Below are 56,494 nucleotides of genomic sequence, written 5' to 3'. Positions count from 1 at the left end.
GTTGTGCACCACTTCATGGCGCACATAGATCGGCGCGCCATAGGACTCCAGCGCGCGTTCGACGATGGCGATGGCGCGGTCAACGCCGGCGCAGAAGCCGCGGGGATTGGCGAGCAGGATGTCCATGGCGTTTCGCAGAAGTGGCAGGTTTGCTGCAGGAGCGCCCTTGGGCGCGACCGAAGCTGTCCCGGTCGCGTCCCGGCGCGCTCCTACACGCGGCATTATCGCACGTCGGCCTTGCCGCTCCGGAAACCGAACAGGATCAGCAGCACGGCGCCCACCGTGATGCCGCAGTCGGCCACGTTGAACACCGGATAGCTCCACTGCCGGTAGTAGACATGGATGAAATCGGTCACCTGCGCCGCGTGCAGGCGATCGACCAGGTTGCCCAGCGCGCCGCCGACGATCAGCGCCAGCGGCAGCGCCGTGCGCCAGTCGCGGCGCGCGGTGCGCGCCAGCCACACGACCAATGCGCCGCTGATCACCAGCGCCAGCGCCACGAAGAACCAGCGTTGCCAGCCGTCCCCGGAGGCCAGGAAGCTGAACGCGGCGCCCGTGTTGAAGGCCAGCGTCCAGTTGAGGAAGCCCGGAATCACCGGATGCGGCATGCCGGCCGGCTGCAGGGCGTGCAGGGCCCAGGCCTTGGTGAGCTGGTCGAGGCCGATGACCAGCAGGGAGAGCAGCAGCCAGGGCAAGGCGTTGGGTTTGGGGTGCATTAACCTGTCCAGAGCGGTTTATCCGACACCGTTCGCCCTGAGCGTAGCGCAGCGGAGTCGAAGGGCCAGCGTGCGGGCGGCCCTTCGACTTCGGCCCTGCGGGCTTACGCCCAGGGTGAACGGCGTTGTGTGGTCAGAACCAGCGGCGCGTCTCGCCCTGCCCGGCCACGTTCTCGATGCAGCGGCCGCACAGCTCCGGGTGCTCCGGATGGCTGCCCACATCGGGGCGTCGATGCCAGCAGCGCACGCACTTGGCCGCGTCGCTCGCAGTGGCCGAAACCCAGGCTTCGCCATCGGCCAGCTCCACCTTTGCCGCCTCGTCGGCGCGCGGCGCCAGCGGCCCCAGCGAGGCGTCGGACGTGATGAAGAAGAACCTCAGTTCGTCCTGCGCCGCCGTGTAGCGCGCCACCAGCGCCGGATCGGCGTAGATGTCCAGGTTAGCCTCCAGCGACGCGCCGATCCGGTCGGCCTTGCGCATACCCTCCAGCACGCGCGCGCCCGCTTCGCGGATCGCCAGCAGGTCGGCCCACCAGCGACGCTGCTCGGGCGAGCCTTGTGTCGCTGCCAGGCCGTCGTACCAGGTTTCGAACAGCACGCTTTCGCCACGCTCGCCAGGCAGCTGCTGCCAGATCTCCTCGGCGGTGAACGCCAGGATCGGCGCCAGCCAGCGCACCAGCGCCTGCGCGATGCGGAACATCGCGCTCTGTGCGCTGCGCCGGCCGTGGCTATCGGTCGGCATGGTGTAGAGGCGGTCCTTGGTGATGTCCAGGTACAGCGCGCCCATCTCGTTGGTGCAGAAGTTCTGCACGCGCGCGACCACGTCGGGGAAGTCGTAGCGCTCGTACGCGGCAATGACCGCCTGCTGCACGTCGAAGGCCTGCTGCACGGCCCACTGGTCCAGCGGCAGGGTCTGATCCACCGGCAACAGATGCTTCGCCGGATCGAAGCCGTCCAGGTTGCCGAGCAAAAAGCGCGCGGTGTTGCGGATGCGCCGGTAGCTGTCGGAGACGCGCTTCAGGATCTCGTCGGAGACGGTCATCTCGTTGCGGTAGTCCGCCGAGGCCACCCACAGGCGCAGCACGTCGGCGCCGAGCGTGTCCATCACCTTCTGCGGCGCGACCACGTTGCCGAGCGACTTGGACATCTTGCGGCCGGACGCATCGACGGTGAAGCCGTGCGTGAGCACCTCGTCGTACGGCGCGCGGCCGTGGATCGCCGAGGAGGTCAGCAGCGAGGACTGGAACCAGCCACGATGCTGGTCCGAACCTTCCAGGTACATCACCTTGTACTGCGCCGCGTCGCCCTGTTGCAGCTCGGGCCGCTGGCCGATCACGCAGAAGTGCGTCACCCCCGAATCAAACCAGACATCAAGGATGTCGGTGACCTTCTCGTAGTCGCCCGTCTGGTCGCCCAGCAGCTCAGCGGCATCCAGCTCGTACCACGCATCGACGCCGCCCTGCTCGACCTTCTTCGCCACCTGCTCCAGCAGTGCGACCGAATCGGGATGCGGCTCCTGCGTGGCCTTGTGGACGAACAGCGCGATCGGCACACCCCAGGTGCGCTGGCGGCTGATGCACCAGTCCGGGCGGCCCGCGACCATGCCGGCGATGCGCTCCTCGCCCCAGGTCGGCACCCAGCGCACGTCGTTGATCGCCTTCAGCGCGGTGGCGCGAAGCTGCGCCTGCTCCATGCCGATGAACCATTGCGGCGTGGCGCGAAAGATCACCGGCGTCTTGTGGCGCCAGCAGTTGGGGTAGCTGTGCTCGATCTTCGCGTGGGCCAGCAGCACGCCGCGATCGCGCAGCAGGTCGACGATGGCGTCGTTGGCCTTCCAGATGTGCATGCCGGCCAGCGAGAGGTCGCCGGCGGCCGGCGCATCCTCGCGGTAGGCGCCGCGGGGGCCGACATAGTTGAGCGTGCCCAGCCCGTTGTCGCGGCCGACGATGAAGTCCTCCATGCCGTGGTCGGGCGCGGTGTGCACGGCACCGGTACCGTCCTCGGCGGAGACATGCTCGCCGAGCAGGACCGGCACTTCGCGCGGGTAGAACGGGTGATGCAGCGCCGAGCGGTCGAGGTCGATGCCTTTGGCGTGCCCGAGCACCTTCGGCGCATCGATGCCGTAGCGCTTGAGGGCCGGTTCGACCAGCGCACTGGCGACCACCAGCAGCACGCGCCGGCCATCGCGCGCCGGCCCTTCGACCAGCGCGTATTCGAGATCCGCACCCAGCGCCACCGCCTGGCTGGAGGGCAGCGTCCACGGCGTGGTGGTCCAGATCGGTACCGCGACGATCGCATCGCCCGGATCGACGCCGAACTTGCCGGCCAACGCACCCGGATCGACCGCGTCGTAGGCCACGTCCACCGCCGGCGACTGCTTGTCGCCGTATTCGATCTCCGCCTCGGCCAGCGCCGAGCCGCAGTCGAAGCACCAGTACACCGGCTTGGCGCCGCGTACCACGTGTCCGTTGTCGACGATGCGCGCCAACGCGCGCAGCATGTCCGCCTCGTAGCGGAAGTCCATCGTCTTGTAGGGGTGCGACCAGTCGCCCAGCACGCCCAGCCGCTTGAAGCCCGCCCGCTGGCCGTCGACCTGCTCCTGCGCGTACTCGCGGCACTTCTGGCGGAATGCGCGCGCGTCGAGCTTCTCGCCCGGCTTGCCGTGCTTCTTCTCCACCGCGATCTCGATCGGCAGGCCGTGGCAGTCCCAGCCGGGCACGTACGGCGAGCGGTAGCCGGCCAGCAGCTTGGACTTGACCACCATGTCCTTGAGGATCTTGTTGACCGCGTGGCCGATATGGATCTCGCCGTTGGCGTACGGCGGGCCGTCATGCAGCACGAAAGCCTTGTCGCGACCGGCCACCTTCTGCTGGATCTGCGCGTAGCGGTCGGCCTTTTGCCACTCGGCGAGCCACTGCGGCTCGCGCTTGGGCAGGTCGCCGCGCATCGGGAAATCCGTCTGCGGCAGGTTGATCGTGCTCTTGTAGTCGTGCGTCATGAGGGGGTGTCCGTGGGCGACGCCGGGACGCGCGAAAGGCGCCGGCGAACCGTTGAAAATAGTAGAAATTGCTGCGTTGCGGTAGGGGACGATGCCCGGCAGGAGCGCCTTTGGGCGCGACCACCTTGGCGGTCGCGCCCAAGGGCGCTCCTACAGGCAGCCATCGATCAGGCCTCGGCCAGCCGCGGATTCATGCCCAGCAGCTCGCGCGCCTGGCGAGCGTCGTCGTGCATCTGCGCCGTCAGCGCCTCCAGGCCATCGAATTTCTGCTCGTCGCGCAGCTTGGCGACGAATTCCACGGCCATGCGCCGGCCATAGAGATCGCCTTCGAAATCGAACAGGTAGACCTCGAGGACCGGCTGCGCGACCTGGTTGACGGTGGGCCTCAGGCCCAGCGACGCCACCCCGGGCCAGCTACACGGTGCCTCGCCGAGCCCGACGCGTACCGCGAAGATCCCGCCGATGGGACTGACGCGCCCGCGCAGTTGGATGTTGGCGGTGGGGAAACCAAGCGTCCGGCCCAACTGGTTGCCGCGCTCGACCTTGCCCTCGATCACGAACGGCCGGCCCAGCAGCGGCGTAGCGCCGGCGAACTCGCCGGAGGCAAGCAACGCCCGCACGCGCGTGGCCGACACCCGTGCGCCGTCGAGCAGTACCGGCGGCATCACCCGCGTGATGAATCCCAGTTCTCCGCCCAGGCGCTCGAGCATGGCCACGTCGCCCGTACGCTTGTGGCCGAAGCGGAAATCCTCACCGACCCAGACCTCCCGCGCGGCCAGCCGCTCGACCAGCACGCGCCGTACGAAGTCCTCGGGGGACATCGCGGTCAACGCCTCGTTGAAACGCAGCAGCAGCGCGTGCGACATGCCCGCCGCGGCAAAGCCCTTGAGCTTCTCGCGCACACCGGAGAGCCGCGGCACCGGTTCGGGCGAGAAGTACGCCCGCGGCAGCGGCTCGAAGCTGATCACCGCGGGCGCCGCTTCCAGCGCCTGGGCGCGAATGCGCACCTCCGCCAGCAGGGCCTGGTGCCCGCGATGCAGGCCGTCGAAGGCGCCGATCGCCACCACGCTGCCTTCGGGGGCAAGGCAAGGGCCCGCAAGGTCCCGGGAGAGTCTCGTCATCCGTCCAGTATAAGCGGACGTCCGTCGCGAGCCGTTCACGCGCTGTAGCAACGCCGCTGGGCGCGACCACCCTCCCGGTCGCACCCAAGGGCGCTCCTACGGGGCGGCTAGACCCCGCGCAGCTCGCCCAGGCGGAAGCCCATGGCGAACAGCGCCACCACGTAAGTGACGCCACCGGTGCCCACCAGCACCGCCAGGTGCCAGACACGCGTGACGGTCGGCACCGCGGTCCAGTCCTGCCACAGCCAGCGCCCGAGCAGCAGCACCGCGACCATCGCCGTGCAGGCCACGGCCAGCCGCAGAAAATGCCGTGCCCAGCCGTGCTGGCGCTCGTACACCCCGGCCTGCTTGAGCCAGCGCCACAGCAGGCCCAGGTTGATGTAGCTGGCCAGCGCGCTGGCCATGCCCAGGGCCATGTGCAGGCCCGGCACTTCGGCCAGCGCCTGCAGCCAGGGCGCCTGCTTCTGCGCCGGGGTCGCCCACAGCGCGAACAGCAGCGCCACGAACAGCACGTTGAGCGCCATGTTGGCGATGAGCGAGGCCACGCCCGCCCGCACCGGCGTGCGCGTGTCCTGCCGCGCGTAGAACGCCGGCAACAGCACCTTGACCAGTGCGAACGCCGGCAGGCCAAAGCTCAGCGCGGTGATCGACAGCGTTGCCATGCGCGTATCGAAGGCGTTGAAGCGGCCGTGCTGGAACAGCGTCGCCACCAGCGGCTCGGCCAGCAGCATCAGGCCGAACATCGCCGGCACCGCGATCAGCAGCGTGGTGCGCAGGCCCCAGTCGAGCGCCCGGGAAAAGCCGGTGCGGTCGGTGGTGACGTGGTGGCGCGACAGCGACGGCAAGATGACCGTACCCAGCGCCACGCCGAACACGCCCAGCGGCAGTTCCAGGAAGCGATCGGCCTGCGACAGCCAGCTCTGCGAGCCGGCGATGAGGAGCGAGGCGATCACCGTGTCCAGCAGCAGGTTGATCTGCGCCACCGAGGAGCCGAACAGGGTCGGGACCATCAGCCGCATGATGCGGCGCACTTCCGGATGGCTCCAGCCCCACCGCGGCAGTGCGAGCAGGTCCAGTCCACGAAGGGCCGGCAACTGGAACAGCAACTGCAGGATGCCGGCAGCCAGGATCGCCCAGCCCAGCGCCAGGATCGGCGTAGCGAGCCACTTCGACAACCACAGCGCGCCGGCGATCATGCACAGGTTGAGGATCACCGGCGTCAGCGCCGGCAGGCCGAAGCGGTGGAAACTGTTGAGCGCGCCACCGCACAGCGCGGTCAGCGACACGAACAGCAGGAACGGGAACGTCAGCCGCAGCAACTCGACGGTGAGGGCGAACTTCTTCGGCTCGTCCAGCGCGCCCGGCGAGAACAACGTGGTGACCTCCGGCGCGAAAATCAGCCCGATCGCCGTGACCACCAGCAGCACGCCACCCAGCGTGCCCGACACCCGCGCCATCAGCTCCTTGAGGTCGGCGTGGCTGCCCTTCTCCTTCACCTCGGTGAACACCGGCACGAAGGCGGTGGAGAACGAGCCCTCCGCGAACAGCCGGCGCATGAAGTTGGGGATGCGGAATGCCACCCAGAACGCGTCGGTCGCCGCGTTGGCGCCAAAGGCCGAGTTGATCGCCATGTCGCGCACCAGGCCGAGCACGCGGGAGATCATGGTCATGCTGCTGAACGAGAGCAGCCCGCGGAACATGCTGGGGGATTTCATGCGTGGAGCGGAACCTGGTGCCGGCCAAAGGCGCTAGTGTGACAGCCCACCGGGGCGCGCAGGTAGCCGGGGCATGGCGCCAATCTGTCCCTGCAGGAGCAGGGACGATGCCGCCGGGTCTTCCCTAAACAGTTGACCGACCAGCGCATTGCCCGCATAATTGCCCGTCTTTTTCCAACCCAAGCCTTCTCTGGAGTTCTACCTTGGCCAACATCAAGTCCGCGAAGAAGCGCGCGCGCCAGTCCGAGCAGCGCCGTCTGCGCAACGTCAGCGCCCGTTCCATGGTGCGCACCGCCCTGAAGAAGGTCGTCAAGGCCATCGAGGCGAAGGACAAGGCCGCCGCCGTGGAAGCCTTCGCCGCCGCCCAGCCGGTCATGGACCGCTACGCCGCGCGTGGCCTGATCCACAAGAACAAGGCCGCTCGCCACAAGAGCCGCCTCAACGCGAAGATCCGCGAGCTGGCGTAAGCCGGCTTCGCACATCACGGGTTGGTGGAAAGGCCGGCGCAAGCCGGCCTTTTCGTTTGCGCGGGCAAAAGCAGGCAGGCACGCGGACGGGTGCCTGCCCTCCGCTCAGGAGAAGCTGGTCGCGTACACGCTGGGCGAGGCGAACAGGCCGTCCTGCTTCGTCGCATCGCAGACGGCGTAGGTAAACCCGCGCTGGATCGCATGCGCGCCCACCGCACCGTCGCGCCGCAGCGCGAGGAAGCCCACCTGCATTTCCTTCGCGCCGTCCGGGCGCTTCTTCACGATCCGCCGCACGGCTTCCTCGCAGGCTTCCTGCGGGCTGCGCCCCTGGCGCATCAGCTCGACCACCAGGAAGCTGCCGGCATTGCGGATCACCTCCTCGCCCACGCCGGTGGAGGTCGCGCCGCCCACCTCGCCGTCCACGTAGAGACCCGCGCCGATGATCGGGCTGTCGCCCACGCGGCCGTGCATCTTCCACGCCATGCCGCTGGTGGTGCAGGCGCCAGCCAGGTGGCCGTGGGCATCGACGGCGAGCATGCCGATGGTGTCGTGGTTGTCGTGCCCGCCGCGCAGGCTGCGGTGATAGTCCGCATTCTCGCTGTTGGCGACCGGCCGGTGTTTCGCGCTCCTGAGCCACTCGTGCCAGGCCTTTTCCGCTTCGGGCGTGAGCAGGTTTTCCTCGTGGAAGCCCTGCTCGCGGGCGAACTGCAGCGCACCGTCGCCCACGAGCAGCACGTGGGGCGTGGCCTCCATCACGCGCCGTGCCACGCGGATCGGGTGCGCAATGTTCTCCAGGCAGGCCACAGCGCCGCAGCGGCCATCGCCATCCATGATGCTGGCGTCCAGGGTCACGTGGCCGTCGCGGTCCGGATAGCCGCCCTTGCCGACACTGTGGTTGGCCAGATCCGATTCGGGCACCTGCGCACCCTGCTCCACCGCATCCAGCGCATTCCCGCCGCGCGCAAGGACGGTCCAGGCCGCGCGGTTGGCGGGTACGCCGAAGTCCCAGGTAGAGATCACGCGGGCGCCCTCGGCGCCCGGCAGCGCGCCTTTCGAGGGCACGGCGGTCGCGGCCGCGAAGCGGGGCGCTGCGAGCGCGCCGGCGGCCAGCATGGAGGTCTTCAGGAAGTCGCGGCGGGAGGGCATGGAGGGCGATTCCTCGGGCAGAAGCTCCACATGATGCGCGATCACAGCTGGGCAGGCGAGCATGGGCTTCCCGCGGGTCGCCCCCATCCGCCTGTCGGCACCTTCCCCCGCGTTCGCGGGGGAAGGACCGATGGCGCGGCAACGGCTCGACCTTTCCCCCATGACGAGTGAAGGATCGATGGCGTGGTGTCACGGTGCGAGCTCTCCTCCCTTCACGGAGAAGGATCTAGGGCGCGGCGCTACGGCTCGACCTTTTCCCAAGGACGAGCGAAGGATCGATGGTGCGGTGCCACGGCGCGAGCCTTCCCCTTTTACGGACAAGAATCGTGGCGCGGCGCTGCGGCTCGGCCCTCCCCAATTGACGAGCGAAGGATCGATCGCGTGATGTCCCGGCGCGAGCCTTCCTCCGTTCACGGGGGAAGGTGCCCGAAGGGCGGATGGGGGAAGCCTTGCGGGAAGCCCGCCTACGACTCCCCGCGCAGCCGCACGTCGCCCGGCTGCATGTCGACGCGCTCCTCACGCACCTGCCGCTGCGATTCGAAGAATCGCTGCACCTGCTGGCATACGGCCATGGTGTTGTCGCGCGCGATCGCCGACACGAGGAACCATGGCGCCTTCCATTCCAGCCGGGCCACGATGTCCTCGGCGATCGCCTGGCGCTCATCCTCCGGCAAGACGTCGGCCTTGTTGAGCACCAGCCAGCGCGGGCGCTCCAGCAGCTCGGGATCGAACTTCGAAAGCTCCTGCTCGATCGCGCGCACCTGCTCGACCGGATCGGTGCCGTCGATCGGCGCGATATCCACCAGATGCAGGAGCAGGCGCGTGCGCGAGACGTGGCGCAGGAACTGGATACCCAGGCCGGCGCCCTCGGCGGCGCCTTCGATCAGACCGGGGATATCGGCGATCACGAAGCTCTGGTCGGTACCGAGGCTGACCACGCCCAGGTTCGGATGCAATGTGGTGAACGGGTAATCTGCCACGCGCGGCGTCGCCGCCGAGACGGCACGGATGAAGGTCGACTTGCCGGCATTGGGAAAGCCAAGCAGCCCCACATCCGCCAGCAGCTTGAGCTCCAGCTTGAGCTCGCGCACCTCGCCCGGCGTGCCCGGCGTGGACTTGCGTGGCGCCCGGTTGACCGAGCTCTTGAAGTGGATGTTGCCCAGCCCGCCCTTGCCGCCCTCGGCGACCAGCAGGCGCTGGCCATGCTGGGTCAGGTCGCCGATCACCTCGTCGGTATCGACGTTGGTGACCACGGTGCCGACCGGCACGCGGATGGCGGTGTCCTCTCCGCCCTTGCCGTACATGTCCGAGCCCATGCCGTTCTCGCCGCGCTGGGCCTTGAAGCTGCGCTGGTGGCGGAAATCGATCAGCGTGTTGAGGCCCTCGTCGGCCACCAGCCAGACCGAACCGCCATGGCCGCCGTCGCCGCCGTTGGGGCCGCCGAACGGGATGAACTTCTCCCGCCGAAAGCTGACGCAGCCGTTGCCGCCGTCACCGGCCTGGACTTTGATGATCGCTTCGTCGACGAATTTCATGGGAGAGCCGGGAATGGGGAATCGGGAATGGGGAATCGGAAAAGCGCGCCCATGTTACGGCCACCGTTGTGGAGACCAGGCACACCGCGCAGGGCAAGCATCAGGGAAACCGCCTTTGCGATTCCCCATTTACCATTCCCGATTCCCGCACAAAACAAAAGGCCCCGCAGGGCGGGGCCTTCTGCTTCGTGCCAAGGCCGTTAGGCCTTGACGACGCTGACGAACTTGCGGTTGTTCTCGCCGCGGGTCTTGAACTCGACCACGCCATCGGTCAGCGCGAACAGGGTGTGGTCGCGGCCCAGGCCCACGCCGGTGCCGGCATGGAACTTGGTGCCACGCTGGCGGACGATGATGTTGCCGGCCTCGATGGCCTGGCCACCGTAAACCTTCACGCCCAGGTATTTCGGGTTCGAGTCGCGACCGTTGCGGGACGAACCTACGCCTTTTTTATGTGCCATGACTTAAATCCTCGGCTGGTGTATCAGGCGTTGATGCCCGTGATCTCGACTTCGGTGAAATGCTGCCGGTGCCCCATCTGCTTCTTATGGTGCTTGCGGCGGCGGAACTTGATGATGCGGATCTTGTCCGCACGGCCGTGGCGACGCACGGTGGCCGAAACGGTGGCGCCGGCAACGGTCGGCACGCCGACGTTGACCGAGTCGCCCGAGCCGACCAGCAGCACCTGGTCGAAGCTCACGTTAGCGCCTTCCTCGGCATCCAGCAGCTCCACGCGCAGCACGTCGCCCTGCTGGACGCGGTACTGCTTGCCGCCGGTCTTGATGACTGCATAACTCATGGGATGGTCCCTTCTGTCGTTATTCTCTTGGGTCTCACCGCGCGCGTGACAGCCGTGGTGAACGGCGAAGTATAGCGGCGCGGTCCGTCGCTGGTCAATCTTTGAGCAACCCGCTCAAGGCGTGGCGGACGAGCCCCCGGACGCCGGCGCCGCAAGCTTCGCCCCGGGTGTGGCGGCAGGCGACGCCGGGCAGCGCCCCTGGCCGTCGATCCGCCCGCTCTTCTGCAGTTCGGCCAGCATCGCCTGGGCGCGCTCGCGGCCCCATTCCTGGCCCAGCTTCATGCCCTCGGCCATGGTCGCGGGCATCTCGGTAACCACCTTCCTGCCCAGCGGCGAGCGGTAGAACTTGAGCAGCCCCTCGATATCCGACGCGCTGAAATGGCGCTGGTAGATCGGCACCATGCGCTCGGTCAGCTCCTGCGCCCCCTTGGCGTCGATGAAGCCCTGCCAGTAGCTGGCAGGCACGCAGGGCAACTGCTGCTGCATCATCGCGGCCATCTGGCTGTTCATCTGGCCGAGCATGCGGTCGACGCCGAACACGTCCATCAGCGCGCGCACCTGCGCCTCGCTGGCCGGTTTAGGCGAAGCCGCGAGCACCGTTCCCGTCGCCAGCCACAGGGCCAGGCCCAGTCCAGTCCACTTGCGCATATGGGTCTCCTCGTCGCGCGGCAGGGTCCGGCATTGGGCCACAGCCAGCGGCCGACGAAAAGCTCGGCGCCGGCCCTCTTCAGGGGCGGCGCAAGGCTGAAGCCCACCCTACCGAGTCTCAATTTCTGACCTCGGCAGGTTGGTATAGTGGCCGGTCTCCCCCATATCCCAGCGCGCATGGAAACCATACGCATCCGCGGCGCCCGCACGCACAACCTCAAGAACATCGACCTGGACCTGCCGCGCGATCGCCTGATCGTGATCACCGGCCTGTCCGGCTCGGGCAAATCCTCACTCGCCTTCGACACGATCTACGCCGAAGGCCAGCGCCGCTACGTCGAGTCGCTCTCGGCATACGCGCGGCAGTTCCTGTCGATGATGGAAAAGCCCGATGTCGACACGATCGAGGGGCTGTCGCCGGCCATCTCGATCGAGCAGAAGTCGACCTCGCACAACCCGCGCTCGACCGTCGGCACGATCACCGAGATCTACGACTACCTCCGCCTGCTCTTCGCCCGCGTCGGCACGCCGCGCTGTCCGGACCACGGCATTCCGCTGGAAGCGCAGACGGTCAGCCAGATGGTCGATGCGACGCTGGCGCTGAATCCGGACAAACGCTGGATGCTGCTCGCGCCGGTGATCCGCGAGCGCAAGGGCGAGCATGTGCAGGTGTTCGACCAGCTGCGCGCGCAAGGCTTCGTACGCGCCCGGGTGGACGGCGTGGTGTACGAGCTCGACGCCGTGCCGCCGCTGACCCTGCGCCAGAAGCACACCATCGAAGTCGTGATCGACCGCTTCCGCCCGCGCGAGGATCTCAAGCAGCGCCTGGCCGAATCGTTCGAGACCGCGCTGCGGCTAGGCGACGGGCTGGTGATCGTGGTCGACATGGACGACGACAGCGCGCCCGAGCAACTGCTGTCCTCGCGCTACTCCTGCCCGGTCTGCGACTACTCGCTGCCGGAACTGGAACCGCGCCTGTTCTCCTTCAACTCACCGATCGGCGCCTGCCCGAGCTGCGACGGCCTGGGTGTGACCCAGGTGTTCGACCCGGCGCGCGTGGTCGGCCACCCGGAACTCCCGCTCTCCAACGGCGCGATCCGCGGCTGGGACCGGCGCAACCCGCACTACTTCCAGATGCTGCTTTCGCTGGCTGCGCACTACGGCTTCGAGGCCGACACGCGCTGGCGCGACCTGCCTGCGCACATCCAGCAGGCGATCCTCTACGGCAGCGGCAAGGAAAAGATCGCCTTCCGTTATCTCACCGAGCGCGGTGGCCGGGTGACCCGCGAGCATGCGTTCGAGGGCATCCTTCCCAACCTCGAGCGGCGCTACAAGGAAACCGAATCGTCCGCGGTGCGCGAGGAGCTGGCCAAGTACATCAGCGACCATCCCTGCCCCACCTGCGAGGGCCAGCGCCTGAACCGCTCGGCGCGCAACGTGTTCGTGTCCGACCAGCCGCTGCCGTCGCTTACCAATCGCTCGATCGACGATGCTCTCGCGTTCTTCGAGGATCTCAAGCTCGCCGGCTGGCGCGGCGAGATCGCGGCCAAGATCGTCAAGGAGATCCGCGAGCGGCTGACCTTCCTCAGCGACGTCGGCCTCAACTACCTCACGCTGGACCGCCAGGCCGACACGCTCTCCGGTGGCGAAGCGCAGCGCATCCGCCTGGCCAGCCAGATCGGCGCCGGCCTGGTCGGCGTGATGTACGTGCTGGACGAACCCTCCATCGGCCTGCACCAGCGCGACAACGAGCGCCTGCTCGGCACGCTCACGCGCCTGCGCGACCTGGGCAACACGGTGATCGTGGTCGAGCACGACGAGGACGCCATCCGCATGGCCGACCACGTGCTCGACATCGGCCCCGGCGCCGGCGTGCACGGTGGCGAAATCGTGGCGCAGGGCACGCTCAAGGACATCCTCGCTTCCGAGCGCTCGCTCACCGGCCAGTACCTCTCCGGCACGCGCGCCATCGAGGTGCCCACCGAGCGGCGCAAGCCGGTCGACGAGGACGCCTGGCTGCGCCTGAAGGGCGCGCGCGGCAACAATTTGAAGAACGTCGATCTGGCGATCCCGGCCAAGCTGTTCACTTGCGTCACTGGCGTGTCCGGCTCGGGCAAGTCCACGCTGGTCAACGACACGCTGTTCCGCCTGGCGGCCTCGGAGTTGAACGGCGCCGGCGCGCAGCCGGCGCCGTTCGAATCGGTGACCGGCATGGACCTGTTCGACAAGGTGGTCGACATCGACCAGTCGCCGATCGGCCGCACGCCGCGCTCCAACCCGGCCACCTACACCGGCCTGTTCACCCCGCTGCGCGAACTGTTCGCCCAGGTGCCCGAGGCGCGCGCGCGCGGCTACACGCCGGGCCGCTTCAGCTTCAACGTGCGCGGCGGCCGCTGCGAGGCCTGCGAAGGCGACGGCATGATCAAGGTGGAGATGCACTTCCTCCCCGACGTCTACGTGCCCTGCGACGTCTGCCACGGCAAGCGCTACAACCGCGAGACGCTGGAGATCCACTACAAGGGCAACACCATCGCCGACGTACTCGACATGACGGTCGAGGACGCGCTCAAGCTGTTCGAGAACGTGCCCACCATCGCGCGCAAGCTCGACACGCTGCGGGCGGTGGGCCTGGACTACATCAAGCTCGGCCAGAGCGCGACCACCTTGTCCGGCGGTGAGGCGCAGCGCGTGAAGCTCTCCAAGGAGCTGTCCAAGCGCGACACCGGCCGCACGCTCTACATCCTGGACGAGCCGACCACCGGCCTGCACTTCCACGACATCGAGCAGTTGCTTGACGTGCTGCACCAGCTGGTCGACCAGGGCAACACCGTGGTAGTGATCGAGCACAACCTGGACGTCATCAAGACCGCCGACTGGATCGTCGACCTCGGTCCCGAGGGCGGCGCCGGCGGCGGCCGCATCCTGGTCGCCGGCACGCCGGAAGACGTGGCTGCCTCGCCCGAGTCGCATACCGGGCGCTTCCTGTTGCCGCATCTGAAGGCCCCGGCGCCCGCTCCGGCAGCGCAGAAGCCGGCCACCAAGCGCACCAAGAACACGCTCAAGCACATCGCCTCGGCGGACAAACACCGCCCCATGCCCCGCAAGAAGAAGGCCCCATGAGCCCGCGCAAGTCGACCAGGAAGGCTGAGGCCGACGTCCCTGCCGAAACCGGCGCACCCGTGGTGTCCGCGCCACTGTTCACGGCAAGCCTGCCGGTGCGCTGGCGCGACCTGGACGCCTTCAACCACGTCAACAACTCCAATTACCTGACCTACCTGGAAGAGGCGCGACTGCAGTGGCTCAGCCACGTGCCCGGCCCATGGTTCGACGACCATGCGATGCCGGTGATGGCGGCCGTCCAGCTCAACTACCGGCGCCCGATCGAGTGGCCGGCGCAGCTTCGTGTCGAACTCTATTGCGAGCGGCTGGGCAACAGCTCGATGACGATCGGCCACCGCATCCTCGACGCCGAGCATGCCGACCGCCTCTACGGCGACGGCCACGTGGTGATGGTCTGGATGGACCCCGCAAGCGGCAAGCCGGTGGCGTTGCCCGAGGCCATCCGCGAGGCGGCCGGCGGCCACCCGTAAACCTGCGCAGGCCCCGTGCGTGCGCCGGCCGCGGGCAATGGTTCGCCGGGGCGGGCGACGAAACCGGCGCATCGCCCGGAAGCGGCCTGCTGCAGTTCCGGCCGGCGTGCGTGCAAAGGTTCAGCCCGCCCGCGCCATGCCTCTATGATGGCCCCTCCCCACGAAGGAGCCCGTCATGACCCTGCCCCCTCGCCGTGCCCTCGCCTTCGCCTGCGTTGCCGCCTGCCTGGCCCCCGCCGTACAGGCCACCGACACCGAACTGACCCTTTACCGCAGTGACAATTCCGCGCTGTACACCGCCGCGGGCGACGGCAGCGTGGCCGAGGGCCACGCGGTGGCGCGTGAGCAACGCGCACTGCAGCTGAAAGCCGGGACCCAGGACGTCGCGATAGGCGACCTGCCGCTTTACCTCGATCCCGAAGCGATCGCCCTGTCCTTCGCCGACGACCGGGCCCGGGTGATTTCCCAGCGACTGCTGCTGGGACAGGGCAACGAGGCGGCGCTCGCCGGCCTGGTCGGGCAGGACATCACCGTGCTCGGCTCCAACGGCGATCCGCTGGCGCAAGGCACACTGCTGCGCGCGGGCAACGGCCTGCTGGTCAAGGGCTCGCTCGGCAACACGCTGGTGCGCGAGTACGCCGCAGTGCGCAGCACCGGCGGCGACTTCCCCACCGGCGCAAGCCTGCGCCTGCGCGTGGATGCCGCACGCGCCGGCAACGCCACGGCCACGCTGAGCTATCCCACCGCCGGCCTGGGCTGGCGTGCCGCCTACATGGGCACGCTCGAGCCTGGCAATGCCTGCCGCTTGCAGTTCGAATCGCGCGCCAGCATCGCCAACCGCAGCGGGCGGGACTGGCACGACGCCGCCCTCAAGCTGGTCGCGGGTGAACCGCGCTTCGCCAAGCCGGATGCGCCACAGCCGATGGCGATGTCGATGGCCCGCGCATACAAGGGCGAGGCGGCCGACCTGCCCCGTCAGTCCTCGCTGGGCGACTACCGTCTCTACACCCTGCCCCAGCCGGTCGACCTGCCGGACGGCAGCGTGAGCCAGGTACCGCTCTACACGCCCCGGACGCTGGCCTGCGAGCGGACTGCGCTGTACGAGAATGGCAACGCGTGGACGCCTCCGGAGCCGATGCTCGCTGCCGACTTCAACACCGGGGGCGGCAACACCATCGAAAGCACCCTGCGCTTCACCGCTTTCGACAGCCTGCCCGCCGGCTACCTGCGCGTGCTGGGCAATGACAACCGCGGCACGCCGCAATTCCTGGGCGAAGGCCGCATCGAGGACACACCCAAGGGCAGCGATGCCACGCTGACCCTCGGCACCGCGTTCGACCTGCGCGCCGAGCGCGAGCGCACCGCCTTCAAGGTGGACAAGGCCGCCCGCACGATGGACGAAGCCTTCCGCATCACGCTCACCAATGCCGGCGAAGCGGCGCGAGTGGTGACCGTGCGCGAACACCCCAGCCGCTGGCGCGAATGGACGCTGGCGTCCTCGTCGGTCAAGCCGAGCAGGCAATCGCCTGACGTGCTGGAGTTCAAGGTAAATGTCCCGGCCGGCGGCAAGGCGACGCTGGACTACGCGGTCCACTACCGCTGGGCCGAGTAGGCGGTCCAAGGCATGACCTCCCCCATCCGCCTGTCGGCACCTTCCCCCGCGTAGCGGGGGAAGGCTCGATCACGGGCTGCTCGCCTGGTCTATGCAGCGTGCGGGGGAAGGCTCGATCACGGGCTGCTCGCCTGTCCTACACAGCGTGCGGGGGAAGGCTCGATCACGGGCTGCCGTCCACTGGTCCTTCCCCCGCTCGGCGGGGGAAGGTGCCCGAAGGGCGGATAGGGGCAAACTTGCGACAATCCCACCCGCTTGCGCCGACGACCAAGGAATCCTCCATGCTCGACATCCTTCCGCACGACGGCGACATCGCCGAGATCCGCCTGGCCCGCCCGCCGGTCAACGCGTTGAACATGGACCTCATCGCCGCACTGCGCGATGCCCTCGCCCAGGCGCCACGCGACGGCGCGCGCGGGCTGGTGCTTTCCGGCGCCCAGGGTTTGTTCTCCGCCGGCGTGGACGTGCCCGAACTGCTCCAGCGCGACCGCGCCGGCGTTCGCGCCTACTGGCGCGCGCTGTTCGACCTGTGCGCGGACCTTGCACACCTGCCTGTCCCCGCCGTGGCGGCGATTACCGGCCACAGCCCGGCGGGCGGTGCCGTGCTGGCCTTGTTCTGCGACTACCGCGTGATGGCGCAGGGCCCCTTCCGCATCGGCCTGAACGAAGTGCAGGTGGGCCTGATGGTGCCCGACTGCATCCAGCTCGCCCTGCGCCGCGTGGTCGGCACCTACCGCGCCGAACGGCTGCTAGTCGCCGGCGCCATGATCGAGGCCGAGCAGGCGCTGGCCTGTGGCTTCGTGGACGAGCTGACCGGCGTGGACCAGGTGGTCACCCGCGCGGTGCACTGGCTCACCGAACTGCTGGCGCTGCCCCGCCACGCCATGCTGGCCACGCGCGAACTGGCCCGCGCCGACCTGCGTGAGGCGTGGAAGGATGTCGATGCGCTGCCCATGGACAGCTTTCTCGAGGCGTTCTTCAACAGCGAGACGCAGGCGACCCTGCACGGGCTGGTGGCACGCCTGAAAGCCAAAAGCAGCTGAAGCCGCTTCGTCCTGCAGGAGCCCACGGGGCTTCTGCAGGATCCGCGGAGGGCCAGGCCGCAGCCGGCAATCGCGTACGCCGAGCGGATCAGCCGGTGGCGATCGGCCGCGACGGGTCGCTCACCCAGCCGCTCCACGACGGCGCGTAGAGCCGCGAGCCGTGCAGGCCCGCGTGTTCCATCGCCAGCAGGTTGTGGCAGGCGGTGACGCCCGAGCCACACATGTGCACGACCTTCTGCGGCGGCGTGTCGCCCAGCACCGCCGCGAACTCCTCGCGCAAACGCGCCGGTGACTTGAACCGGCCGCCGGCGTCGAGGTTGTCGGCAAAGGGGCGATTGAGCGCGCCCGGGACGTGGCCGGCAGCGCGGTCCAGCGGTTCGGTCTCGCCGCGATAGCGAGCGGCGGCGCGGGCATCCACCAGCACCGGCCTGGGATCGGCATGCAGGGTTGCGTGGTCGGTGATCGCCTGCTCGGGATCGAAGTGCAGGCCGACCTGGCTGGGCGCGCGTTCCACGGTGCCGCTTTCCACCGGCAAGCCGGCTCCGCGCCAGGCCGCAAAACCGCCATCGAGTACCGCCACCTCACGCACGCCCGCCAGCCGCAGCAGCCACCAGAGCCGGGCGGCCGCCAGCGCGCTGCTGCCGGCATCGTAGGCCACGACCTGCAGGCCCGGACGCCAGCCCCAGCGCCCGAGCACGGCGGAAAACGCCTGTTCCAGCGGCAGCGGATGACGCCCCAGCCCCTGCCCCTTGCGGTCAAGGTCGGACAGGTCATGTTCCAGGCTGGCATGCACCGCGCCAGGGATGTGCGATTCGCGGTACTCGCGCTCGGGCTTGTCCGGATCGGCCGCGCCGGCGCCTGCGGGATCTGCCCGGCAGTCGACGATCAACACCTCATCCGGAGGCAGCGCAGCCAGCGTGGCCGCGTCGATGAGCGTGGTATGCAGGCTCATGCGTCTTCCATCCTTTCGAGCAGGTTGAGCAGCATCGCGGCGGTAGCGCCCCAGATGCGGTGGCCGCCGTGGACGAATTCGACCATCGGCCGCCGATGCCCGCGGTAGTCCATCACATAGCGTTTGAGGTTCGCCGGTTCAAGGAAGAACGCGAACGGCACTTCGAAAACCTCGGCTACCTCCGCCGGCGTCGGGTAGAGCACGGCGCGCTCGTTGATGCGCGCCACCACCGGGGTGACGCAGTAGCCGCTGATCGTCTCGAAGCAGTCGAGGAAGCCCAGCGGTTGCACCAGCGCGCGCTCCAGCCCGATTTCCTCTTCGCTTTCGCGCAGGGCGGTGTCGATCGCATTCACGTCCTCCGGGTCCTGCCGGCCACCCGGAAACGCCACCTGCCCCGCGTGCGACTGCAGGTGGGCGGTGCGCACGGTGAGGACCAGTCGCGGCTGTACGCCTTCGCGCACGCCGATGAGGACCGCCGCAGGACGCCTGGGCGCCTCACCGAGGAGGTCAGCCATCTGCGCGTGGTTCCATCCCGGTGCCGCCGGCGGATCGGAAAGCGAACGCAGGGCCTGTGGCAACCCATCCAGCAGCCGCTCGACCGATCGCTTCGGCGCGCCGTCCATCACGCCCTCGCGCGTGCGGGCAGGATCTCGCGCATGTAATGCAGGCGCTCGGCGTCGTCCATGGTTCGCCAGCGCGCGATTTCCTCGCCGCTGCGCAGGCAGCCCTCGCACCAGCCGCGCGCGTCCAGCCGGCAAAGGCCGATGCAGGGCGTGAGTGGCGTGGCGGGGGCGATGGGGTCGTGCGGCATTCGTGCGATTTTAGCCGATGCGCGCGGGCGTGGCTGTGCGAACGACCGCGGCATGCGCTTCGATTTCAACCACGCGCCTGCGCCTGGCAGGAACGGTCTGGCCCACCGTTCGCGGGGGCTTCGCCTACTGTGCGATGTCGAGCAGTTCGATCTCGAACACCAGCGCCTCGTTGGGCCCGATGCGCGGCAGCTGGCCGCGTTCGCCGTAAGCCAGCTGCGGCGGGATCACCACCTTCCAGCGATCGCCCACATGCATGCGCGGGATCACGTCCTGCCAGCCGGGGATGACCTTGTCGACCTGGAAGGTGACCGGCGCGCCGTGAGCCCACGAACTGTCGAACTCGGTACCGTCCACCAGCATGCCGCGGTAGTTCACCGTCACCGTGCTGGTGACCCGGGGGCGTTGCGTGCCCTTGCCCGACGCGATCACCGCGTACTGGATGCCCGAAGGCAATTGGACCACGCCCGGGCGCTTGCGGTTCTGCGCCATGTAGTCGGCGCTCTTGCGCGCATTGGCCTGAGCGATGTGTTTGAACTCGGCCACGGCGTTGGCGTGCATCTGTTGCTCCAGTCGCTGGAGCTGGGCATGCATGTCCTGCATCGAGACGGCTGGATGGCGCTTGGCGTACGCGTCGGTTATGGCCTTCTGCACGGTAGCCAGATCCACGTCTGGCTCGCCGCCGGCGAACTGGCTGCCAATCTGGTAGCCGATCGCGTAGGACAGCTTGTGCTTGTCCAGCTTGATCTGCGAGGTCGGCGCGCCGGCGCGGTCCTGCGCATGCGCGACGCTTCCCAGCAGCAGCATGCCAAGCGCCAACCCACCCAGTCGTGTCATGCCTGCCTCCAACGTCGACGGTACCGACATGCTATGCGCATTGGCGACGCCATGCAGCGCCGCGACCGGCGTGTGCTTCGAACCCGCACAGCCGCAAAGGTTCCCGCGTTACCATGCGCGTTTTCTCCTCGCCATCGGAGCGCTTGACATGGCCTATCGCAATCTGGAAATCGCCAACCGCGGCGCGGTGCGCGTGATCACCGTCAACCGCCCGGACAAGCTCAACGCGCTCAACCGCGATACGCTCAACGAGCTGACCCTCGCCTTCACCCAGGCCGCGCAGGACGACGCGGTGCGGGCGGTGGTGCTCACCGGCGCGGGCGAGAAGGCCTTCGTGGCCGGCGCCGACATCGCCGAGATGAACGGCTATACGCCGGTGCAGGCGCAGTCGTTCTCGCGCACGGGGCAACGCCTGATGAGCACGATTGAGCGCCTGGGCAAACCGGTGATCGCACGCATCCAGGGCTTCGCGCTCGGCGGTGGCATGGAGCTGGCGATGGCCTGCCATCTGCGCGTGGCCAGCGAGAAGGCCAAGTTCGGCCAGCCGGAAATCAACCTGGGCCTGATCCCCGGCTTCGGCGGCACCCAGCGCCTGCTGCGCCTGGCCGGCCGCAGCGCTGCGCTGGAACTGTGCCTGACCGGCGCGCCGATCGGTGCGCAACGGGCCTACGAGTTGGGGCTGGTCAATCGCGTGGTGGCGCCCGAGGCGCTGGACGAAGCGGTCCACACCTTGGCTGACCAGTTGGCCGCCGCCGCGCCACTGGCCGCCGCGGGCATCCTCGATGCGATCCTGCTGGGCGGCGAAACGGCGCTGGATCAGGGCCTCGAATTCGAAACGCAGGGCTTTGCCTTGGCCTTCGCCACCGAGGACATGCGCGAAGGCACCCAGGCGTTCCTGGAAAAGCGCAAGGCCGCGTTCAAGGGTCGCTGAAACCTTGCTGTAGGAGCGCACCCTGTGCGCGACCGTGCATCGGGTCGCGCACAGGGTGCGCTCCTACAGGGGGACGCTAGTGTCCGCCGCGGTACTTCTTTTCGCCGGCGGTCACGGCCAGGTCCAGCCGGTTCTCCGGCGGCGCCAACGGACACGTCGCGAATGGCGTGAACGCACACGGCGGGTTGTAGGCCTTGTTGAAGTCCAGCTCCACCTTGCCTGGCTGCGACAACCCGCCCTTGGGCAAGGCTGCGTAGAAGAAGCGCGCGGCACCGTAGGTTTCCTTGCCCGAGGTGCGGTCGGCGATCACGAAGAACAGCTCGCCGCCCGGCTCCTCCTGGTAGGGCATCAGCTCGAAGGTGTGGCCGTCGCGCTGGAATACCGCCTTGCCCGGCACGTCGACCGCCTCGATGGTGCCGATCACTGACCCGATCTCGAGCTTGTGGCCAGGCGCGAACGGCACCCAGTCGGCCTCGATGCGCCAGGATGGGTCGATCGGAAAATAGTCGATGCCCGCGAAGCGCGCGCGGGTCGGCGCGTCCGGGTCCTTCACGCGCAGCGCCCTGCGGCCGTCGCGATCGATCACGTAGAAGCTCGCGCTGCCGAAACGCACGAGCGTGGGACCGGTAGCGCCGGCGTGCATGTCATCGACCAGCGTTGCCTCCGCCACCGGCTTGCCGTCGACGGTGGCACCGGCGTCCTTGTCCAGCGCGATGCGCGCAGTGCCGTCCTGGCCGAGGGTCACCGTGCCCAGGTGAGCGGCGCCGGTAGCCAACACGATGTCGTTGTCGGCAGCGCTGCCGATGCGATTGGCACCCTCGTGCAGCCACTCCAGCCCGATCAGGCTCAGCCAGCCGTCCGGCGCGGTCAGCCGTGCGACGCGGTCGGCCCGCCACTGCTCGATCTGGCGGGTGTACGGATCGGTATCGGCGGCGTGCACGGCAACGGCTCCCAGGGTGATGGCGGCGAGGAACAGGCTGGCGCGAAGCATGGGGCTCTCCAGCGTGGGGGATCGCGATCGAGTATAGACGAGCCTGCCCAGGCTCCCGGGAGCGCACCTGTGCGCGACCAGGACATGGCGCTTGCGCGCAACCTGCGCTGCTGCGGAATCAGCGACCGCGCAGGAACAGCCGGTCGAGCTCGCCCAGCGACAGCTGCACCCAGGTCGGCCGGCCATGGTTGCATTGGCCCGAGCGCTCGGTCGCCTCCATCTCGCGCAACAACGCGTTCATCTCGGGCAGCGTCAGCCGACGCCCGGCTCGCACGGAACCGTGGCAGGCCATGGTCGAGAGCAGCTCATTCTCCAGTTCCTGCAGGCGGCGCGAACTGCCGTGCTGGGCCAGTTCCGCCAGCACGTCGGTGACGAGCTGGTTGACGTCCGCGCCCTCCAGCAACGCGGGGATCCGCCGCACCACCACGGTGGACGGGCCGCTGCGCGAAAGCTCCAGGCCCCACGCGGCCAGCGCCTCCGCGTGCTCCTCGGCGGCGGCCGCCTCCTTCGCGCTCATCGACAGATTGAGCGGCACCAGCAGCATCTGCGAGCGCAGGTTGCTGCAGGCGCGGGCGGCCTTGAGCTTCTCGTAGGTGATGCGCTCGTGCGCCGCGTGCATGTCCACCAGCACCAGGCCGTGCGCATTCTCGGCCAGGATGTAGATGCTCTTGAGCTGGGCGATGGCGAAGCCCAGCGGCGGCGCCTCGCGCTCGTCCGCCTCGGGCATGGCCATCGGCACGCCAGCACCCATCGGTACCCCGGGCTCGCCGAGCAGCGTCGCGTAGTCGGCCAGCGGCTCGTCACGCAGGCCAAGGCTGAGCCGGCTCTGGGCGAACTGCGCAGGGCGCGAACCGCCGGGACTGCCGTAGGCGTAGGCCGGTGTCGGCGGGAGCGGCGATTCGTGCACCGGCGGCACGGCCAGTCCCGCCCGCGTCTGCGCCAGCGCCTCGTGCAGGCTGCGGAACAGGAAGTCGTGCACCAGCCGCTGCTCGCGAAAACGCACCTCGTGCTTGGCCGGATGCACGTTGACGTCGACGCCGGCCGGATCGAGTTCCAGGTACAGCACGAAAGCCGGATGCCGACCGTGGAACAGCACGTCCGCATAGGCCTGGCGCACGGCGTGGGCCACCACGCGGTCGCGCACCAGCCGTCCGTTGACGTAGAAGTACTGCCCGTCGGCCTGCGCGCGCGACGCGGTCGGCAACCCGACCCAGCCGGAGAGCTGCATGCCCGCCGCGGCGTGGTCGATGTGCAGACTCTGCGCCGGGAATCCCTCGCCGAGCACCTCGGCCACGCGCGCCAGCGCCGAGGGCTGGTCCGGGCAGGCCCTGAACAGGCGCAGCGGCTTGCCGTTGTGGCTCAGGCGGAATTCCACCGAGCGACGCGCCAGCGAGAGCGACTTCAGCAGGTCATCGATGTGCGCAAGCTCGGTGCGCTCGGCACGCAGGAATTTCCGCCGCGCCGGCACGTTGAAGAACAGGTCGCGCACCTCGACGCTGGTCCCGGCCGGGTGTTGCGCCGGACGCACCGGCTGCATGCGCCCGCCATCCACTTCAAGGCGGAATGCGCTGTCGGCATCACGCAACCGGGAGGTCAGCGCGAAACGCGCCACCGAGGCGACGGAGGCCAGCGCTTCGCCGCGAAAACCCATGCTGGCGACGTGTTCGAGGTCGTCGAAACTGCCGATCTTGCTGGTCGCATGCGAGGCCACCGCCAGCGGCAGGTCGTCCGGGCCGATGCCACCGCCGTCATCGCGCACGCGGATCAGCCGCGCGCCCCCCTGCTCGATGTCCACCTCGATGCGGGTGGCGCCGGCGTCGAGGCTGTTCTCGACCAGTTCCTTGACCACCGAGGACGGGCGCTCGATCACCTCGCCGGCGGCGATCTGGTTGATGAGGTCGGGGGGAAGCTGGCGGATGACGGGCATCGGGCAAGCTTAAAGCGTGCGGCAGGCAATGCCCAACGATCCTGCCCGGCGGGCACGCAAACTCGTGGATGCAGGCCATCGAGCGTTCCTGCCTGCGGGGGAAGGTGCCCGAAGGGCGGATGGGGGTTGCCGGACGCGCAGTCGCTCGCCAGAGCTCAAATGCAAATGGGGACCGAGGCCAGGTCATACCCATCCGCCTGTCGGCACCTTCCCCTTGGCGCGGGGAAGGCTCGCGAAGGCGGGCGGTGGAAAATCAACCGGCGGGAATCGCCAGCACCGCGCCGGCCTGCACGGTGTCGCTGTTCATGCGGTTGGCGCTCTTGAGCGCGTTCACGCTGACGCCGTACTGGCGCGCGATGCTGCCCAGGCTCTCGCCGCGCGCGACCCGGTGCAGGTCGCGCACGTTGGCATCGGCGCGCGTGTCCGCCACGGTCGCGGCGGGCTTGCTGGCGGACGCCAGGATGCCGCTGCGACGCATCGCCTGCGCGGCAAACCAGGTGCCCGGGGGCGGGGTCGCCTCGAAATAGTTGCGCACGCCACCCATCACCGCCTCGGCCAGCTGGCGCTGGTGCGCCGGATCGCGCAGCTTGCGCTCCTCGGCCGGGTTGCTGATGAAAGCGGTCTCGACCAGGATCGAAGGCACGTCCGGCGAGCGCAGCACCACGAAGTTGGCATGTTCGACGTGGCCGCGGTGGGTCGGGCCCAGCCTGGCCAGCGCCTTGAGCACGTTGCCGGCGATCGCCTCGCTGGCCTGGATGGCGTAGCCCTGCTGCAGGTCCAGCAGGACCGCGGCGAGGCTGTCGTCCTTGTCGTCCAGCGAGACACCGCCGATCAGGTCGGCGCGGTTTTCGCGGTCGGCCAGCCAGCGCGCCGCCTCGGAGGTCTTGCCGCGCGGCGACAGCACCCACACCGAGGAGCCCTTGGCGTCGCTGCTGGTGAAGGCATCGGCGTGGACGGAGACGAACATGTCCGCGTTCTGCTCGCGGGCGATCTGGTAGCGACGCTTGAGCGGGATGAAATAGTCGCCGTCGCGGGTCAGCACCGCCTTCATGCCCGGCTGGCGGTTGATCTCGGCGGCCAGGGCGCGCGCCACGGCAAGCGTGACGTCCTTTTCCTGCGTGCCGCTGGGCCCGTGCGAACCGGGATCCTTGCCGCCGTGCCCGGCATCGACCGCAACGATCACCTTGCGCTCGCCACCGAGCAGCGCGGCAGCCTGCCTGGCGCCCTTGCCCACGCTGGACGTGGGCTTGACGCTGGCCAGCACGCCGGGCGTGGGGGCGTCGGGCGTGCGGGCGTCTGCCGCATCCGCGATAGCTCCGGCCTTGCCGGGGTAGAGATCCAGCACCAGGCGATAGCCGTGTTCGCCCGCGGGCTTGAGCAGGAAGCTCTTCGGCTGGGCACCCGCGGCGGCATGCGCCACCAGGTGCAATTCGCCAGTGGAAGCGCGGCTGTCCAGACCCTTGTAGAGGCCCTGCGCCGCCGGCGCGTCGAAGCCGCGCGCCAGATCGCCACCGGAAAGCTCCAGCTCGATGGTGTCGCCGTCACGGCGCAGCTTGTAGTCCACCGGGCCAGACAGGTCGAACACCACGCGGGTGTACTCGGGGCCCGCCCAGACGCGCGCACCCTGCACGTCGGCCGCTTGCGCCGGGCGCAACGGCAGCGCGGCGGCAAGGGCCACCAGAGCCATTCCTCCCAGGCGCGCGAACGTACGTGTCATGGCGCCGCATTGAAACGCAGCAAAAACGCGATTGCAAGCGTTTTTCCCTTGGATATCCATAACCTGCGTTGCTTTTGTCATGCAAACCCAAGGTACGGAACCGAGCCGCGCTTTCTCGACGCGAACGCGTCATAGCGTGTTTTTGCTTACGGAACCGTAACTTAGCTTTCGCCAAGACGTTCCAGCACAACGCTGCCGCGGTCGCTACGCGGGTCCGCGCGTGCGCGCCGCCCATCGCCGGCGTGTTCCAGTTCGAGCACCAGGTCCGGTGCCGGCAAGGCGCCGCTGCCCCGCTCGGGCCATTCGACCAGCACCAGCGCGGCCGGATCGCCCAGGGCGTCCAGCCCGAGCCATTCCAGTTCCCCTGGATCGGCGATGCGGTAGAGGTCCAGGTGCCAGGCCGTGAGCTCGCCGGCGCGGTAGGACTCCACCAGGCTGTAGGTGGGGCTCTTGACCCGTTCGCCCACGCCAAGCGCGGTGAGCAGCGCGCGGGCAAAGCTGGTCTTGCCGGCACCCAGGTCGCCATGCAGGTAGATCACCAGCCCCCCGTCGACCGCCGCGGCGAAGCGTTGGGCCAGCGCCGCGGTGGCGGTTTCATCCGGGAGAGTCCAGTAGCTCATGCATCCAGTCCGTTCAGAAGGCTGCGCAGCGGGGCGAGCAGGTCGCTGGCGAGCAGGCCGCGCTCACCGTCGCGGGCGGCCAGGTCGCCGGCACGGGCATGCAGGCCCACGCCCAGGCGGGCAGCATCCCGGGCGCTGCAGCCTTGCGCCAGCAAGGCCGCGACCAGGCCCGTCAGCAGGTCCCCCATGCCGCCCGAGGCCATGCCTGGGTTGCCCCAGGGACAGACGTCCAGACGGCCGTCCGCGTCAGCGATCAGCGACCCGGCGCCCTTGAGCACCGCCAACGTGCCGAAGCGTTGCGCAAGCCCGCGCACGGCGGCGAACCGGTCCCGCTCGACGTCGTCAACGGAACACCCCAGCAGTCGCGCAGCCTCGCCCGGGTGCGGCGTGATCACCACCTGCCGCGCGGGATCGAAACGCCGCGGCTCGGCCGCCAGCAGGTTGAGACCGTCGGCATCGAGCACCAGCGCCAGCGCGCTGTCCAGGGCGGTCAGCCAGAGCGCGTGCCCCCAGGCGCCTCGCCCCAGGCCCGGGCCGACCGCCAGCACGGTCGCACGCTCGAGCAAGGGTTCCAGCGCCTGGGGACCGTCGACCGCATGCGCCATCAGCTCGGGGCGGGCCGCGTTGAGCGCGACCAGCTGTTCGGCCTGCGTCGCCACGCTGACCAGGCCTGCGCCGCCGCGAAGGGCAGCCTCCCCACACAGGCGGATCGCGCCCGCGGTGCCGTGGTCGCCGCCGATCGCGAGCACGTGGCCGTTGCGGCCCTTGTGCGCATCGCGCGGGCGTGGCGGCAACACCGCCGCTTCGAGCAGGTACGCATCGGGCGCTTCCTGCCACAGGCTTTCGGGCAGGCCGAGGGTGGCCAGCTCGACGCGTCCGGTATGCGCGCTGGCCTGGCCGGTGTGCAGGCCACGCTTGGCCGCGATGAAGCTGACCGTGAGGCTGGCGCGGATCGCCACGCCCGGGCAGTGACCGGTATCGGCGTTCAGGCCGGAGGGCACGTCCAGCGCCAGGATGGGCTTGCCTCCGCTATTGAGTCGCTCGATCAGCGCGGCTGCCGCTGGCTGGGGCGGACGGTTCAGGCCGGTTCCATAGAGCGCGTCGACGTGCACGTCCGCTTCGAGCAACGGTGACGTGCCGTCCCAGCGACGGACCGGTACGCCAGCCTGCTCGCAGGCGGTCCGGGCGCGGGCGGCGTCCCCTTCGCCCGCGGCCTCGGCCAGGGCCAGCACGTCGGCGGCCAGGCCGGCCTCGTGCGCCAGCAGCGCGAGCAGATAGCCGTCGCCGCCATTGTTGCCGGGCCCGCAATAGACCGCGATGCGTTGCGCCTGCGGCCAATGCCGGCGGAGGCTGGCGAACGCCGCGGCCGCCGCGCGGCGCATGAGTTCGTAGCCGGGGATGCCCAGCACATCGATCGCACGCCGATCCAGCGCGCGCACCTGGGCGACGGTGTACAGGGCGTGGCGATGTGGCGCGGTCATCGGACGATTATAGGTGCGGGCCCGCACTTACAATGGGCGCATGTCCGTCGTTCCCTCCCCCGACCATGCCGCGCTTGCCCGCGAGATCAAACAGTGGGCCCGCGAGCTGGGGTTTGCGCAAACCGCGATCAGCGGCATCGAGCTGGGTGAGGACGAGTCCCACCTGGAACGCTGGCTCGGCGACGGCCTGCACGGCGAGATGGACTACATGGCCCGCCACGGCACCCGCCGCAGCCGGCCTGCCGAGCTGGAGCCGGGCACGCTGCGGGTGATTTCCGTACGCATGGACTACCGCGCGCCGGGTACCCGGCACGCCTGGGACGTCATCAACGACGGCGAGGCCGGCTACGTCGCCCGCTACGCGCTGGGCCGCGACTACCACAAGCTGATGCGCAACCGGTTGCAGAAGCTGGCCGAGCGCATCCGCGCGGCGATCGGTGACTTCGGCTACAGGGCGTACGTGGATTCAGCGCCGGTGCTGGAGAAGGCGCTGGCGCGCAACGCCGGCCTGGGCTGGATCGGCAAGCACACCGTGCTCATCAACAAGGATGCCGGCTCGTACTTTTTCCTCGGCGAGCTCTACACCGACCTGCCGCTACCGATCGACGCACCTGCCACGGCGCACTGCGGCACCTGCACGCGCTGCATCGACGTCTGCCCCACCCAGGCGATCCTGGGTCCCTACCGGCTCGACGCGCGCCGCTGCATTTCTTACCTCACGATCGAACTGAAAGGGTCGATCCCCGAGGATCTGCGTGCGCCCATGGGCAACCGCATCTTCGGTTGCGACGATTGCCAGCTGGTGTGCCCCTGGAACAAGTTCGCGCAGGACGCCACGGAGCCGGACTTCGCGCCGCGGCACAGCCTGGACGGCGCGAAGCTGGTGGAGCTGTTCGCGTGGAGCGAGGAGGAATTCCTGCGCCGCACCGAGGGCATGGCGATCCGCCGCACCGGCTACGAGGGCTGGCTGCGCAACGTCGCTGTGGCATTGGGCAATGCGCCCTCGACGGTTGAGGTGGTCGCCGCACTTCGTGCGCGTGAACGCGACGCCTCCCAGATCGTCCGCGAGCATGTCGCCTGGGCGTTGGCCCGGCACGGCGAGCAGCCCTTGTAGGGCGTGCTTCAGCCGATTGCTCCGACGAGCGACAAGCGCCGGGCGGAGGAAGCCCACCCTGCGCCGCTAGGTGCGACGCTCGTGGATGGCGCCGATCAGCGCGCACGTGGCCGCATCCAGCGGCGGCACGTCGGACTGCTCGCCACGCAACGCCGGCAGGATCTGCCGCGCGATGCTCTTGCCCAGCTCCACGCCCCATTGGTCGAACGCGTTGATGCCCCACAGGTGGCCGAGCAGGAACACCTTGTGCTCGTACAGCGCGATCAGCGCACCCAGGCTCTCGGGGGTGAGCGCATCGAGCAGGACCACGGAACTCGGGCGGTCGCCCGGGAACGTGCGCTGGGCCGCCAGCGTCGGGCCGCCAGCGGGGTTCTCGGCCAGCGCCTCCTCGGTGGTCTTGCCCAGCGCCAGCGCGGCCGCCTGCGCGAGCAGGTTGGACAGCAGCGCATCGTGGTTGCCGTGCAGCGGGTGCGCGGGGTTGACGATGCCGATCAGGTCCAGCGGCACCACCTCGGTGCCCTGGTGCAACGCCTGGAAGTAGGCGTGCTGCGCGTTGGTGCCGACGCTGCCCCAGACCACCGGAACGGTCGGCTGGCCGACCGGCTGGCCTTGCGGCGTCACCGACTTGCCCAGGCTCTCCATTTCCAGCTGCTGCAGGTAGCTCGGCAGGTCGCCGAGCAGGTCCGCGTAAGGCACCACGCCGCGCGTCGGGTAGCCGAGCACGTCGCGGTTCCATATCTCGACGAGCGCCAGCAGCGCCGGCAGGTTTTCCTGCCAGGGCGCGCTGCGGAAGTGGTCATCCATCCGCGCGCCACCGGCCAGCACGGCGCGGAAGCCCTGCGTGCCGATCGCCAGGGCCAGCGACAGCCCGACCGCCGACCACAGCGAGTAGCGCCCGCCGACGAAGTCCCACATCGGGAAGATCTGCTTCAGCGGCACGCCCCAGCTGCCCGCGACCTCCGTGTTGGCGCTGACCGCCAGGAAATGCCGCGCCACCTCGCGCTCGTCGCCGTTGCAGGCCTCCAGGATCCAGCCGCGCAGCACGTTGCCGTTGAGCAGGGTTTCCTGCGTGGTGAAGGTCTTGGAAACTATGACCACCAGCGTGGTCTTCGGATCGAGGCGGGTGATCAGGTCGTAGGCCGCCTGGCCGTCGACGTTGGTAAGGAAATGGCTGCGCACTTTCGGCGTGCGGAAGGGCGCGAGCGCGGCAACGGCAAGCCGGGGCCCCAGGTCCGAACCGCCGATGCCGATGTTGACGATATCGGTGACCGTGTCGGGTAGCCCCAGGGCCGCCTGCTGGCCGCCATGGATGGCGTCGACCAGCTGCCCAATGCGCTCGAGCGTCGCCTCGATCTCGCGGCGAGCCCCGGCCGGTGCCGGCGAGGGCATGGACGAGGCGCCCGCACGCAGAGCCGTATGCAGCACCGCGCGGTCCTCGGAGGTGTTGATCGGCTCGCCGGCGAACATAGCGTCGCGCGCCGCTTCCCAGCTGCTCGCTTCCAGCTGCGCACCCAGCGCATCGAGCGCCCGCATGTCCAGCTTCTGCCGGCTGAGGTCGAGCAGCAGCGGGCCGGCGCGGTGGCGCAGGCGCGCGCCGCGGGCCGCATCGGCGATCAGCGTGCGCAGGTGGGTCTGCGAAAGGCGGCGGGCGTGGTCGGCGAACAGCGAAGCGTACGTCGGGACGTTGGCGGGCATGGGCGGACGCGCTGGCGAGGGAAGCCTTGCATCTTAAGCCGGGCGCGCGTGAGGAACACGTCGGGTGGCATGACGCGGTCGAAGCCTGCTGCGCGATCGTGGGGATGGCCGCCGACAGAGGGGGCTTCCCGCACGATGTTCGGGCGAGCCTTTCGCAAGGCCTCCTCCATCCGCCCTTCGGGCAGCCTTCCCCCCGTAAACGGGGGAAGGATCACGGCGCACCACGGACGCGGAGAAATGCCGACACGTGGGAGGCATCATGCGCACTGGAGCCTTCCCCCGCGAACGCGGGGGAAGGTGCCGACAGGCGGATGGGGGCGCTTTTGGGCGCGATGTTCGGGCGAGCCTTTCACAAGGCCTCCCCCATCCGCCCTCCGGGCACCTTCCCCCGTGAACGGCACTACTGTCCGGGGAATCAAGTAAACAGCCTCCCCTGGAGTTGCTCAGAGGCCCTTCGCCGCTGCATCCATCGTCGGTGGACGGTCGAGTCGGTCGTGGGCCGCTGGAACAAGGTGGCGCGTAGCTCGGCCAGCACCATCCACAGGCTGGCGAGCGAGCCGTTGAGCTGGCGGTAGATGGCCAGCAGCAGGTAGGCGATCAGGGCACACAGGATCTGGATCTTCACCGCGTTCTGGCTGCGGCCGTAGAACTGGGTGATCTTCAGGTGTTGCTTGAGCCACTTGAACAACAGCTCGATGCCCCAGCGCTCCTTGTAGTGTTGAGCCAAGACCCGGGCGGGCGCGTCCAGATCATTGCTCGCCAGCACCAGGGGCGTGCTGTGGTTCGGCCGGGCCACGGTGATCCGTCGCAAGGGCGCACGGTAGCCGTGATCGCGTTGCTTGCCGCGCTTGCGCGGCGCGAAGTGGACCTCTTCATCGGCCAGGATGACGTCCTGGTCCGCCGCACTGACGGGCCGCTGGTGCAGCTGCACCAGCGCGACGTTGCGCTTGAAGCGGGTCACGAAGCGAGCGCCCGCCGCGTCGATGGCGGCCCACCAGCCGAAATCGCAGTAACCCTTGTCGAACACGTAGGTGGCGCCCGTCTCGATGGGTAGCGACTTGCCGTAGGTGATGTCGTTGACGTTGGCTGCGCTGAAGGCGCACTGCAGCGGCTTCGCCCCAGGCTGGGCGATCAGCAGGTGCAACTTCAGTCCCTGGGTGCGCTGGGTACGGTTGGCCTGCGTCCAGGCGTCGAAGTGTCGCCCGGCAAGCGGGATCGGCGTGGAGTCGAGCAGGTACAGCAAGGCCTGCCCCTCCCGGCGCAGCGTGCGGTGCGCTTGCGCCATCAGCGCCTGCGCCACCGCTTCAAAAGGCGCCATTGAGCGCTTGGCGTTGGCATCGGCCAGGGTCGAACGGCGTAGCGGGCCGGTCCCCAAGTGGTAGTGCTGGTGGGTCTGGCTGTTGTAGGTGCGCTCGAGCGTGCGCAGGCTGGTGGCGCCGCTCAAGTGGCCCACGACCATCGCCGTCAGATGATTCCAGCCACTGAAGCACTTGTGGTAACGCTCCGCTCCACTGGCCTGAACCGCCCGGTCGAATACACCCCGCGGCACACCCTTCATCACGCTTCCCAACCGGCTTATGCTGAACACGTTGCGGCACCTGTGGATTTGAGTTGGCGCTCAGGGTTCTAGACCCTTCCATCAGGTGCCGCAACGCTTTTCGTCCGCGGGGCGGATGTTTCTCCAGACAGTAGTGCCGTAAACGGGGGAAGGATCACGGCGCACCGCCGACGCGGAGAAATGCCCGACACGTGGGAGGCATCATGCACACTCGAGCCTTCCCCCGCGAACGCGGGGGAAGGTGCCGACAGGCGGATGGGGGCGCTTTGGGCGCGATGTTTGGGCGAGCCTTTCGCAGGGCCGCCCCCATCCGCCTTCGCGCACCTTCCCCCGTAAACGGGGGGAGATCACGGCACGTCCAGGGCATTCCGCGGACGCGGAGGGAGGATCCGGTCAGGCCGCGGCCATCTGCTTGGGAATGGAGCGGTTGGTGTGGCTGATGCGGTTGTCCGCATCCACGTACACCAGCGTGGGCTGGAACTTCTCCAGCTCGGCCTCGCTGAGCCCGACGAAGGCGGCGATGATGATCAGGTCGCCAGCCTGCGCGCTGCGCGCGGCGCTGCCGTTGACCGAGATGATCCCCGAACCTTCCTCGGCACGCAGCGCGTAGGTCACGAAGCGCTGCCCGCTGTTGATGTTCCACGCGTGGATCTGCTCGTACTCGCGGATGCCCGAGGCATCCAGCAGCAGGCCGTCGATCGCGATCGACCCCTCGTAGTGCAGCTCCGCGTGGGTCACGGTGGCACGGTGGATCTTGGCCTTGAGCATGTTCAGGTGCATGACAGATGTGGTTCCGGCAGGAACAGCCTGCGTGCGCCAATTATCGAACCCCTGACGCTGCGCCGCAACATCGAGCCTCGCCCTCCCGCTCCGGAAGCCGTTCCCGCGTAAGCGGGAGTCCGTTTGCCGCAATGGCTCGAAGGGCAGATGGATTCCCGCTCTCGCGGGACTGACGCCGGCGAGAACGCTCACCAGGAGACTGCCGTTCGGCCATCCAAACACCCGACCACCGGGCGCCCCCATGCCATAATGCGGGATTCCGTGGAAACGCCGCCCGCCATGACCCGCCGCCTGCTTGTCACCAACGCCCTGCCCTACGCCAACGGCCCGCTGCACATGGGCCACCTGCTGGGCTACATCCAGGCCGACATCTGGGTGCGGGCGCAGCGCATGGCGGGCAACGAGGTGGTGTACGTCTGCGCGGACGACGCCCACGGCACGCCGATCATGCTCGCTGCGCAGAAGGCCGGCATGACGCCGGAGGCGTTCATCGAAGGCATCCGCGCCGGTCACGAGGCGGATTTCGCCGGCTTCGGCGTGCACTTCGACCACTATCACTCGACCCACTCGGACGAGAACCGCGAGCTGGCGACACTGATCTACACCCGCCTGCGCGACGGCGGCTTCATCGCGCGCCGCGACATCAAGCAGCTGTTCGATCCGGAAAAGGAGATGTTCCTGCCGGACCGCTACATCAAGGGCACCTGCCCGCGCTGCGGCACGAGCGACCAGTACGGTGACAACTGCGAGAACTGCGGCGCCACCTATGCGCCGACCGACCTGATCGAGCCTTATTCGGTGGTTTCCGGCGCCGCGCCGGTGCTGCGCGATTCGGAACACTACTTCTTCGAGCTGTCGAAGTTCGAGGCGCTGCTGCGCGACTGGTTCGCCGGCCGCTACACCGGCGGCCAGCCGGTGGCCAACGCTGGCGTGGCGGCGAAGCTGCGTGAGTGGCTGGATGGCGGCCTGAAGGACTGGGACATCTCCCGCGACGCGCCCTACTTCGGCTTCCCGATTCCCGATGCGCCCGGCAAGTTCTTCTACGTCTGGCTGGACGCGCCGGTCGGCTACCTGGCGAGTTTCAAGGCGCTGTGCGACAAGCGCGGGCTGAAGTTCGACGACTTCCTCGCGCCGTCCAGCCGCGCCGAGATGCACCACTTCATCGGCAAGGACATCATCAATTTCCATGGCCTGTTCTGGCCGGCCATGCTGCACGGCGCGGGATTCCGTACGCCCACCGCGCTGCACGTCAACGGCTACCTGACCGTCAACGGCGCGAAGATGTCCAAGTCCCGCGGCACCTTCATCCAGGCACGCACCTACCTGGACTCGGGCCTCAACCCGGAGTTCCTGCGCTACTACTTCGCCAGCATGCTGGACGACGCGCCGGTGGACGTGGACCTGGACCTGAAGGCCTTCGAGGAGCGCGTGAACTCGCACCTGGTCGGCAAGTGGGTGAACATCGCCAGTCGCACCGCGGGCTTCGTGCACAAGTTCTTCGACGGGCGCCTGGGTGCGCGCTTCGGCGCCACCGAACAGGCGCTGTGGAATACGCTGCTGGAGCACTACGACGGCATCGACGCGCTGTACGACGCGGGCGATTTCGCCGAGGTCACCCGCCGCTTCGTGCTGATGGCGGACCTGGTCAACGGGCACATCGCCGCTACCGCGCCCTGGACCATGGCCAAGGACGCCTCGCGCCGCGAGGAGCTGCACCAGGTGTGCTCGTTCGCGCTCGCCGCCTTCCGCCTGCTTGCCGGCCTCCTCAAGCCGATCCTGCCGACGACCGTCGCCGCGGCCGAGGCTTTCCTGCAGGCGCCGATTGCCGACTTCGACGATGCCCGCGCGGAACTGCACAGCCACGCGATCGGCCCGTTCGAGCCGCTGCTCGCGCGCATCGACCCGAAGCGCATCGAGGCGATGGTCGAGGCCTCCAGAGAATCGCTCGCGCCGGCTCCGGCCGCCGCGCCCAAGTCAACCAGGGAAACCCGCAAGCCCATGACCGAACCCGCTGCACCGGCCACCGACACGCCGGCCACCATCGCCATCGACGACTTCGCCAAACTGGACCTGCGTATCGGCAAAGTCACTGCCTGCGAGTTCGTCGAAGGCTCGGACAAGCTGCTGCGCTTCGAGCTGGACGCCGGTCCGCTTGGGACGCGGCAGATCTTCTCGGGCATCCGTGCCGCCTACGGCGAGCCGGAGAAGCTGGTCGGGCGCAACGTGGTGTTCATCGCCAATCTGGCGCCGCGCAAGATGCGCTTCGGGCTGTCCGAGGGGATGATCCTGTCGGCCGGCGACGGCGGCAGCGACCTGTTCCTGCTGGATGCCGATCCGGGCGCGAAGCCCGGTGCCACCGTCCGCTGACGTCGCTTTTCGTAGGAGCCCGCTTGCGGGCGATGCGACTTCATTCCCGAGCATCGCCCGCAAGCGGCTCCTGCAAAGAACTCGTCAGCGCGCGTAGGTGACGAAAAATCCGACCAGATCGCCGTTCTCGTTGTACGCCGACAGGTCCACCACGTGATAGCCGCGCGCAGCGTACTCGGCGTGCGATTCGGTCAGCTTCTTCGCCATGTGGTTCTTGCGGAAGCCCAGCGTGGCATCGACGAATACCGTGACGGTATCGCCCTGCACGCTTTCGGCCCGGGCGGGCGAGGCGTGGGTGAGCAAGAGCGTGCCGGTCATGCCGATGGCGGCAGCCAGCAGCAGCGAGGCGGCGCGCAGGGAAGGACGAAAACGGGTCATGTGAAGCTCCAGCCGACTTGCGGGACAATAGAGCGCTGATTATGCCGATGCCTGCCCGGCAACGCGCCCGGAACACCATGAACGACGTCACCGATCTGGCCACCCGCATCGATGCCCTGCTGCCGCAAACCCAGTGCGAGCAGTGCGGCTTCCACGGCTGTCGTCCCTACGCCGAGGCGATGGCGCGCGGCGACGCGCCGATCAACCGCTGCCCGCCCGGTGGGGCGGCCGGCATCGCGAAGCTTGCGGCACTACTGGGCACGCCCGTGCTGCCGCTCGATCCGGCACACGGCGTGGAGAAGCCGCGCACGCTCGCGCGCATCGTCGAGGCCGACTGCATCGGCTGCACCAAGTGCATCCAGGCCTGTCCGGTCGATGCCATCGTTGGCGCGGCGAAGCTGATGCATACGGTGGTGCCCGATCAGTGCTCCGGTTGCGAGCTGTGCGTACCGGCCTGCCCGGTCGACTGCATCGTGCTCGAACCCATGCCGCTGGCACAGGTGGACGACCCGGCCCACGCGGAGGCCTGCCGCACGCACTTCCAGCGCCGCGAAGTACGCTTGGCCCGGGAACGGGACGAGCGCGAGGCCGAACTGGCCGCGCGCAAGGCAGCGGTCGACACACCCGCCACTCCGCAGAACCCGGTACTGGCGGCACTCGCCCGCGCCCGCGCCAAGCAGGGCTCCCGGGCATGAAGCGCGCCGACGTCGTCGAGCTGTTCACCCGCCTGCGCGAGCTCAACCCGCACCCGACCACCGAGCTGGAATACCGCACGCCGTTCGAGCTGCTGGTCGCGGTCGTGCTCTCGGCGCAGGCCACCGACGTGGGCGTCAACAAGGCCACCCGCAAGCTTTACCCGAAGGCCAACACACCCCAGGCTATCCTGGCGCTGGGCGAGGAAGGCCTGAAGCGCTACATCAGTACGATCGGGCTGTACAACGCCAAGGCGAAGAACGTGATCGCGCTGTGCCGGCTCCTCGTTGAGCAGCACGGCGGCGAGGTGCCGCGCACGCGCGAAGCGCTCGAAGCGCTGCCAGGTGTCGGCCGAAAGACCGCCAACGTGGTCCTCAACACCGCCTTCGGCGAACCGACCATCGCGGTGGACACGCACATCTTCCGCGTCTCCAACCGCACCGGCCTGGCGCCCGGCAAGGACGTCCGGGCGGTCGAGGACAAGCTGGAAAAGGTGGTACCGGCCGAGTTCAAGAAGGACGCCCACCACTGGCTGATCCTTCACGGCCGCTACGTGTGCAAGGCGCGCAAGCCCGACTGCCCGATCTGCCCGATCCGCGATCTGTGTCGGTACAAGCACAAGACGCTTCCGGCGTAGGCGGGGCTCCTCGCAAGGCTTCCCCCATCCGCCCTTCGGGCACCTTCCCCCGTCAACGGGGGAAGGATCCAGGGCGCAGGCCCGCGCTTGCCAACCTTTCCCCTGCGAGATCGAAAGGAACAAAGTCGCGACGCCACATTCCCGAGCCTTCCTCCGCGAACGCGGGGGAAGGTGCGACAGGCGGATGGGGGCGCCTTCAGACGCGATGGCCCGCACCTCGGTGGGCGTAGGCGCGAGCAGCCGCTCAAGCCCCGTGGGTCAGCGACCGGTAGAGCATGTAGATCGCCACCACCACGATCACGCCGGCGAAAACCAGGTTGAGCGCGCCGCGCGTGCCGGCCAGGCGGCGCGCGCCCAGGGCGCCCAGCCAGCCGCCGATCACGCCGCCGCCGATGAATTCGGCCGCGACACGCCAGTCGACCAGGCCCGAGGCCGCGTAGTTGCCCGCGGTAGTCGCGGCAAAGGTTCCGACGGAAAACAGTGAGGTGCCGATCGCGTTGATGATCTCCATGCCGCTGGCGAACATCAGTCCGGGCACGATCAGGAAGCCGCCGCCGATCCCGAAGAAGCCGGCCAGCCCGCCCGCACCGATGCCGACCGCGCCCAGCCGCGGCAAGGTGTTGGGCAACGGATAGCGGCCCCCTGCCCCGCCGCGCCGCCCGCGCAACATCAGGAACGCCACCACCAGCATCAGCAGCGCGAACAGCGCCAACAGGCGATGGCCGTCCATCGCCTTGCCCGCGCTCGATCCCAGCCAAGCACCGAGCACGCCGGCCGCGGCGAACACGAACGCCGCGCGCCAGCGCACGTGCCCCGCCCGCGCATGGGGCACCAGGTTGGCGAAGGCATTGGCGGACACCGCCACCGCGCTGGTGCCGATGGCCACGTGCGGGTCGCGCACGCCGACGACGTAAAGCAGCAGCGGCGTGGCCAGGATCGACCCGCCGCCGCCGATCAACGCGAGCGAAAACCCCACGACCGAACCGCACAGCAGCGCCAGCAACTCGCCGACTCCCGGCACCAGCGTCACGCGCGCCCCCGCCAACAGGACAGGTGGTCCACCCGCATCGGCTCAGGCATGCCGCATCGCCCGCAGCCGCGGCGCAAGCGCGGCGATGTCGTAGCCGGCCTCGCCCGCGGCTTTCACGATCGCTTCGGCTTCGCCCTCACGGGCCGCCTGCAGCGCCCATAGCGTCGTCGAACGCGTGCCGGTGCGGCAGAAGGCAAGCACCGGCGCGGGCATCTCCTGCAGCGCCTGCGCCATCGCATCGATGACGTCGGGGTCGTACCGTCCAGGCACGACCGGAATGTCCCGGTAGGCAAGGCCGTGCGCGGCGGCGGCCTGGGCCATCTCCGAGCTGGAAGGCTGATCGTCCACCTCACCGTCCGGGCGGTTGTTGATCACGCTGCGGAAGCCGGCCGCTTCAAGGTCGGCCATTTCGCCGGGCAGTATCTGCGGCGACACGCTGACCTGGTCGGTGAGCTTGCGGATGTGCATGGAGACCTCCTGGCGATCCAAGGGCAGCGCGACGATAGCAGCACGGTCCCGCCTGCTCCATGCCCCTGTGTGGCGGCAGTTTCGACGCGCCGTGCGTATTCGTTCGGACACGGGAGCGGTCACGCGACGGCCAAAAAATAACGGCGGGCTTGCGGCCCGCCGTTGTCCCTCCCTGGGTAGAACTCCCTTCCGATAACTACTCCTTGACACGCGGCTAATGATCCACGCGCCGCGTGAAGGTTTGTTCAAGAGCGCGCAAACGCAGCGTCCGCCTAGAACGCGACCTCGCCGAACACGCCGATTTCGTTGGTCTTGACGTTTTGTACATGCGGCGGCACCGGAGTGGTGACCGAGCGCTCGGCCTTTTCGTGCTTCCATACCGCGGCCAGCTTGAACCCCTTGGTCACCTGGTACTGCAGGCCGAGGTTGTAATAGACGTCCCTGGCGCCGTCGTCCAGGTCCTTGCTCAGTTTGGCGTTGTCGTAGCGGGCAAACAGGGCGACCTCATCGGTGAGCGCAACCGAGCCCCACAGCGAGTAGCCGTCGGCCTTGTCCTCGACAGGGCTCAGCACGAGGTTGCCCCAGTTCTTCGCGGTGAAGTACTCGGCGCCCACGCGCACCTTCTTGTCCGCGTAGGCGACCATCAGGTCGCCGCGCTGGGCAGTCTGGGGCGCATCGATGCTCTCGGTCTCCTTGCCGAGGTGACCGCTGTAGCCGCCGACGGCAACGATCATGCCTTCGAACGGCACGAAGCCCACGCGGCCCTCGATGTCCACGCCCTTGCTGCGGCCGGGGTTCTTGTAGCCGCCGCCGTTGACCACGGACACCGCGTAGTTGGCGACCTTGCTGGCGCCCAGGTCACCGAACAGGTGCAAGCCCCAGTCGGCCGAGTTGGCGTACTTCAGGCGGTCGGTCAGGGTGTTCTCGACGTAGCGGAAGCCGTAGTAGCTCTCCACGAAGGGAATCCACGGCATGTCCGCCGAACCGATGCGCAGCACGGCCGCGGGGTCGAACTTGCCCTGCACGTAGGCCTTCTTGACGAAAAGGTTGGTTTCGCCATCGCTGCTGACATAGTTGAAATCGGTGGTGAGGTTGGCCGACCAGACATCGTTGAACTTGTGGTCCACGCCCAGGTAGAAGCGCTTGACGCCCAGGCCCGTGCCCGAGGCGTCGGTCTTGCCGGTGTCGCTGTTCTTCTGGTCGATGTTCGAGAAGTCGAAATACATCTTGCCGGAGAACGTGGTGTCGGCCAGAGCCTTGTCCAGCGAGGGCGCCGCGGCCTGCGACTTCTGCAGTGCCTCGATGTTCTGGCCGGTGCTCACGTTGATGTCGGACTGCGCATCAGTGCGCTGTTCCAGCTCGTCCATCTTCGCCTGCAGGGCCGCCAGCTGGGCCTTGAGCTGCTCGACCTCCGCACTGCGCGCAGGGGACTGCGCATCCTGCGGGGCCGGTGCCGCATGCACGCCGGCGCCTGCCAGGCCCAAACTGGCGGCGATCGCCACCACGAGCATCTTCGAACGCATGTGTCTCTCCACTGTTGGTAGGAACCCCTCGACCGCCCCCTTCGATCCGGATGGCCAAGCTGGGATGGGCAGCAGGATGCGTCGCTTCGTTTACGGTTCCATGCCGGTTGCGTGACAGAACGAAGACACCAGGCATCAGCGTGCAGACGCGGACTTCGCGAGCCCCCCACCGGGCGCTGATATGCTTCGTCGATGGAATACGTAAGCAACAGCATGGCCGCCCGCATGTGCCAGCGGTTCCGCGGCTTCATGCCGGTGATCGTGGACGTGGAAACCGGCGGCTTCGACGCCGAGCACGACGCATTGCTGGAGATCGCCGTGGTCACTCTGGCGATGGACGCCGAGGGTTACCTGCGCCCGCGCGCGCCGGTGTTTACGCACGTGGAGCCCTTCCCCGGCGCCCGCATCGACCCGCGCTCGCTGGAGATCACCGGCATCGACCCGGACAACCCGTTGCGCGGCGCGCTGTCGGAACGGCAGGCGCTGGACCACGTGTTCAATCCGGTGCGCCAGGCCATGCGCGAGAGCGAGTGCCAGCGCGCCGTGCTGGTCGGCCACAACGCGGCCTTCGACCTGGCGTTCCTCAACGCCGCCGTGCGCCGCTGCGGACACAAGCGCAACCCCTTCCATCCGTTCAGCTGTTTCGACACGGCGACCTTGAGCGGCCTGGCCTACGGACAGACCGTGCTCAGCAAGGCGGTGCAGGCGGCCGGCCACGAGTTCGACGGGCGCGAGGCGCATTCGGCCGTCTACGATGCCGAGCGCACGGCAGAGCTGTTCTGCTCGATCGTCAACCGCTGGCGGCGGCTGGAAACCCTCGAGCGCGACCAGGTCGGGCTGACCCTGATCTGATCGTTTCATGACAGTCGGATGCGGCCTGTCATCACGCTGCAACATCCATCTCATCTCATTGCAACACGCCTGACCTCAAATGCGTCCGCCGGGAATCCACCCGCGATGCACACCTTGAGAGGAACTGACCGTGTTGAATGCAACCACCGTTTCCCGCCTCGGTACGGCCGCCGCACTGGCTGCCGCCACGCTGATGGGCGCCAACGCCGCCCAGGCGACCGATATCACCGGTGCCGGCTCGAGCTTCGTCTACCCCGTACTGTCTCGCTGGTCGGCGAGCTACGCCGAAAAGACCGGCAACCACTTGAACTACCAGTCCGTCGGCTCCGGCGCCGGCATCGCGCAGATCAAGGAAGGCACGATCGATTTCGGCGCCTCCGACGCGCCGATGAAGGCCGAAGACCTGAAGAAATTCGGCCTGGGCCAGTTCCCGGTCGTGGTCGGCGGTATCGTGCCGGTGGTCAACATCGCCGGCGTGCAGGCTGGTCAGATCAAGCTCGATGGCGCGACCCTGGCTGACATCTTCCTGGGCAAGATCAGGAACTGGAACGATCCGAAGATTGCCGCGATGAACAGCGGCCTCAAGCTGCCGGCGGGCAAGATCACCGTCGTGCATCGCTCGGACGGCTCGGGCACGTCGTTCAACTTCACCAACTACCTGTCGAAGGTCAGCCCGGAGTGGGCCAGCCAGGTCAAGTTCGGCACCTCGGTCGACTGGCCGACCGGCGTGGGCGGCAAGGGCAACGAGGGCGTGTCGCAGTACGTCAAGCAGATCAAGGGCTCGATCGGCTACGTCGAATATGCCTACGCGGTGAAGAACAAGATCAGCTGGGTGGACCTGAAGAACGCCGCCGGCAACGTCGTCCCGCCGAACGCCGACAGCTTCGCCGCCGCGGCCACCACCGCCGACTGGGCCAGCGCCAAGGACTTCAACCTGATCATGACCAACGCCCCCGGCGCCAAGGCCTGGCCGATCACCGCGACCACCTGGGTGATCATGTACAAGCAGCCGAAGAACGCCGAGCACAGCAAGGTCGCCTTCGACTTCTTCAAGTGGGCGCTGGAGAACGGCCAGCAGCAGGCAGCCGCGCTGGACTACGTGCCGCTGCCGCGGAACCTGGTGCAGACGATCGAGGCCTACTGGGCTTCGGAATACAAGCACTGACACCCAACGGCTATTCCTGCGCCAGCCGGTCCTTCCCCGATCCGCCGGGGAAGGACTGCAGGGCGCATAGGGCGCCTTTCGCCGAAAGCCCCCTCAGTCCGTCGAACCGTTCCCCCGCGCACGGGGGAAGCAACCGCTGGAGCCCCGCTCCCTTCATGCGATCCACTTGATGTCAACCATTCCCGCCACCGACATTCCCGAGCAGCGCGCCAGGCACGACGCCCGCCACGACCGCCTGTTCGCCGGCTTGCTCAAGGCCTGCGCGCTGATCGTCCTGGCCGCGCTGCTGGGCGCGGCGTTCGCCACGCTGTGGGGCGGGCGCGAGGCGTTCGGCACGTTCGGCTGGCACTTCCTGGTCAGTTCCGCGTGGGACCCCAGCAGCCAGGAATACGGGGCGCTGGTGCCGGTGTACGGCACGCTGGCGACCTCTTTCATCGCGTTGCTGATCGCCGTCCCGGTGAGCTTCGGTATCGCCCTTTATCTCTCGGAAGTCGCGCCGCGCTGGCTGCGGACGCCGGTCGCCTCGGCGATCGAGCTGCTGGCGGGCATTCCCTCCATCATCTACGGCATGTGGGGCCTGTTCGTCTTCGCGCCCTTTTTCGCCGAGCACATCAAGCCGTGGCTGACCAACTACCTCGGCAACAACCCGGATGACGGCACCCCCTCGTGGGTGGCCACGCACGTGCCGTTCGTCGGCAAGTTGTTCGCCAGCGACTACCCGTTCGGCGCCAGCATCCTCACCGCCGGCATCGTGCTGGCGATCATGATCATCCCGTTCATTTCCTCGGTGATGCGCGAGGTTTTCCAGACCGTACCCACGCGCCTGAAGGAGTCGGCCTACGCGCTCGGCTCCAGCACCTGGGAAGTGTCCTGGGACATCGTGCTGCCGTACACGCGCTCGGCGGTGATCGGCGGCATCTTCCTTGGTCTGGGCCGCGCGCTGGGCGAGACGATGGCCGTGACCTTCGTGCTCGGCAACGCCATGGACCTGTCTGCCTCGCTGCTCGACCCCGGCTCCTCGATCGCCTCGACGATTGCCAACCAGTTCAGCGAGGCGGTAGGCCTGCAGAAATCCGCGCTGATGGCGCTGGCATTCCTGCTGTTCGTGGTGACCTTCATCGTGCTGCTGATCGCGCGCCTGATGCTGCGCCGCCTGGCCAGCCGGGAGGGCCGCTGATGGACCTGCTGTACTTCCGCCGCCGCCTGACCAACGCGCTGGCGCTCGTCCTGAGCACCCTCGCCACGCTGGTTGGCCTGGCCTTCCTCGCATGGATACTGTGGGAAACCCTGCGCCAGGGCCTCGCCGCGCTGGACCTGAAGCTCTTCACGAAGATCACCGCCTACGGCGACCAGGGCGGCCTGGCCAACGCCATGGTCGGCAGCCTGATCATCAACTTTGTCGGCATCGCCATTGCCACGCCGATCGGCGTGCTCGCCGGCACGTGGCTGGCCGAGTACGCCAACCGCACCCGGCTGGGCGAGACGATCCGCTTTCTCAACGACATCCTGCTTTCGGCGCCCTCGATCGTGATGGGCCTGTTCGTCTACACCATCATCGTGTTGCCGAGCACCGCGCTGACCCACGGCAACACTACGTTCTCCGGCTTCGCCGGTGGCGTGGCGCTGGCGCTGATCGCGCTGCCGGTGATCGTGCGCACCACCGACGAGATGCTGCGGCTGGTGCCCCCGACGCTGCGCGAGGCCGCGCTCTCGCTCGGCGTGCCGCAATGGAAGCTGACCTCGCAGATCCTGCTGCGCGCGGCGCGGTCGGGCATCGTCACCGGCGTGCTGCTGGCGCTCGCGCGCATCAGCGGCGAGACCGCGCCGCTGCTGTTCACCGCGTTCGGCAACAACTTCATGACCTTCAACCCGCTGGACAAGATGTCCAGCCTGCCCCAGGTGATCTACCAGTACGCCAACGATCCGGGCGAGACGATGCATGCGCTGGCCTGGGCCGGCGCCTTCGTGGTCACGCTGTTCGTGCTGCTGCTCAGCCTCGCCTCCCGCCTGCTGTTCGCCCGCAAGGTGTCCCATGACTAACGCTGCCGCCCTCGCCCTTGCTCCCTCGATGGCGCCGCCCGAGGCCGAGCCCAAGCTCAAGGTCCGCGACCTCAATTTCCACTACGACGGCTTCCATGCGCTGAAGAACATCGGCATGGACATTCCCGAGAAGCAGGTCACCGCGATCATCGGGCCCTCCGGTTGCGGCAAGTCCACGCTGCTGCGGATCTTCAACCGCATCTACGCGATCTACCCGAAGCTGAAGGCGACCGGTTCGATCGAGCTGGACGGCGAGAACATCCTGGATCCGCGCTACTCGCTCAACCGCTTGCGCAGCAAGGTCGGTATGGTGTTCCAGAAGCCGGTGCCGTTCCCGATGACGATTTTCGAAAACGTCGCCTACGGCATCCGCCACCACGAGCGGCTTTCGAAGGCGGAGATGGAAGCGCGCGTGGAGCAGGCGCTACGGGGTGGCGCGCTGTGGGACGAGGTGAAGGACAAGCTCAAGCAGAATGCGCTGGGCCTCTCCGGCGGCCAGCAGCAGCGCCTGTGCATCGCGCGCGCGATCGCGCTCAAGCCCGAGGTGCTCTTGCTGGACGAGCCGACCTCCGCGCTCGACCCGATCGCCACCGGGCGCATCGAGCAGCTGATCGAAGAGCTGAAAAGCCAGTTCACCATCGTGATCGTCACGCACAACATGCAGCAGGCGGCACGCGTGTCCGACCGCACCGCCTTCATGTACCTGGGCGAGCTGGTCGAGTACGACGAAACGGAGAAGATCTTCACCAAGCCCGGCAAGAAGCAGACCGAGGATTACATCACCGGCCGCTTTGGCTGAGGGGCGGGGATTGGGGATACGGGATTCGGGATTCGGTACAGCCCAAACCCGCTCACCCTCTCCCAATCCCAATCCCAATCCCAATCCCAATCCCGAATCCCGAATCCCGAATCCCGAATCCCGAATCCCGAATCCCGAATCCCGAATCCCGAATCAGCGAATCACCATCCCATGACCAAAGACCACATCATCAAGAGCTACGACAGCGAACTGGCGCGCCTCACCGGCGAGATCGTCCGCATGGGCGAGCTCGCCGCCGCGCAGCTGGAGGCGGCCATCGACGTGGTCGAGCGCCGCGATGATCGCGCCGCCCAGCGCGTGGTTGCCAACGACGATGCGATCGACGCGCTGGAGCAGGAGATCAGCCACGACGTGGTGCGCCTGCTCGCCCTGCGCGCCCCGATGGCCGGCGACCTGCGCAACGTGTTCGCCGCCCTGCGCATCGCCTCGGACATCGAACGCATCGGCGACTACGCGGCCAATGTAGCCAAGCGCTCGATCCCGCTGTCGATGGTCGCCCCGGTGGCGCCCACCAGCGGCCTGGGCCTCCTCGCCCGGCTGGCCGCCGCCGAGGTGCGCGACGTGCTGGGCGCCTATGCCCGGCAGGATGCCGAGCAGGGCTACCAGGTGTGGAAGCGCGACGCCAAGCTGGATGAGGCCTACACCGGCTACTTCCGGCAGCTGCTCACCTACATGATGGAAGACCCGCGCAACATCACGCCGTGCACGCACCTGTTGTTCATGGCCAAGAACATCGAGCGCATTGGCGACCACGCTACCAACATCGCCGAGAACCTCTGGTACCAGGTGTACGGCGAGCCGCTGGCAAAGCAGCGGGACAACCGCGACCTGACTTCCAACCCGGACATGCCCCGGTTGGGCGGCTGAGGCAAGGCCTCCCCCATCCGCCCTGCGGGCACCTTCCCCCGTCAACGGGGGAAGGAACCCACCCCTTGCGTCGCGCTTTGCGAGTGAGCCGTTCCCCGGTTCCACGCCCCCCTTGCGTCACGCTTTCCGAGTGAGCCTTCCCCCCGTTCCACGCCCGCCTTGCGTCACGCTTTCCGAGTGAGCCTTCCCCGGTTCCACGGGGGAAGGTGCCGACAGGCGGATGGGGGAAGCCTTGCAGGAAACTACAGCTCCGGCCCCGTCACCCTCTCGGCTCGCCGCCGCCGGGCGCTGCCCACGATGCCGAAGATGCCAATCGCCATCCACGCGACTTCCAGCGCGAACGCCGAGGCGTTGAAGCTGCCGAACAGCAACGACAGCGCCACGCCCAGCGCGCCCAGCACATTCATCAGCTGATAGGTCAGCCCGTTGCCGTGCAGCTTGTGCGCCTGCAGCAGCAGGAACGCCAGCAGCACCAGCACCACCCCGATGAAGCCGGCCCAGTCGTACCAGAACAGCGCGCTCATCGCTTCGCTCCACGCTGGCGCAACGCCTCGAACAGCACCACGCCGGTGGCGACCGACACGTTGAGACTCTCCATCATCCCCGGCATCGGGATCTTCGCCACGAAATCGCACAGCTCACGGGTCAGCCGGCGCATGCCCTCGCCTTCGCTGCCGAGCACCAGCGCCACCGGCCCGCGGAAGTCCACCTCATAGACCGAGGTGTCGGTGTCACCGGCCAGCCCGGTGATCCACACACCGGCATCCTTGAGCTCGCGCAGCGTGCGCGCCAGGTTGGTGACCGCCACCAGCGGCACGCGGTCGGCGCCGCCTGCGGAGGCGCGGCGCACCACCGGGGTCAGGCCGACGGCTCGATCCTTCGGCACGATCACGGCTGTGACCTTCGCGGCCGCGGCCGAGCGCAGGCAGGCACCCAGGTTGTGCGGATCGGTGATGCCGTCGAGCACCAGCACCAGCGTGTCCATGCCGTCGCGTTCGATCAGCGCGGCCAATTCGTCCTCGTGGGTCATCGGCGGCGGTTCGTAGAGCGCCACGATGCCCTGGTGACGCGCCTGACCGGCGATCTTGTCGAGCTGCTCGCGCGGACGATGATGCACCGGGATGTGGTGATTACGCGCCTGGTCGACGAGTTCCTTGATGCGCGCGTTGCGCTGCGCGGTGGCGACATCCACCAGCAGCTCCCGCACGCGCGTGGCGTCATTGGCCAGCGCGCCTTCGACAGGATTGATACCGACGATCCAACTCTCGCTCATGCCTTGCCCTTCGGTTTGCGCTGGCGACCCGGGCGTTTGGCGGCGGCGGAAGCGGCCTCCAGCGCCTTGCGCTTACCGCCGCCAGCCTTGCCGGACGTCTTCAGGTTGCTGTTGGCGCGTTCGCCCTTGGTCCTGCCTGCCTGAGCGCCCGTGGCCTGACCGCCCCTGGCCTGGCTGCCCTTGCCCTGCCGCTTGGTTTCTGGCGGAAGGGCCGACCGGCCCAGCGCCTCGGACGCCAGCTTGGTCGCCTTGCTGCGGACCTTCGGCCGCGCTTCCTCGGAGGGGAGCGCCTGCCGTCCCATCGCCTCGGATGCCACCTTGGCGGCCTTCCCGCGCGGCGCGCGATTATCCTCCATCACCGGCGCTGGCGGGGCCGGCGGTTCCACCGCTGCCCGGTTTCCACGTCCGAACGCCCGCCCCACCGCCCTGGCAGCGCGGCCGAACATGCCGGGCTCCTTGGCAACCGGTGGGCTGGCCGGTTTGGGCAGCGAGTAGCGCTCGCCGCTGGCGCTGTAGTCGTACGCCTTGCGCGGCGCGGCCGGTGGCCTGCCCTGCTCGCGCCTTGGCGCCAGGCGGAAGTCGATCTTGCGATCCTCGATGCTCGCCCGCAGCACCTGCACGCGCACGTGGTCGCCCAGGCGGAACTGCTCGCCCGTGCGCTCGCCCTTGAGCAGTTTCCGGATCGGATCGAAGTGGTAGTAGTCGTTGGCCAGCTGGCTGATGTGCACCAGCCCGGACACGCGCGACTCCTCAAGTTCCACGAACAGGCCGAACGACGTGACGCCGGTGATCACTCCGTCGAACTCGCTGCCGACGTGCTTGGACAGCCACGCGGTCTTGAAGCGTTCGTCGACGTCGCGCTCGGCCTCCTCGGCGCGCCGCTCGCGCTGCGAGCAATGCACGGCCATCGCGGCCATCTCGGTTGGTGTGTAGGTGTAGTCGTTCGGCTTGCCGCCCGTCAGCGCGTAGCGGATCGCGCGGTGTACGAGCAGGTCCGGGTAGCGGCGGATCGGCGAGGTGAAGTGCGCATAGGCCTCCAGCGACAGGCCGAAGTGTCCGCGGTTCTCCGGCTGGTAGGCCGCCAGGCTCTGCGAACGCAGCAGCACCGACTGGATCAGCTCGCGCTCGGGGCGGTCGTGCACCATCCGCAGGATGTCGGCGAAGTCGCCGGGGGTGACTTCCTCCACCGGTGGCATGCGCAGTTTGAACTCGCGCAGGAACTGCTGCAGGTCCTCGTACTTCTCCGCCGGCGGTGGCTCGTGTGCACGGAACAACGCCGGGATCTTCCTCTTGCTGAGGAACAACGCCGCCTGCACGTTGGCGGCGATCATGCATTCCTCGATCAGCTTGTGCGCGTCGTTGCGCTCGGTGGCGCCCATGGACTCCACCTCGCCGCGCTGGTCGAGCCGGAACTTGACCTCCGGCGTCTCGAAGTCGATCGCGCCGCGGCGCTTGCGCTGCGCGGCCATGGCCTTGTAGAGCGTGTGCAGGTGTTCGAGCTGCGGCAGCACGTCGGCGACCTGGTCGCGCGCTTCCGGCTCGAGCAGGCCGACCGCCTGCCACACGATGTCGTAGGTCAGCCGCGCGTGCGAGCGCATCACCGCGTCGTAGAACTTCGACTTGACCACCTCGCCGTCGTCGGTGATCTGCATGTCGCAGACCATGCACAGCCGCTCGACCTTGGGATTGAGCGAGCAGATGCCGTTGGACAGCGTCTCCGGCAGCATCGGCACCACGAAGCCGGGGAAGTAGGTCGAGGTACTGCGCTCGTAGGCCTCGCGGTCCAGCGGGCTGCCGACCTTGACGTAGTGCGAGACGTCGGCGATCGCCACCACCAGGCGCCAGCCGCCACCGCGGCGCGGCTCGGCGTAGACCGCGTCGTCGAAATCGCGCGCGTCGGCGCCGTCGATCGTCACCAGCGGCAGCTTGCGCAGGTCGGTGCGGCCCTGGCGCTCGGCGGCGGTTACTTCTGGCTCGACCTGGGCGGCGTCGCGCAGCACGTCGGCCGGCCATGCGTGCGGCAGGTCATGGCTGGCGATCGCCATTTCCACGAGCAACGAGGGCTGCAGGCGCTCGCCCAGCACCGACACGATCGTGCCCAGCGGTCCGCGATGCGGCGTGGGCGGATCGGTGATTTCCGCGACCACGATCTGTCCGGCGCGCGCGCCCTGCTCCTTGCCCGGCGGGATCATCACGTCCTGGTGCAGGCGCCGGTCGTCCGGGGAAACCAGCGTCACGCCGTTCTCGATCACCACGCGGCCGACCAGCCGGGGTGAACGACGTTGCAGCACCTCGGCGATCGCGCCCTGGCGTCGGCCGCGCCGGTCGATGCCAACCACGCTGGCGAGCACGCGGTCGCCGTGCAGCACCATGCGCATCTGCTGCGGCGAAAGGTACAGGTCGTCGCCGCCCTCGTCCGGGCGCAGGAAACCGTAGCCCTCGGCGTTCGCCAGCACCACGCCGGGGATCAGGTCGAGCTTGCGTACCGGCGCGTAGTCGCCGCGGCGGCCCTGCAGCAGCTGGCCGTCGCGCACCATCGCGCCGAGGCGCTTGCGCAGCGCGTTGATGTCATTCTCGTCGAACAGCTCCAACGCCTCGGCGATGCGCGCCTCACTGAGCATCTCGCCGCGTTCGTCCAGCAGCGCCAGGATCGCTTCGCGGCTGGGGATCGGCCGCTCGTAGCGTTGCGCTTCACGCTCGGCGAAGGGATCGCGCGCGCCTTTCGCGTGGGCCGGCGCGCCGGCCGGTGGCATACGCCGTGAGCCGCCCCGGGCGCGAGGTTTGGGGGCGCGCGGGGCTGCGGTATCGCCGCCCTTGCCGGTGCGGGGTGTCTTCTTTCTGGTCACGAAAAATCCTTGTGGTGGAGCGCCGCGCAGCATGCCGCGCGTTGCAATGAATTTCCTATCAACGAAGTGTTGACAAGCTGGGGGGACATGCCTACTCTACGCGGCTCGCGCAGCCCGAACGGCTCGCGCGACACCTGCCCAGGTGGCGGAATTGGTAGACGCACTAGTTTCAGGTACTAGCGGGTAAAACCGTGGAGGTTCGAGTCCTCTCCTGGGCACCAATTGTAGATGAAGCCCGCCGCAAGGCGGGCTTTTTCGTTTCCGCTGTTTACTCCCTCTTCCTCTGAGGTGAGGTTGGGTTGGCGAGGGCGGTTCGCCACTGCCCGCTGTGCCGTAGGGGCGCACCCTGCGCGCGACCTGGATGCACGACCGTCGCGCACAGGTGCGCCCCTGCAACACGTGAGCGGGTTCTAGGCTCCCGGAGCGGGCTCGTCCGTCCCGATCGGCGGTCCCTTGAGCTCGACCCTGTTCCCCTGCGGGTCGTAGCAGTAGATCGAGGGCCCCTCGCCCTGCGCGCCGTAGCGCGAGCCGATCTCGCCCACGCGCACGCCGTGGGCGTTCAGGTGCGCCACGATGGCGGCCTCGTCGTAGTTCTGCACGCTCAGGCACAGGTGATCCATGTTATGGCCGTCCCTGCCCGGCCCGGCGCCGCCGGGGCGGCCGAGCCTGCCATCGACCGGCACCAGGTCGATCAGCGACTCACCCGCGCGCAGCTGCACCAGGCCGATGGCGTCCTGGCGCCGTTCTTCCGTACAGCCGAGTACGTCGCAGTAGAACGCCTGCATGGCCGCCAGGTCGTAAACGCGCAACACCACGTGGTCGATCTGCTGGAGTCGGAACGGGGGCATGGCGGCTCCTCGACTGGGTTTTCCCGTGGAAGTCCACCGGTGGCCACTGGGCTGGTTCCGGTGGCCGGCAGCGCGAGGGCGTCGCCCGCCAGTGGCTCCCTGCAAAGGCCAAGGGTACCGGCATCGTACAGCTGCCCGCGGGGTATAATCGCCCCTTCGCACGCGGCGGGAGAAGCGGGGAACAGCCCGCTGCCGAAGACGCAACGCCCGTAATCGCTCAGGCCCGATACCGCCGCGTGCAAAAACTCTGGAGAGAGCGGTTGAATCCGCCGCCGAAGGGGCACGAAGCGTCCAGCTTCCAAACTCTCAGGCAAAAGGACAGAGGGGCGCCCCGCGTGCGGCACGCACGCGTTGCCTTCGGACGCCCGCCATGAGCCAGACCAAGACCCCCTCGCTGCGCGACCTGGAAAACCACGACGCCTTCATCGCGCGCCACATCGGCCCCAACGATGCCGAGATCGCGCAGATGCTGCGCACGATCGGCTACGACTCGCTCGAGGCGATGACCGACGCCATCGTGCCCGGCAAGATCAAATCGCCCGCCGCGCTGGACCTGCCTTCCGCTGTAAGCGAGGTCGAGGCGTTGGCCAAGATCCGCGCCATCGCCGACAAGAACCAGGTCTTCAAAAGCTTCATCGGCCAGGGCTACTACGGCACCCACACGCCCAACGTCATCTTGCGCAACATCCTGGAGAACCCGGCGTGGTACACGGCCTACACGCCCTACCAGGCGGAGATCTCGCAGGGCCGCATGGAGGCGCTGATCAACTTTCAGACCATGTGCGCCGACCTGACCGGCATGGAGATCGCCAACGCCTCGCTGCTGGATGAAGGCACCGCGGCGGCCGAGGCGATGACGCTGGCCAAGCGTTCGGGCAAGTCCAAATCGAACGTGTTCTTCGTCTCCGACCGCGTGCACCCGCAGACGCTCGAAGTGCTCAAGACCCGAGCCGAGGCGATGGGCATCGACCTGCACGTGGGTTCCGACGCCGACGCCGCCGCGGTCGACAGCTACGGCATCCTGCTGCAGTACCCGGACACCTTCGGCCACATCGGCGACTACAAGACGCTGGCCGAGGCCGTGCACGCGCGCGGCGGCATCGTGTGCGTGGCGACCGACCTGCTGGCGCTCACCCTGATCGCCGCACCCGGCGACTGGGGCGCGGACATCGTGGTCGGCAACACCCAGCGCTTCGGCGTGCCGTACGGTTTCGGCGGCCCGCATGCCGCCTTCATGGCCTGCCGCGATGCCTACAAGCGCTCGATGCCGGGTCGCCTGATCGGCGTGTCCATCGACGCCGAGGGCAAGAAGGCCTATCGCCTGACGCTGCAGACGCGCGAGCAGCACATCCGCCGCGAGAAGGCGACCTCCAACATCTGCACCGCGCAGGTGCTGCTGGCGGTGATGGCGAGCATGTACGCCGTCTACCACGGCCCCGAGGGCCTGACCCGCATCGCCCGCCGCGTGCATCGCCTGGCGGCGATCCTGGCCGCCGCGCTGGGCAAGGCCGGCGTGGCCGTGGGCAAGGATTTCTTCGACACGCTGCACGTCACCGGCATCGACGCCAAGGCGATCCTCGCCAAGGCCGAGGCGGCGCGCATCAACCTGCGCCGCATCGACGAGAAGAGCGTGGGCATCAGCCTGGACGAGACCACCACGCGCGCCGACGTCGTCGCGCTGGCCGGCCTGTTCGGCGCGCAGGCGGACATCGATGCGCTCGATGCGGCCGTCTCCGACGCCCTGCCCGCCGCGGTGGAGCGCAAGAGCACCTTCCTCACCCATCCGGTGTTCAACACCTACCACAGCGAGCACGAGCTGCTGCGCTACATGCGTGCGCTGGCGGACAAGGACCTGGCGATGGACCGCACGATGATCCCGCTGGGCTCGTGCACCATGAAGCTCAACGCCACCGCCGAGATGATCCCGGTGACCTGGCCCGAGTTCGGCCAGATCCACCCGCTGGCGCCCGCCGCGCAGACGCAGGGTTACAAGGACCTGATCGACGGCCTGGAAGCCATGCTGGTCGAGTGCACCGGCTACGACGCGGTCAGCCTGCAGCCGAACTCCGGTGCGCAGGGCGAATACGCCGGCCTGCTGGCGATCCGCGCCTACCACCGCTCGCGCGGCGAAGGTCATCGCGACATCTGCCTGATTCCCGAGTCCGCCCACGGCACCAACCCGGCGTCCGCACAGATGTGCGGCATGCAGGTGGTGGTGACCAAGTGCGACGCCAACGGCAACGTCGACCTGGAAGACATGCGCCGCAACGCGGAGAAGTATTCCGACCGCCTCGCCGCGCTGATGATCACCTACCCGTCCACGCACGGCGTGTTCGAGGAAGACATTGTCGCCATCTGCGACATCGTCCACCAGCACGGCGGTCAGGTGTACACCGACGGCGCCAACATGAACGCGCTGGTCGGCGTGGCCAAGCCCGGCAAGTGGGGCTCGGACGTCTCGCACCTGAACCTGCACAAGACCTTCTGCATCCCGCACGGCGGTGGCGGCCCGGGCGTGGGCCCGTGCGCGGTCAAGTCGCACCTCGCGCCGTTCCTGCCCCGCAAGCTGGGCGAGGACACGCCGGTGGGCATGGTTTCGGCCGCGAGCTTCGGCAGCGCGAGCATTCTGCCGATCAGCTGGATGTACATCACCATGATGGGCAACGAAGGCCTGCGCCGCGCCACCCAGGTCGCGCTGCTCAACGCCAACTACATCGCCAAACGGCTGGCCGATCATTACGAGACGCTCTACACCGGCCGCAACGGGCTGGTGGCGCACGAGTGCATCCTCGACCTGCGTCCGCTGAAGGATGCCACCGGCATCAGCGCCGAGGACGTGGCCAAGCGCCTGATCGACTTCGGCTTCCACGCCCCGACGCTGAGCTTCCCGGTCGCCGGCACGCTGATGGTCGAGCCGACCGAAAGCGAATCGACGTCCGAACTGGACCGTTTCATCGACGCGATGATCCAGATACGCGACGAGATCCGCGCGATCGAGGACGGCCGCCTGGACCGCGAGGACAACCCGCTCAAGCACGCCCCGCACACCGCCACCCAGGTGTCGGCCACCGAGTGGACCCACGCCTATCCGCGCGAACTGGCGGCCTTCCCGCTGCCCAGCCTGAAGTTCCAGAAGTACTGGTCGCCGGTGGCCCGCGTGGACAACATCTACGGCGACAAGAACGTGTTCTGCAGCTGCGTGCCGATCAACGACTTCAAGGAAGAGATCGAAGCGTTCAGCGAACCGAACGTGTCCTGATCACGACCAGGGCCCCGCACAAGCGGGGCCTTCTTCGTTCGGGGTACGCGGGGCCGCCTGTCGCGTCAGCCCTGCTCGTCATCCGGCGACACGTCCGCCAGGTCACCGGCATCGAACCGGTAGTCGAGCAGGTCGCCCGGCTTGCACTCCAGTGCCGCGCACATCTTCGCCAGCGTGCGGAAACGGATGCCCTTGACCTTGCCCGAGCGGAACAGCGAAAGCTGCGTTTCGCTGATGCCCACGCGGCCGGCCAGGTCGCGCGCCTTGATGCCCTTGCGGGTGATCACCTCGTCGAGCGTCACACGAATCGGCATCAGAGGATCTCGTCCAGTTCGGCCTGCATGCGGCGCGCCTGTTCCACCAGCCGCGCCAGCAGCATCAGCGCGGCGCCGATGATCACCAGCATGATGCCGGACAGGTCGAAATACGCGTAGCCACCGCGCCCGTGCTCGATCACCCGTGTGAGGTTGGTCACCGCGAACAGGTTGAACAGCGCGCCGACCATCACCGCCGAGCCGATCTGCCGCAGCGCGCGCGCCACCGCGGCGGCGAACAGGCGGCCCTGCGCCAGTTCATCGAGCGCGCGGCGCACTGCCCACAGACCCCACAGATAGAACGCGCCCGGCACCACGTGCACACCGGCCAGCAGCAGGTCACGCCAGCCGTGGCCACTTGTGTCGCCGCGGGCCAGCAGCGACGTCAACGGCACGATCAGATACGGCAGCACCAGCAGCAGCGCGAGGCAAACCCACACGAAGCCCGCAACGTGCCGCAACAGGCGGCATTGGTGCTGGAAACGGTTTGGTCCGGACATGGCAGGCTCCAGAAACTTTATGTTTGACTTAAAACAGGCGGCAAGGATAACTTTATCTCCAACTTAAAACTCGGAACACCCCCCGTGTGCCTTGCGATCCAGACTCAAGACCTTTGCCGCCGCTTCGGCGACCGGCTGGTGGTCGACCAGGTATCCATGCGCGTGCCCCGCCACGCCATCTACGGCTTCCTCGGCCGCAACGGCGCCGGCAAGACGACCACGCTGAGGATTCTTCTCGGCCTGCTGCGCGCCGACGGCGGGCGGGCGCTGGTCGACGGCATCGACGTGGCGACCGACCGCCTTGCCGCCGCCCGCCGGATCGGCGCCCTGCTCGAAGCACAGGGCTTCTACGTGAACCTGAGCGGCGAGGCCAACCTGGATCTCACCCGGCGCCTGCTCGGTTGTCCCACCAGGGAAGTCGCACGCGTGCTGGCGCTGGTCGAGCTGGACGCGCACGCGCGCCGTCGCGTGGGCGACTACTCGCTGGGCATGCGCCAGCGGCTCGGGCTGGCGCGCGCCCTGCTGGGCGCGCCGCCGGTGCTGGTGCTGGACGAGCCGACCAACGGCCTGGACCCGGAGGGCATGGCCGACATGCGCCGGCTCCTGCGCGAGTTGCCCGGGCGCGCGGGCGTCACCGTGCTGCTGTCCAGCCATCTGCTGGGCGAGATCGAGCAAGTCGCCACGCACGTGGGCATCCTGAGCAAGGGCCGGCTGGTCATGGAGGGCGAGCTGGGCGCACTGAAGGCGAGCCTCGCGGCGGACATCCGCATCGAGGCCGATGACCTCGCACGCGCTGCCGGCGTGGCACGCACGCACGGCTTCGAGGTGGACACGACGAATGACGCCCTCGTCGCCCGCCTGGCACCCGGCGCGGACCCTCGTCCCCACGCGGCCGCACTCAACCGCGCGCTGTGCGCCGCGGGCGTGGCCGTGCACGCGCTGCAGCCGGGGCTGCCGTCGCTGGAACGGTTGTACTCGGCCGTCTCGCACGCTCCGGCCGCGATGGAGGCCACGCCATGAGCCTGGCCACCGCCTTGCTGGTCGAACACCGCAAGCTGCGCCGTTCGCTGGCCCTGCTGCTGGCCGCCAGCGTGCCGCTGCTGATCGCGGTGTTCCTTTTCTTCAACCTGCTGCGCATGCACCAGCCGCGCCCCTGGCAGCAATGCATGCAGATGGGCGCGGCGATCTGGGCGTTCTTCATGCTGCCGATGGGCGTGACCGCGCTGACCGTGCTGGTGGCGCAGGTCGAGCATGGGCCACGCAGCTGGGACCACCTGCGCGCCCTGCCCGTTCCCCGCTGGCACCTCTATCTCGCCAAGGCGGCCTGGGTACTGGGCACGGTGGCGCTGATGAGCCTGGGCGTGTTGCTGGGCAGTGCCGCGGCGCTGTACCTGGCCGGCCGGGTCGATCCGGCGGTGGCGCCACAAGGGCACTTCGACCTGGCATACGGCGCGCTGCTGTACGCAAAGATGTACGCGTCCTCGCTGTTGCTGGTGGCGGTGCAGCTCTGGCTGGCGTTGCGCTACGCCAGCTTCGTGCCCGCGCTGGCCGCCGGCATCGGCGGAACGTTCTTCGCGGTGGTCGCCAGTTCCGCCAAGGTCGGCGTGGTGCTGCCCTGGCAGGTGCCGATCAACATGCTGGCGAGCGATCCACTGCGGGCGCGGCTCGCCCTGGCATGGGGTTGCCTCGGTGGCCTGGCAGCCCTTGCGGTGATGCTCCTGCACCTGGCGCGGCGCGAAGTGCGCGGCTGATGTGATCTCTCAGTAGGTTGTTCACCCGGGGCGATCCCGGGATTCTGGAGGTGCGACCCACCCAGCC

Annotated in this window: 49 protein-coding genes, 1 tRNA gene, 1 pseudogene and 1 riboswitch (1 of these 52 cut by a window edge); of the genes and pseudogenes, 20 read left to right on the top strand and 31 right to left on the bottom strand. The window is 68.4% G+C overall.

Going from position 1 to position 56,494, the window contains the following annotated elements; translation table 11 throughout:
* The 5 genes from ispH to murJ form a co-directional block, all read right to left on the bottom strand.
* A protein-coding gene (ispH, locus tag J7I44_RS01030) for a 4-hydroxy-3-methylbut-2-enyl diphosphate reductase (protein WP_209614605.1) crosses the window boundary here: on the bottom strand, positions 1-126 show its 5' end (the start). Its footprint begins 837 nt before the window's first position; only the first 126 of its 963 coding nucleotides appear in the window; its start codon is at positions 124-126; the stop codon falls past the left edge of the window.
* A gap of 95 nt (positions 127-221) precedes the next feature.
* The gene (gene lspA / locus J7I44_RS01025; RefSeq protein ID WP_209614603.1) at positions 222-716 is read right to left on the bottom strand and encodes a signal peptidase II; all 495 of its coding nucleotides are present in this window, start codon (positions 714-716) and stop codon (positions 222-224) included.
* Between the two features lie 133 nt (positions 717-849).
* Entirely contained in the window at positions 850-3,711 is a 2,862-nt protein-coding gene (gene ileS, locus J7I44_RS01020) for an isoleucine--tRNA ligase (protein WP_209614602.1), read from the bottom strand.
* Between the two features lie 167 nt (positions 3,712-3,878).
* Positions 3,879-4,832, bottom strand: coding sequence for a bifunctional riboflavin kinase/FAD synthetase (locus tag J7I44_RS01015; protein WP_209614601.1), 954 nt, complete (start codon positions 4,830-4,832; stop codon positions 3,879-3,881).
* Positions 4,833-4,939: 107 nt separating this feature from the next.
* Complete coding sequence (gene murJ, locus J7I44_RS01010) at positions 4,940-6,547, bottom strand: murein biosynthesis integral membrane protein MurJ (protein WP_209614600.1); 1,608 nt, start codon at positions 6,545-6,547, stop codon at positions 4,940-4,942.
* 203 nt (positions 6,548-6,750) lie between these two features.
* Between murJ and rpsT the strand changes: the two genes are divergently transcribed.
* A complete protein-coding gene (rpsT, locus tag J7I44_RS01005; protein WP_017460878.1) occupies positions 6,751-7,014 on the top strand; it encodes a 30S ribosomal protein S20 in 264 nt (87 codons plus the stop codon).
* A gap of 105 nt (positions 7,015-7,119) precedes the next feature.
* On the opposite strand, the gene J7I44_RS01000 is transcribed toward rpsT, so the two are convergent.
* From J7I44_RS01000 to J7I44_RS00980, 5 genes are all read right to left on the bottom strand, one after another.
* Positions 7,120-8,160: a glycosylasparaginase gene (locus tag J7I44_RS01000; RefSeq protein WP_209614599.1), complete on the bottom strand. Its 1,041-nt coding sequence runs from the start codon at positions 8,158-8,160 to the stop codon at positions 7,120-7,122.
* A gap of 464 nt (positions 8,161-8,624) precedes the next feature.
* The gene (gene cgtA, locus J7I44_RS00995; RefSeq protein ID WP_209614598.1) at positions 8,625-9,695 is read right to left on the bottom strand and encodes an Obg family GTPase CgtA; all 1,071 of its coding nucleotides are present in this window, start codon (positions 9,693-9,695) and stop codon (positions 8,625-8,627) included.
* Positions 9,696-9,895: 200 nt separating this feature from the next.
* Positions 9,896-10,153 (bottom strand): 50S ribosomal protein L27, encoded by a 258-nt coding sequence (rpmA, locus tag J7I44_RS00990; RefSeq protein WP_209614597.1) that lies wholly within the window; start codon positions 10,151-10,153, stop codon positions 9,896-9,898.
* Between the two features lie 23 nt (positions 10,154-10,176).
* On the bottom strand, positions 10,177-10,491 hold the full coding sequence (gene rplU / locus J7I44_RS00985) for a 50S ribosomal protein L21 (RefSeq protein ID WP_209614596.1): 315 nt from the start codon (positions 10,489-10,491) through the stop codon (positions 10,177-10,179).
* 114 nt (positions 10,492-10,605) lie between these two features.
* Positions 10,606-11,139 (bottom strand): DUF2059 domain-containing protein, encoded by a 534-nt coding sequence (locus tag J7I44_RS00980; RefSeq protein WP_209614595.1) that lies wholly within the window; start codon positions 11,137-11,139, stop codon positions 10,606-10,608.
* Between the two features lie 177 nt (positions 11,140-11,316).
* On the opposite strand from J7I44_RS00980, the gene uvrA reads away from it, so the two are divergent.
* From uvrA to J7I44_RS00960, 4 genes are all read left to right on the top strand, one after another.
* Complete coding sequence (gene uvrA / locus J7I44_RS00975; protein WP_209614594.1) at positions 11,317-14,259, top strand: excinuclease ABC subunit UvrA; 2,943 nt, start codon at positions 11,317-11,319, stop codon at positions 14,257-14,259.
* Positions 14,256-14,729, top strand: a complete 474-nt coding sequence (locus tag J7I44_RS00970) for an acyl-CoA thioesterase (RefSeq protein ID WP_209614593.1) — start codon at positions 14,256-14,258, stop codon at positions 14,727-14,729. The genes uvrA and J7I44_RS00970 overlap by 4 nt, the downstream gene beginning before the upstream one ends.
* A gap of 175 nt (positions 14,730-14,904) precedes the next feature.
* Positions 14,905-16,341 carry a DUF4139 domain-containing protein gene (locus J7I44_RS00965; RefSeq protein WP_209614592.1) on the top strand — a complete coding sequence of 479 codons (1,437 nt, stop codon included), beginning with the start codon at positions 14,905-14,907 and terminating at the stop codon, positions 16,339-16,341.
* A 281-nt stretch (positions 16,342-16,622) separates the two neighbouring features.
* Positions 16,623-17,384: an enoyl-CoA hydratase/isomerase family protein gene (locus tag J7I44_RS00960; RefSeq protein ID WP_209614591.1), complete on the top strand. Its 762-nt coding sequence runs from the start codon at positions 16,623-16,625 to the stop codon at positions 17,382-17,384.
* 88 nt (positions 17,385-17,472) lie between these two features.
* Here the strand turns inward: J7I44_RS00960 and J7I44_RS00955 are convergent, their stop codons facing one another.
* The 3 genes and pseudogenes from J7I44_RS00955 to bamJ form a co-directional block, all read right to left on the bottom strand.
* Positions 17,473-18,336 carry a sulfurtransferase gene (locus J7I44_RS00955; protein ID WP_209614590.1) on the bottom strand — a complete coding sequence of 288 codons (864 nt, stop codon included), beginning with the start codon at positions 18,334-18,336 and terminating at the stop codon, positions 17,473-17,475.
* A pseudogene (locus tag J7I44_RS00950) lies at positions 18,333-19,147 on the bottom strand (CoA pyrophosphatase). Before J7I44_RS00950 ends, J7I44_RS00955 begins: the two are co-directional and overlap by 4 nt.
* 124 nt (positions 19,148-19,271) lie before the next feature.
* Entirely contained in the window at positions 19,272-19,982 is a 711-nt protein-coding gene (gene bamJ, locus J7I44_RS00940; RefSeq protein ID WP_209614587.1) for a BamJ family beta-barrel-assembly machinery protein, read from the bottom strand.
* Positions 19,983-20,130: 148 nt separating this feature from the next.
* On the opposite strand from bamJ, the gene J7I44_RS00935 reads away from it, so the two are divergent.
* Complete coding sequence (locus J7I44_RS00935) at positions 20,131-20,913, top strand: enoyl-CoA hydratase-related protein (protein WP_209614586.1); 783 nt, start codon at positions 20,131-20,133, stop codon at positions 20,911-20,913.
* 76 nt (positions 20,914-20,989) lie between these two features.
* On the opposite strand, the gene J7I44_RS00930 is transcribed toward J7I44_RS00935, so the two are convergent.
* From J7I44_RS00930 to J7I44_RS00910, 5 genes are all read right to left on the bottom strand, one after another.
* Positions 20,990-21,904 carry a DUF1684 domain-containing protein gene (locus tag J7I44_RS00930; protein ID WP_209614585.1) on the bottom strand — a complete coding sequence of 305 codons (915 nt, stop codon included), beginning with the start codon at positions 21,902-21,904 and terminating at the stop codon, positions 20,990-20,992.
* Between the two features lie 118 nt (positions 21,905-22,022).
* Positions 22,023-23,831 (bottom strand): DNA mismatch repair endonuclease MutL, encoded by a 1,809-nt coding sequence (gene mutL / locus J7I44_RS00925; RefSeq protein WP_209614584.1) that lies wholly within the window; start codon positions 23,829-23,831, stop codon positions 22,023-22,025.
* Between the two features lie 253 nt (positions 23,832-24,084).
* A complete protein-coding gene (locus J7I44_RS00920) occupies positions 24,085-25,518 on the bottom strand; it encodes an N-acetylmuramoyl-L-alanine amidase (RefSeq protein WP_245187843.1) in 1,434 nt (477 codons plus the stop codon).
* 191 nt (positions 25,519-25,709) lie between these two features.
* Complete coding sequence (gene tsaE / locus J7I44_RS00915) at positions 25,710-26,168, bottom strand: tRNA (adenosine(37)-N6)-threonylcarbamoyltransferase complex ATPase subunit type 1 TsaE (RefSeq protein ID WP_209614582.1); 459 nt, start codon at positions 26,166-26,168, stop codon at positions 25,710-25,712.
* Positions 26,165-27,649 (bottom strand): NAD(P)H-hydrate dehydratase, encoded by a 1,485-nt coding sequence (locus tag J7I44_RS00910; protein WP_209614581.1) that lies wholly within the window; start codon positions 27,647-27,649, stop codon positions 26,165-26,167. Before J7I44_RS00910 ends, tsaE begins: the two co-directional genes overlap by 4 nt.
* Positions 27,650-27,689: 40 nt before the next feature.
* On the opposite strand from J7I44_RS00910, the gene queG reads away from it, so the two are divergent.
* Positions 27,690-28,763, top strand: a complete 1,074-nt coding sequence (gene queG, locus J7I44_RS00905; RefSeq protein WP_209614580.1) for a tRNA epoxyqueuosine(34) reductase QueG — start codon at positions 27,690-27,692, stop codon at positions 28,761-28,763.
* A gap of 66 nt (positions 28,764-28,829) precedes the next feature.
* Here the strand turns inward: queG and pgi are convergent, their stop codons facing one another.
* From pgi to panD, 3 genes are all read right to left on the bottom strand, one after another.
* A complete protein-coding gene (gene pgi / locus J7I44_RS00900; RefSeq protein WP_209614579.1) occupies positions 28,830-30,458 on the bottom strand; it encodes a glucose-6-phosphate isomerase in 1,629 nt (542 codons plus the stop codon).
* A 415-nt stretch (positions 30,459-30,873) separates the two neighbouring features.
* Positions 30,874-32,046 carry an IS4 family transposase gene (locus J7I44_RS00895; protein WP_209614578.1) on the bottom strand — a complete coding sequence of 391 codons (1,173 nt, stop codon included), beginning with the start codon at positions 32,044-32,046 and terminating at the stop codon, positions 30,874-30,876.
* A gap of 363 nt (positions 32,047-32,409) precedes the next feature.
* On the bottom strand, positions 32,410-32,796 hold the full coding sequence (panD, locus tag J7I44_RS00890) for an aspartate 1-decarboxylase (RefSeq protein WP_209614577.1): 387 nt from the start codon (positions 32,794-32,796) through the stop codon (positions 32,410-32,412).
* Between the two features lie 279 nt (positions 32,797-33,075).
* Between panD and metG the strand changes: the two genes are divergently transcribed.
* Positions 33,076-35,163, top strand: a complete 2,088-nt coding sequence (gene metG, locus J7I44_RS00885) for a methionine--tRNA ligase (protein ID WP_209614576.1) — start codon at positions 33,076-33,078, stop codon at positions 35,161-35,163.
* 84 nt (positions 35,164-35,247) lie between these two features.
* On the opposite strand, the gene J7I44_RS00880 is transcribed toward metG, so the two are convergent.
* Positions 35,248-35,541 carry a hypothetical protein gene (locus J7I44_RS00880; protein WP_209614575.1) on the bottom strand — a complete coding sequence of 98 codons (294 nt, stop codon included), beginning with the start codon at positions 35,539-35,541 and terminating at the stop codon, positions 35,248-35,250.
* A 77-nt stretch (positions 35,542-35,618) separates the two neighbouring features.
* Between J7I44_RS00880 and J7I44_RS00875 the strand changes: the two genes are divergently transcribed.
* The gene (locus J7I44_RS00875) at positions 35,619-36,236 is read left to right on the top strand and encodes an RnfABCDGE type electron transport complex subunit B (protein WP_209614574.1); all 618 of its coding nucleotides are present in this window, start codon (positions 35,619-35,621) and stop codon (positions 36,234-36,236) included.
* Positions 36,233-36,871, top strand: a complete 639-nt coding sequence (gene nth, locus J7I44_RS00870; RefSeq protein ID WP_209614573.1) for an endonuclease III — start codon at positions 36,233-36,235, stop codon at positions 36,869-36,871. Before J7I44_RS00875 ends, nth begins: the two co-directional genes overlap by 4 nt.
* A gap of 244 nt (positions 36,872-37,115) precedes the next feature.
* On the opposite strand, the gene J7I44_RS00865 is transcribed toward nth, so the two are convergent.
* From J7I44_RS00865 to J7I44_RS00855, 3 genes are all read right to left on the bottom strand, one after another.
* On the bottom strand, positions 37,116-37,892 hold the full coding sequence (locus tag J7I44_RS00865; RefSeq protein WP_342451860.1) for a sulfite exporter TauE/SafE family protein: 777 nt from the start codon (positions 37,890-37,892) through the stop codon (positions 37,116-37,118).
* 51 nt (positions 37,893-37,943) lie between these two features.
* A complete protein-coding gene (locus J7I44_RS00860; RefSeq protein WP_209614571.1) occupies positions 37,944-38,369 on the bottom strand; it encodes a protein tyrosine phosphatase family protein in 426 nt (141 codons plus the stop codon).
* A gap of 272 nt (positions 38,370-38,641) precedes the next feature.
* Complete coding sequence (locus J7I44_RS00855) at positions 38,642-39,892, bottom strand: porin (protein ID WP_209614570.1); 1,251 nt, start codon at positions 39,890-39,892, stop codon at positions 38,642-38,644.
* A 192-nt stretch (positions 39,893-40,084) separates the two neighbouring features.
* Between J7I44_RS00855 and rnt the strand changes: the two genes are divergently transcribed.
* The 6 genes from rnt (at position 40,085) to phoU (ending at position 45,636) form a co-directional block, all read left to right on the top strand.
* The gene (gene rnt / locus J7I44_RS00850; protein ID WP_209614569.1) at positions 40,085-40,744 is read left to right on the top strand and encodes a ribonuclease T; all 660 of its coding nucleotides are present in this window, start codon (positions 40,085-40,087) and stop codon (positions 40,742-40,744) included.
* 130 nt (positions 40,745-40,874) lie between these two features.
* Positions 40,875-41,909: a phosphate ABC transporter substrate-binding protein PstS gene (gene pstS, locus J7I44_RS00845; RefSeq protein WP_209614568.1), complete on the top strand. Its 1,035-nt coding sequence runs from the start codon at positions 40,875-40,877 to the stop codon at positions 41,907-41,909.
* A 169-nt stretch (positions 41,910-42,078) separates the two neighbouring features.
* Positions 42,079-43,086, top strand: coding sequence for a phosphate ABC transporter permease subunit PstC (gene pstC, locus J7I44_RS00840; protein ID WP_209614567.1), 1,008 nt, complete (start codon positions 42,079-42,081; stop codon positions 43,084-43,086).
* Positions 43,086-43,949, top strand: coding sequence for a phosphate ABC transporter permease PstA (gene pstA, locus J7I44_RS00835; RefSeq protein WP_209614566.1), 864 nt, complete (start codon positions 43,086-43,088; stop codon positions 43,947-43,949). The genes pstC and pstA overlap by 1 nt, the downstream gene beginning before the upstream one ends.
* The gene (gene pstB, locus J7I44_RS00830; protein WP_209614565.1) at positions 43,942-44,748 is read left to right on the top strand and encodes a phosphate ABC transporter ATP-binding protein PstB; all 807 of its coding nucleotides are present in this window, start codon (positions 43,942-43,944) and stop codon (positions 44,746-44,748) included. The genes pstA and pstB overlap by 8 nt, the downstream gene beginning before the upstream one ends.
* Positions 44,749-44,919: 171 nt before the next feature.
* On the top strand, positions 44,920-45,636 hold the full coding sequence (gene phoU / locus J7I44_RS00825; RefSeq protein WP_209614564.1) for a phosphate signaling complex protein PhoU: 717 nt from the start codon (positions 44,920-44,922) through the stop codon (positions 45,634-45,636).
* Between the two features lie 242 nt (positions 45,637-45,878).
* On the opposite strand, the gene J7I44_RS00820 is transcribed toward phoU, so the two are convergent.
* From J7I44_RS00820 to rnr, 3 genes are read right to left on the bottom strand one after another with little or no spacing between them, the layout of a single operon-like run.
* The gene (locus J7I44_RS00820; protein WP_209614563.1) at positions 45,879-46,160 is read right to left on the bottom strand and encodes a CBU_0592 family membrane protein; all 282 of its coding nucleotides are present in this window, start codon (positions 46,158-46,160) and stop codon (positions 45,879-45,881) included.
* A complete protein-coding gene (gene rlmB, locus J7I44_RS00815; protein WP_209614562.1) occupies positions 46,157-46,909 on the bottom strand; it encodes a 23S rRNA (guanosine(2251)-2'-O)-methyltransferase RlmB in 753 nt (250 codons plus the stop codon). Before rlmB ends, J7I44_RS00820 begins: the two co-directional genes overlap by 4 nt.
* The gene (gene rnr / locus J7I44_RS00810; protein ID WP_245187838.1) at positions 46,906-49,662 is read right to left on the bottom strand and encodes a ribonuclease R; all 2,757 of its coding nucleotides are present in this window, start codon (positions 49,660-49,662) and stop codon (positions 46,906-46,908) included. Before rnr ends, rlmB begins: the two co-directional genes overlap by 4 nt.
* A gap of 229 nt (positions 49,663-49,891) precedes the next feature.
* On the opposite strand from rnr, the gene J7I44_RS00805 reads away from it, so the two are divergent.
* Positions 49,892-49,976: transfer RNA gene (locus J7I44_RS00805), tRNA-Leu, on the top strand.
* Positions 49,977-50,165: 189 nt separating this feature from the next.
* On the opposite strand, the gene J7I44_RS00800 is transcribed toward J7I44_RS00805, so the two are convergent.
* Positions 50,166-50,603: a VOC family protein gene (locus tag J7I44_RS00800; protein ID WP_209614560.1), complete on the bottom strand. Its 438-nt coding sequence runs from the start codon at positions 50,601-50,603 to the stop codon at positions 50,166-50,168.
* Positions 50,604-50,840: 237 nt separating this feature from the next.
* Positions 50,841-50,935, top strand: a riboswitch (glycine riboswitch).
* A gap of 38 nt (positions 50,936-50,973) precedes the next feature.
* Between J7I44_RS00800 and gcvP the strand changes: the two genes are divergently transcribed.
* Positions 50,974-53,862, top strand: a complete 2,889-nt coding sequence (gene gcvP, locus J7I44_RS00795; RefSeq protein WP_209614559.1) for an aminomethyl-transferring glycine dehydrogenase — start codon at positions 50,974-50,976, stop codon at positions 53,860-53,862.
* A 65-nt stretch (positions 53,863-53,927) separates the two neighbouring features.
* Here the strand turns inward: gcvP and J7I44_RS00790 are convergent, their stop codons facing one another.
* Entirely contained in the window at positions 53,928-54,176 is a 249-nt protein-coding gene (locus tag J7I44_RS00790; protein WP_209614558.1) for a helix-turn-helix domain-containing protein, read from the bottom strand.
* Entirely contained in the window at positions 54,176-54,676 is a 501-nt protein-coding gene (locus tag J7I44_RS00785; protein ID WP_209614557.1) for a DUF2975 domain-containing protein, read from the bottom strand. The genes J7I44_RS00790 and J7I44_RS00785 overlap by 1 nt, the downstream gene beginning before the upstream one ends.
* 84 nt (positions 54,677-54,760) lie before the next feature.
* On the opposite strand from J7I44_RS00785, the gene J7I44_RS00780 reads away from it, so the two are divergent.
* Together J7I44_RS00780 and J7I44_RS00775 are read left to right on the top strand one after the other, a co-directional pair.
* Positions 54,761-55,696: an ABC transporter ATP-binding protein gene (locus J7I44_RS00780; RefSeq protein ID WP_209614556.1), complete on the top strand. Its 936-nt coding sequence runs from the start codon at positions 54,761-54,763 to the stop codon at positions 55,694-55,696.
* Positions 55,693-56,427: an ABC transporter permease gene (locus J7I44_RS00775; RefSeq protein ID WP_209614555.1), complete on the top strand. Its 735-nt coding sequence runs from the start codon at positions 55,693-55,695 to the stop codon at positions 56,425-56,427. The genes J7I44_RS00780 and J7I44_RS00775 overlap by 4 nt, the downstream gene beginning before the upstream one ends.
* The last annotated feature ends 67 nt before the right edge of the window (positions 56,428-56,494 follow it).

The organism is Frateuria flava (assembly GCF_017837635.1).
Classification (GTDB): domain Bacteria; phylum Pseudomonadota; class Gammaproteobacteria; order Xanthomonadales; family Rhodanobacteraceae; genus Frateuria_A; species Frateuria_A flava.
The sequence above is the reverse complement of the archived record's forward strand: the minus strand, read 5'-3'. Positions and strand labels throughout refer to the sequence as shown.

Coding starts and splice junctions, on each gene's coding strand:
- J7I44_RS00935 (WP_209614586.1), top strand. CDS start 20,131: ATGGCCTATCGCAATCTGGAAATCGCCAACCGCGGCGCGGTGCGCGTG.
- murJ (WP_209614600.1), bottom strand. CDS start 6,547: ATGAAATCCCCCAGCATGTTCCGCGGGCTGCTCTCGTTCAGCAGCATG.
- rpmA (WP_209614597.1), bottom strand. CDS start 10,153: ATGGCACATAAAAAAGGCGTAGGTTCGTCCCGCAACGGTCGCGACTCG.
- J7I44_RS00910 (WP_209614581.1), bottom strand. CDS start 27,649: ATGACCGCGCCACATCGCCACGCCCTGTACACCGTCGCCCAGGTGCGC.
- gcvP (WP_209614559.1), top strand. CDS start 50,974: ATGAGCCAGACCAAGACCCCCTCGCTGCGCGACCTGGAAAACCACGAC.
- J7I44_RS00775 (WP_209614555.1), top strand. CDS start 55,693: ATGAGCCTGGCCACCGCCTTGCTGGTCGAACACCGCAAGCTGCGCCGT.
- pgi (WP_209614579.1), bottom strand. CDS start 30,458: ATGCCCGCCAACGTCCCGACGTACGCTTCGCTGTTCGCCGACCACGCC.
- J7I44_RS00970 (WP_209614593.1), top strand. CDS start 14,256: ATGAGCCCGCGCAAGTCGACCAGGAAGGCTGAGGCCGACGTCCCTGCC.
- J7I44_RS00980 (WP_209614595.1), bottom strand. CDS start 11,139: ATGCGCAAGTGGACTGGACTGGGCCTGGCCCTGTGGCTGGCGACGGGA.
- J7I44_RS00880 (WP_209614575.1), bottom strand. CDS start 35,541: ATGACCCGTTTTCGTCCTTCCCTGCGCGCCGCCTCGCTGCTGCTGGCT.
- J7I44_RS00820 (WP_209614563.1), bottom strand. CDS start 46,160: ATGAGCGCGCTGTTCTGGTACGACTGGGCCGGCTTCATCGGGGTGGTG.
- rnt (WP_209614569.1), top strand. CDS start 40,085: ATGGAATACGTAAGCAACAGCATGGCCGCCCGCATGTGCCAGCGGTTC.
- J7I44_RS00920 (WP_245187843.1), bottom strand. CDS start 25,518: ATGGCTCTGGTGGCCCTTGCCGCCGCGCTGCCGTTGCGCCCGGCGCAA.
- J7I44_RS00800 (WP_209614560.1), bottom strand. CDS start 50,603: ATGCCCCCGTTCCGACTCCAGCAGATCGACCACGTGGTGTTGCGCGTT.
- metG (WP_209614576.1), top strand. CDS start 33,076: ATGACCCGCCGCCTGCTTGTCACCAACGCCCTGCCCTACGCCAACGGC.
- J7I44_RS00875 (WP_209614574.1), top strand. CDS start 35,619: ATGAACGACGTCACCGATCTGGCCACCCGCATCGATGCCCTGCTGCCG.
- rplU (WP_209614596.1), bottom strand. CDS start 10,491: ATGAGTTATGCAGTCATCAAGACCGGCGGCAAGCAGTACCGCGTCCAG.
- pstC (WP_209614567.1), top strand. CDS start 42,079: ATGTCAACCATTCCCGCCACCGACATTCCCGAGCAGCGCGCCAGGCAC.
- pstB (WP_209614565.1), top strand. CDS start 43,942: ATGACTAACGCTGCCGCCCTCGCCCTTGCTCCCTCGATGGCGCCGCCC.
- J7I44_RS00790 (WP_209614558.1), bottom strand. CDS start 54,176: ATGCCGATTCGTGTGACGCTCGACGAGGTGATCACCCGCAAGGGCATC.
- J7I44_RS00860 (WP_209614571.1), bottom strand. CDS start 38,369: ATGCACATCCGCAAGCTCACCGACCAGGTCAGCGTGTCGCCGCAGATA.
- J7I44_RS00965 (WP_209614592.1), top strand. CDS start 14,905: ATGACCCTGCCCCCTCGCCGTGCCCTCGCCTTCGCCTGCGTTGCCGCC.
- J7I44_RS00930 (WP_209614585.1), bottom strand. CDS start 21,904: ATGCTTCGCGCCAGCCTGTTCCTCGCCGCCATCACCCTGGGAGCCGTT.
- lspA (WP_209614603.1), bottom strand. CDS start 716: ATGCACCCCAAACCCAACGCCTTGCCCTGGCTGCTGCTCTCCCTGCTG.
- rnr (WP_245187838.1), bottom strand. CDS start 49,662: ATGCCACCGGCCGGCGCGCCGGCCCACGCGAAAGGCGCGCGCGATCCC.
- uvrA (WP_209614594.1), top strand. CDS start 11,317: ATGGAAACCATACGCATCCGCGGCGCCCGCACGCACAACCTCAAGAAC.
- J7I44_RS01000 (WP_209614599.1), bottom strand. CDS start 8,160: ATGCCCTCCCGCCGCGACTTCCTGAAGACCTCCATGCTGGCCGCCGGC.
- mutL (WP_209614584.1), bottom strand. CDS start 23,831: ATGCCCGTCATCCGCCAGCTTCCCCCCGACCTCATCAACCAGATCGCC.
- queG (WP_209614580.1), top strand. CDS start 27,690: ATGTCCGTCGTTCCCTCCCCCGACCATGCCGCGCTTGCCCGCGAGATC.
- J7I44_RS00855 (WP_209614570.1), bottom strand. CDS start 39,892: ATGCGTTCGAAGATGCTCGTGGTGGCGATCGCCGCCAGTTTGGGCCTG.
- nth (WP_209614573.1), top strand. CDS start 36,233: ATGAAGCGCGCCGACGTCGTCGAGCTGTTCACCCGCCTGCGCGAGCTC.
- ileS (WP_209614602.1), bottom strand. CDS start 3,711: ATGACGCACGACTACAAGAGCACGATCAACCTGCCGCAGACGGATTTC.
- bamJ (WP_209614587.1), bottom strand. CDS start 19,982: ATGACACGACTGGGTGGGTTGGCGCTTGGCATGCTGCTGCTGGGAAGC.
- J7I44_RS00955 (WP_209614590.1), bottom strand. CDS start 18,336: ATGAGCCTGCATACCACGCTCATCGACGCGGCCACGCTGGCTGCGCTG.
- phoU (WP_209614564.1), top strand. CDS start 44,920: ATGACCAAAGACCACATCATCAAGAGCTACGACAGCGAACTGGCGCGC.
- pstA (WP_209614566.1), top strand. CDS start 43,086: ATGGACCTGCTGTACTTCCGCCGCCGCCTGACCAACGCGCTGGCGCTC.
- J7I44_RS00785 (WP_209614557.1), bottom strand. CDS start 54,676: ATGTCCGGACCAAACCGTTTCCAGCACCAATGCCGCCTGTTGCGGCAC.
- tsaE (WP_209614582.1), bottom strand. CDS start 26,168: ATGAGCTACTGGACTCTCCCGGATGAAACCGCCACCGCGGCGCTGGCC.
- panD (WP_209614577.1), bottom strand. CDS start 32,796: ATGCACCTGAACATGCTCAAGGCCAAGATCCACCGTGCCACCGTGACC.
- J7I44_RS01015 (WP_209614601.1), bottom strand. CDS start 4,832: ATGACGAGACTCTCCCGGGACCTTGCGGGCCCTTGCCTTGCCCCCGAA.
- rlmB (WP_209614562.1), bottom strand. CDS start 46,909: ATGAGCGAGAGTTGGATCGTCGGTATCAATCCTGTCGAAGGCGCGCTG.
- J7I44_RS00960 (WP_209614591.1), top strand. CDS start 16,623: ATGCTCGACATCCTTCCGCACGACGGCGACATCGCCGAGATCCGCCTG.
- cgtA (WP_209614598.1), bottom strand. CDS start 9,695: ATGAAATTCGTCGACGAAGCGATCATCAAAGTCCAGGCCGGTGACGGC.